The sequence below is a fragment of the Phenylobacterium sp. genome (genome assembly GCF_016793285.1).
Classification (GTDB): Bacteria; Pseudomonadota; Alphaproteobacteria; order Caulobacterales; family Caulobacteraceae; genus Phenylobacterium.
In genome coordinates, this window is record NZ_JAEUMO010000027.1 from 1 (window position 1) to 49,853 (window position 49,853).

44 protein-coding genes and 1 pseudogene are annotated in these 49,853 nt (G+C 70.2%); 25 read left to right on the top strand and 20 right to left on the bottom strand.

The window, feature by feature from the left end:
* From secA to JNL41_RS03060, 3 genes are all read right to left on the bottom strand, one after another.
* On the bottom strand, positions 1-2,655 hold a 2,655-nt coding region (gene secA / locus JNL41_RS03050; RefSeq protein ID WP_293472799.1), incomplete at its 3' end, for a preprotein translocase subunit SecA.
* Positions 2,656-2,789: 134 nt separating this feature from the next.
* Positions 2,790-3,920, bottom strand: a complete 1,131-nt coding sequence (locus tag JNL41_RS03055) for a zinc-binding dehydrogenase (RefSeq protein WP_293472800.1) — start codon at positions 3,918-3,920, stop codon at positions 2,790-2,792.
* Positions 3,917-4,534 (bottom strand): hypothetical protein, encoded by a 618-nt coding sequence (locus JNL41_RS03060; RefSeq protein ID WP_293472801.1) that lies wholly within the window; start codon positions 4,532-4,534, stop codon positions 3,917-3,919. Before JNL41_RS03060 ends, JNL41_RS03055 begins: the two co-directional genes overlap by 4 nt.
* A gap of 202 nt (positions 4,535-4,736) precedes the next feature.
* On the opposite strand from JNL41_RS03060, the gene JNL41_RS03065 reads away from it, so the two are divergent.
* Positions 4,737-5,501, top strand: a complete 765-nt coding sequence (locus JNL41_RS03065) for a class I SAM-dependent methyltransferase (RefSeq protein ID WP_293472802.1) — start codon at positions 4,737-4,739, stop codon at positions 5,499-5,501.
* A 32-nt stretch (positions 5,502-5,533) separates the two neighbouring features.
* On the top strand, positions 5,534-6,271 hold the full coding sequence (locus JNL41_RS03070) for an ankyrin repeat domain-containing protein (RefSeq protein ID WP_293472803.1): 738 nt from the start codon (positions 5,534-5,536) through the stop codon (positions 6,269-6,271).
* 158 nt (positions 6,272-6,429) lie between these two features.
* Here JNL41_RS03070 and JNL41_RS03075 read toward each other — a convergent pair whose 3' ends face one another.
* Entirely contained in the window at positions 6,430-7,599 is a 1,170-nt protein-coding gene (locus JNL41_RS03075) for an acetyl-CoA C-acyltransferase (RefSeq protein ID WP_293472804.1), read from the bottom strand.
* Positions 7,600-7,803: 204 nt separating this feature from the next.
* On the opposite strand from JNL41_RS03075, the gene JNL41_RS03080 reads away from it, so the two are divergent.
* Together JNL41_RS03080 and argJ are read left to right on the top strand one after the other, a co-directional pair.
* A complete protein-coding gene (locus JNL41_RS03080; RefSeq protein WP_293472805.1) occupies positions 7,804-8,748 on the top strand; it encodes a peptidyl-prolyl cis-trans isomerase in 945 nt (314 codons plus the stop codon).
* Positions 8,745-10,193 carry a bifunctional glutamate N-acetyltransferase/amino-acid acetyltransferase ArgJ gene (argJ, locus tag JNL41_RS03085; protein WP_293472806.1) on the top strand — a complete coding sequence of 483 codons (1,449 nt, stop codon included), beginning with the start codon at positions 8,745-8,747 and terminating at the stop codon, positions 10,191-10,193. The genes JNL41_RS03080 and argJ overlap by 4 nt, the downstream gene beginning before the upstream one ends.
* Here argJ and JNL41_RS03090 read toward each other — a convergent pair.
* On the bottom strand, positions 10,190-12,079 hold the full coding sequence (locus JNL41_RS03090) for a glycosyltransferase family 2 protein (protein ID WP_293472807.1): 1,890 nt from the start codon (positions 12,077-12,079) through the stop codon (positions 10,190-10,192). The genes argJ and JNL41_RS03090 overlap by 4 nt on opposite strands.
* A gap of 167 nt (positions 12,080-12,246) precedes the next feature.
* Positions 12,247-13,689, bottom strand: a complete 1,443-nt coding sequence (locus tag JNL41_RS03095; protein WP_293472808.1) for a DEAD/DEAH box helicase — start codon at positions 13,687-13,689, stop codon at positions 12,247-12,249.
* Positions 13,690-13,995: 306 nt separating this feature from the next.
* Between JNL41_RS03095 and JNL41_RS03100 the strand changes: the two genes are divergently transcribed.
* Positions 13,996-15,177, top strand: coding sequence for a serine hydrolase domain-containing protein (locus JNL41_RS03100; protein WP_293472809.1), 1,182 nt, complete (start codon positions 13,996-13,998; stop codon positions 15,175-15,177).
* A gap of 58 nt (positions 15,178-15,235) precedes the next feature.
* Here the strand turns inward: JNL41_RS03100 and JNL41_RS03105 are convergent, their stop codons facing one another.
* On the bottom strand, positions 15,236-16,753 hold the full coding sequence (locus JNL41_RS03105; protein ID WP_293472810.1) for a M20/M25/M40 family metallo-hydrolase: 1,518 nt from the start codon (positions 16,751-16,753) through the stop codon (positions 15,236-15,238).
* Positions 16,754-16,864: 111 nt separating this feature from the next.
* Between JNL41_RS03105 and mutT the strand changes: the two genes are divergently transcribed.
* A complete protein-coding gene (gene mutT, locus JNL41_RS03110; protein WP_293472811.1) occupies positions 16,865-17,269 on the top strand; it encodes an 8-oxo-dGTP diphosphatase MutT in 405 nt (134 codons plus the stop codon).
* Complete coding sequence (locus JNL41_RS03115; protein WP_293472812.1) at positions 17,269-18,270, top strand: hypothetical protein; 1,002 nt, start codon at positions 17,269-17,271, stop codon at positions 18,268-18,270. The genes mutT and JNL41_RS03115 overlap by 1 nt, the downstream gene beginning before the upstream one ends.
* Before the next feature lie 104 nt (positions 18,271-18,374).
* On the opposite strand, the gene JNL41_RS03120 is transcribed toward JNL41_RS03115, so the two are convergent.
* Positions 18,375-19,277: a hypothetical protein gene (locus tag JNL41_RS03120; RefSeq protein ID WP_293472813.1), complete on the bottom strand. Its 903-nt coding sequence runs from the start codon at positions 19,275-19,277 to the stop codon at positions 18,375-18,377.
* 106 nt (positions 19,278-19,383) lie between these two features.
* Positions 19,384-20,211, bottom strand: a complete 828-nt coding sequence (locus tag JNL41_RS03125; protein WP_293472814.1) for a methyltransferase domain-containing protein — start codon at positions 20,209-20,211, stop codon at positions 19,384-19,386.
* Positions 20,212-20,286: 75 nt separating this feature from the next.
* Here JNL41_RS03125 and JNL41_RS03130 point away from each other — a divergent pair, with 75 nt between their 5' ends.
* The 8 genes and pseudogenes from JNL41_RS03130 to clpB all read left to right on the top strand — a co-directional run bounded on the left by JNL41_RS03130 (position 20,287) and on the right by clpB (position 30,471).
* Positions 20,287-20,985 carry a ComF family protein gene (locus tag JNL41_RS03130; RefSeq protein WP_293472841.1) on the top strand — a complete coding sequence of 233 codons (699 nt, stop codon included), beginning with the start codon at positions 20,287-20,289 and terminating at the stop codon, positions 20,983-20,985.
* Between the two features lie 32 nt (positions 20,986-21,017).
* Positions 21,018-21,278 (top strand): glutaredoxin 3, encoded by a 261-nt coding sequence (grxC, locus tag JNL41_RS03135; RefSeq protein WP_293472815.1) that lies wholly within the window; start codon positions 21,018-21,020, stop codon positions 21,276-21,278.
* 12 nt (positions 21,279-21,290) lie between these two features.
* A pseudogene (locus tag JNL41_RS03140) lies at positions 21,291-21,413 on the top strand (carbon-nitrogen hydrolase family protein); the annotation flags it as partial.
* Between the two features lie 12 nt (positions 21,414-21,425).
* Positions 21,426-21,857 carry a DUF1178 family protein gene (locus JNL41_RS03145; RefSeq protein ID WP_293472816.1) on the top strand — a complete coding sequence of 144 codons (432 nt, stop codon included), beginning with the start codon at positions 21,426-21,428 and terminating at the stop codon, positions 21,855-21,857.
* Between the two features lie 62 nt (positions 21,858-21,919).
* Entirely contained in the window at positions 21,920-23,890 is a 1,971-nt protein-coding gene (locus tag JNL41_RS03150) for a S9 family peptidase (protein ID WP_293472817.1), read from the top strand.
* A 16-nt stretch (positions 23,891-23,906) separates the two neighbouring features.
* Entirely contained in the window at positions 23,907-25,820 is a 1,914-nt protein-coding gene (locus JNL41_RS03155) for a S9 family peptidase (RefSeq protein ID WP_293472818.1), read from the top strand.
* A 5-nt stretch (positions 25,821-25,825) separates the two neighbouring features.
* The gene (locus JNL41_RS03160; RefSeq protein ID WP_293472819.1) at positions 25,826-27,745 is read left to right on the top strand and encodes a prolyl oligopeptidase family serine peptidase; all 1,920 of its coding nucleotides are present in this window, start codon (positions 25,826-25,828) and stop codon (positions 27,743-27,745) included.
* 140 nt (positions 27,746-27,885) lie between these two features.
* Positions 27,886-30,471 carry an ATP-dependent chaperone ClpB gene (gene clpB, locus JNL41_RS03165; protein ID WP_293472820.1) on the top strand — a complete coding sequence of 862 codons (2,586 nt, stop codon included), beginning with the start codon at positions 27,886-27,888 and terminating at the stop codon, positions 30,469-30,471.
* Between the two features lie 67 nt (positions 30,472-30,538).
* Here the strand turns inward: clpB and JNL41_RS03170 are convergent, their stop codons facing one another.
* Entirely contained in the window at positions 30,539-31,093 is a 555-nt protein-coding gene (locus JNL41_RS03170; RefSeq protein WP_293472821.1) for a hypothetical protein, read from the bottom strand.
* Between the two features lie 107 nt (positions 31,094-31,200).
* Here JNL41_RS03170 and JNL41_RS03175 point away from each other — a divergent pair, with 107 nt between their 5' ends.
* Complete coding sequence (locus tag JNL41_RS03175) at positions 31,201-31,377, top strand: DUF1508 domain-containing protein (RefSeq protein ID WP_293472822.1); 177 nt, start codon at positions 31,201-31,203, stop codon at positions 31,375-31,377.
* 176 nt (positions 31,378-31,553) lie between these two features.
* Here JNL41_RS03175 and arfB read toward each other — a convergent pair whose 3' ends face one another.
* A complete protein-coding gene (gene arfB / locus JNL41_RS03180) occupies positions 31,554-31,979 on the bottom strand; it encodes an alternative ribosome rescue aminoacyl-tRNA hydrolase ArfB (protein ID WP_293472842.1) in 426 nt (141 codons plus the stop codon).
* A 248-nt stretch (positions 31,980-32,227) separates the two neighbouring features.
* On the opposite strand from arfB, the gene JNL41_RS03185 reads away from it, so the two are divergent.
* From JNL41_RS03185 to JNL41_RS03195, 3 genes are all read left to right on the top strand, one after another.
* Positions 32,228-32,731, top strand: coding sequence for a GNAT family N-acetyltransferase (locus JNL41_RS03185; RefSeq protein ID WP_293472823.1), 504 nt, complete (start codon positions 32,228-32,230; stop codon positions 32,729-32,731).
* A gap of 125 nt (positions 32,732-32,856) precedes the next feature.
* On the top strand, positions 32,857-33,876 hold the full coding sequence (gene ilvC / locus JNL41_RS03190) for a ketol-acid reductoisomerase (RefSeq protein ID WP_293472824.1): 1,020 nt from the start codon (positions 32,857-32,859) through the stop codon (positions 33,874-33,876).
* 89 nt (positions 33,877-33,965) lie between these two features.
* On the top strand, positions 33,966-35,435 hold the full coding sequence (locus JNL41_RS03195) for a site-specific integrase (RefSeq protein ID WP_293472825.1): 1,470 nt from the start codon (positions 33,966-33,968) through the stop codon (positions 35,433-35,435).
* On the opposite strand, the gene JNL41_RS03200 is transcribed toward JNL41_RS03195, so the two are convergent.
* The 6 genes from JNL41_RS03200 to JNL41_RS03225 all read right to left on the bottom strand — a co-directional run bounded on the left by JNL41_RS03200 (position 35,432) and on the right by JNL41_RS03225 (position 39,659).
* A complete protein-coding gene (locus JNL41_RS03200) occupies positions 35,432-36,091 on the bottom strand; it encodes a hypothetical protein (RefSeq protein ID WP_293472826.1) in 660 nt (219 codons plus the stop codon). The two genes, JNL41_RS03195 and JNL41_RS03200, sit on opposite strands and share 4 nt — an antisense overlap.
* On the bottom strand, positions 36,088-36,522 hold the full coding sequence (locus JNL41_RS03205; protein ID WP_293472827.1) for a hypothetical protein: 435 nt from the start codon (positions 36,520-36,522) through the stop codon (positions 36,088-36,090). The genes JNL41_RS03200 and JNL41_RS03205 overlap by 4 nt, the downstream gene beginning before the upstream one ends.
* Complete coding sequence (locus JNL41_RS03210; protein ID WP_293472828.1) at positions 36,519-37,031, bottom strand: hypothetical protein; 513 nt, start codon at positions 37,029-37,031, stop codon at positions 36,519-36,521. The genes JNL41_RS03205 and JNL41_RS03210 overlap by 4 nt, the downstream gene beginning before the upstream one ends.
* 25 nt (positions 37,032-37,056) lie before the next feature.
* Positions 37,057-37,257: a hypothetical protein gene (locus JNL41_RS03215; protein WP_293472829.1), complete on the bottom strand. Its 201-nt coding sequence runs from the start codon at positions 37,255-37,257 to the stop codon at positions 37,057-37,059.
* A gap of 814 nt (positions 37,258-38,071) precedes the next feature.
* A complete protein-coding gene (locus JNL41_RS03220) occupies positions 38,072-38,650 on the bottom strand; it encodes a recombinase family protein (RefSeq protein ID WP_293472830.1) in 579 nt (192 codons plus the stop codon).
* A 460-nt stretch (positions 38,651-39,110) separates the two neighbouring features.
* Positions 39,111-39,659 (bottom strand): hypothetical protein, encoded by a 549-nt coding sequence (locus JNL41_RS03225; protein WP_293472831.1) that lies wholly within the window; start codon positions 39,657-39,659, stop codon positions 39,111-39,113.
* Positions 39,660-39,780: 121 nt separating this feature from the next.
* Here JNL41_RS03225 and JNL41_RS03230 point away from each other — a divergent pair, with 121 nt between their 5' ends.
* A complete protein-coding gene (locus JNL41_RS03230) occupies positions 39,781-40,881 on the top strand; it encodes a type I restriction enzyme HsdR N-terminal domain-containing protein (RefSeq protein WP_293472832.1) in 1,101 nt (366 codons plus the stop codon).
* Positions 40,882-41,272: 391 nt separating this feature from the next.
* Here the strand turns inward: JNL41_RS03230 and JNL41_RS03235 are convergent, their stop codons facing one another.
* The gene (locus JNL41_RS03235; RefSeq protein ID WP_293472833.1) at positions 41,273-42,892 is read right to left on the bottom strand and encodes an NAD(P)/FAD-dependent oxidoreductase; all 1,620 of its coding nucleotides are present in this window, start codon (positions 42,890-42,892) and stop codon (positions 41,273-41,275) included.
* A gap of 163 nt (positions 42,893-43,055) precedes the next feature.
* Between JNL41_RS03235 and JNL41_RS03240 the strand changes: the two genes are divergently transcribed.
* The gene (locus JNL41_RS03240) at positions 43,056-43,922 is read left to right on the top strand and encodes a DUF2189 domain-containing protein (protein WP_293472834.1); all 867 of its coding nucleotides are present in this window, start codon (positions 43,056-43,058) and stop codon (positions 43,920-43,922) included.
* A 37-nt stretch (positions 43,923-43,959) separates the two neighbouring features.
* On the opposite strand, the gene JNL41_RS03245 is transcribed toward JNL41_RS03240, so the two are convergent.
* Positions 43,960-45,027 (bottom strand): phosphotransferase family protein, encoded by a 1,068-nt coding sequence (locus JNL41_RS03245; RefSeq protein WP_293472835.1) that lies wholly within the window; start codon positions 45,025-45,027, stop codon positions 43,960-43,962.
* A 68-nt stretch (positions 45,028-45,095) separates the two neighbouring features.
* On the opposite strand from JNL41_RS03245, the gene JNL41_RS03250 reads away from it, so the two are divergent.
* The 3 genes from JNL41_RS03250 to JNL41_RS03260 all read left to right on the top strand — a co-directional run bounded on the left by JNL41_RS03250 (position 45,096) and on the right by JNL41_RS03260 (position 48,085).
* Entirely contained in the window at positions 45,096-46,253 is a 1,158-nt protein-coding gene (locus tag JNL41_RS03250) for an amidohydrolase family protein (protein ID WP_293472836.1), read from the top strand.
* Between the two features lie 154 nt (positions 46,254-46,407).
* Positions 46,408-47,202: a phytanoyl-CoA dioxygenase family protein gene (locus JNL41_RS03255; protein ID WP_293472837.1), complete on the top strand. Its 795-nt coding sequence runs from the start codon at positions 46,408-46,410 to the stop codon at positions 47,200-47,202.
* 172 nt (positions 47,203-47,374) lie between these two features.
* Positions 47,375-48,085, top strand: a complete 711-nt coding sequence (locus JNL41_RS03260; protein WP_293472838.1) for a hypothetical protein — start codon at positions 47,375-47,377, stop codon at positions 48,083-48,085.
* A gap of 144 nt (positions 48,086-48,229) precedes the next feature.
* On the opposite strand, the gene rsgA is transcribed toward JNL41_RS03260, so the two are convergent.
* Positions 48,230-49,309 (bottom strand): ribosome small subunit-dependent GTPase A, encoded by a 1,080-nt coding sequence (gene rsgA, locus JNL41_RS03265; protein ID WP_293472839.1) that lies wholly within the window; start codon positions 49,307-49,309, stop codon positions 48,230-48,232.
* Positions 49,310-49,568: 259 nt separating this feature from the next.
* On the opposite strand from rsgA, the gene JNL41_RS03270 reads away from it, so the two are divergent.
* Positions 49,569-49,853 (top strand): GNAT family N-acetyltransferase (locus JNL41_RS03270; protein WP_293472840.1); only part of this gene is annotated, 285 nt, incomplete at its 3' end.

A 49,853-nucleotide genomic window follows, 5' to 3' on the forward strand; every position in this document is an offset into this window, starting at 1 on the left:
AAGCGCCTGGCGCTGTTCGGCCGCCACCCCGTCGGGGACCCAGCCGCGCTCGGCCTCGTTCTCGCCGGTCAGCGGGTCGAGATGCACCTCGAACGTCGGCTGCGCGCTGGGCGGCGGCGGGGGCTCCTCGAACTGGAACTCCACCGTCATCAGCCAGCGGGTCACGTTCTGGCGCAGGTCCACCAGGAGCTTCTCGAACAACGAGAAGGCCTCGGTCTTGAACTCGTTCAACGGGTCGCGCTGGCCGTAGCCCCTGAGGCCGATCACCGTGCGCAGGTGGTCGATGTGCATCAGGTGCTCGCGCCATTGCAGGTCGATGGTCTGCAGCAGGAAGCTCTTCTCGACGTTGCGCATGTGCTCGCCGACCATCGTGTTGCGCTCGGCGGCGCGGGCGTCGGCGGCCTTCTGGATGCGGGCCTCGATCTCCTCGTTGGCGATGCCCTCCTCGGCCGCCCATTGGGCGATCGGGAGCTGCAGGCCGAGGAACTGCTGGATGTGGGCGTCGAGACCCTCGACGTCCCACTGCTCGGCGTAGACCTTGGGCGGCAGGTGGCGGGTCACCAGGTCGTTGATCGTGTCCTGCCGGAACTCGCCGATGATCTCCTGGAGGTCGGTCGCCTCCATGAACTCCTGGCGCTGCTCGAACACGGCCTTGCGCTGGTCGTTGATGACGTCGTCGTACTTCAGCAGGTTCTTGCGGATCTCGTAGTTGCGCTGCTCGACGCGCTTCTGGGCGGTGGCGATGGCGCTGTTCAGCCACTTGTGGGTGATGGCCTCGCCTTCCTGCACGCCGAAGGTCCGCATGATCGTGTCGAGACGCTCGCCGGCGAAGATGCGCAGCAGGTCGTCCTCGCACGAGAGGAAGAACTTCGAGTGGCCGGGGTCGCCCTGGCGGCCGGTCCGGCCGCGGAGCTGGTTGTCGATCCGGCGGCTCTCGTGGCGCTCGGTGCCCAGGACGAAGAGGCCGCCGGCGTCCAGCGCCTGCTGCTTCAGGTCCTTGATGTCGGCTTCGATCTCGGCCTTGTGCGCCAGCGACTGCTCGGGGGTCACCTCGACGCCCGCGTCGCGCTGGTCCTCGCGCCACTTGGCCAGGCGCATGTCGACGTTGCCGCCGAGCTGGATGTCGGTGCCGCGGCCGGCCATGTTGGTGGCGATGGTCACCGCGCCGGGCACGCCCGCGTCGGCGACGATGCCGGCTTCCTGCTCGTGGAAGCGGGCGTTCAGCACGTTGTGCGGGATGCCGCGGACGGTCTTGCCGTCCTTCTCGAAGCTGTGCGCCTTCAGGAGTTCGCTGAGCTGCTCGGACTTCTCGATGGTGACGGTGCCGACCAGGATCGGCTGGCCGCGGGTGTGGCACTCGACGATCTGCTGGATGATCGCCTGGTTCTTCTCGCCCGCCGTCCGGTAGACCTCGTCGTCGTCGTCGATCCGGGCCACCGGCCGGTTCGTCGGGATCTCGGCGACGTCCATCTTGTAGATGTCGATGAACTCCTGGGCCTCGGTCGCGGCCGTGCCGGTCATGCCCGAGAGCTTGGCGTAGAGGCGGAAGTAGTTCTGGATCGTCACCGAGGCCAGGGTCTGGTTCTCGGGCTGGACGACGGCGCCTTCCTTGGCCTCGATGGCCTGGTGCAGGCCTTCCGACAGGCGGCGGCCGTGCATCATGCGGCCGGTGAACTCGTCGATCAGGATCACTTCGCCGGCGCGGACGATGTAGTCCTTGTCGCGCACGTAGATCACGTTGGCGCGCAGCGCCTGGTTGATGTGGTGGACCACCGAGATGTTCGCCGGGTCGTAGAGACCGGCCGAGTCCTCGGCCAGGTGGCCGGCGGCGGCCACCATCTCTTCGACCTTCTCCGAGCCGTGCTCGGTCAGCATCACCTGACGCTGCTTTTCGTCGTACTCGTAGGTTTCCTTGTCGAGGATCAGGTCCTTCACCAGCAGGTCGATGGTCCGGTAGAAATCGGACTTGTCGTCGGTCGGGCCCGAGATGATGAGCGGCGTGCGCGCCTCGTCGATCAGGATCGAGTCCACTTCGTCGACGATCGCGAAGTTGTGGCCGCGCTGCACCATCTCGCCGGCGTCGTAGACCAGGTTGTCGCGCAGGTAGTCGAAGCCGAACTCGTTGTTCGTGCCGTAGGTGATGTCGCTCTTGTAGGCGTCCTGCCGCTGGCCCTGACTGAGGCCGTGGACGATCACGCCGACCGTGAGGCCGAGGAAGCGGTAGACCTGACCCATCCACTCGCTGTCGCGCTGGGCGAGGTAGTCGTTGACGGTGATGACGTGGACGCCCTTGCCGGCGAGCGCGTTCAGGTAGACCGGCCCCGTGGCGACCAGCGTCTTGCCCTCGCCCGTCCGCATCTCGGCGATGCCGCCCTGGTGCAGGATCATGCCGCCGACGAGCTGGACGTCGTAGTGGCGCTGGCCCAGCACACGCTTGGCGGCCTCGCGGACGACCGCGAAGGCCTCCTCGAGGATCTGGTCGAGGGTCTCGCCCTTGGCGAGGCGCGCCTTGAACTCTTCGGTCTTGCCGCGGAGCTGCTCGTCGGTGAGCGCCTGCATCTGCGCCTCGAGCGTGCCGATCTTGGCCGCCCGCGCGGTGAAGTTCTTGACCTTGCGGTCGTTGGAGGAGCCGAAGAACCGTTGGAAGATGCTCAAAGGGAAGTGTCCGTGAGGCGGCGATGGGCCCTTCGCCCGCCTTCAAAAAGTGCGCACTTTCGGGGCGTGGCTGACTTAAGGACTGCCCCTCGTCAAGTCAACGCAGCGCCCCTGCGGCGCGAGGTCCGTGCGGCCTAGGTCCGCGAAGGGCGAACCAGGAACTTGCCGCCGGTGCTCTTCCTGCTGAAGGCGCGGATCGTGTCGGGGTCCAGCATCTCGCGGAGCGAGACCTCGGCGGCATAGGTGCTGCGGAAGGTGGTGGTGATCTCCGCGGCGATGCGGGCGCGCAACTCCTGGACGCGCGGCATCCCGGCCTTGCCGATGAAGCCGGTCAGGATCCAGCCGCCGACGCCCCAGGCCATCCCGTAGCTGCGCGCGAGTTCGGTCGGGCCGGGGTCGAGACCGCCGTAGAGGTAGACCTGCTTGTGGGTCGAGGAGCCGTAGCGGCTGTAGGCGCCGCCCTTGGCGGCCTGCGCCTGCTCCATGGCCGAGAGAATCTGGCTGGCCAGCGGGCCGCCGCCCACCGCGTCGAAGGCGAGGGTCGCGTCGGTGGCGGTCACGGCCGCCACGAGGTCGGTCATGAAGCTGGGCGCGCTGGTGTCGGCCACGTGCCCGGCGCCGAGGTCGCGCAGCATCTTCGCCTGTTCGGGGCTGCGCACGATGTTGACCAGGCCGACGCCGTCGGTGCGGCACACGCGCACCAGCATCTGGCCCAGGTTGGAGGCGGCGGCGGTGTGGACCAGCGCGGTATGGCCCTCCATCCGCAGGGTCTCGACCATGCCGAGCGCCGTCATCGGATTGGCGAAGGCCGCCGCGCCGTCGGTGGGATCGGTCCCCGGCGGCAGGGGCAGGACCATGGCGGCCGGCAGGGTGCGGTGCTGGACGTACATGCCGCCGCCGAACACCGAGACGGTGCGGCCCACGAGCGCCCGGGCGGCCGGGTCGGAGCCCGCCGCGACGACCACGCCCGCGCCCTCGACGCCGGTCGGCATCGACTGGCCGATGCGACCGGCCACGCCGGGCATCAGCGCCGGCGGGATCGTGGCGATGGTGACGCCGTCCCGGGCGCTGAGCGTCGAGAGGTCGGCGGGACCCAGCAGGATGCCCAGGTCGCCGGGGTTCACGGGCGCGGCCTCCATGCGGACCACGACCTCGCCGTCGCCGGGCGGCCGGACGGGACCCTCGATCAACGAGAGTTCCAGCACGCCGTCGGCGCGGATCAGCGAGCGGAGTTCCAGCCCCGCCGCGCGAAGGTCCGCGCTCACGGGTCGCTCGGGTGCGGGGCGCGGGTGTAGGGGTCGTTCGGCCCGCCGATGCGCTCCAGGATCAGGTGGCCGTAGTCCGGCCGCGTCCAGTGCATCCGGCCCTTGTCGTCGAGCCAGCGGCGCACCTCGCGGTCCGTGCCCTTGGGCCGCAGGAAGAAAACCTTGTTCTCGTAGGAAGCCACCGCGAAGATCGGGCTCTTGAAGTCGCGGACCGAGACGTCGTGGACGGCGTTCTCGTCGCTGCCGTCGGCGCGGGCGTCGGCGACCGTGCCGCCGCCCATGTCCACGATGCGGTCGCCGCACTGCTCGATGCGCTCGACGTAGGTGGAGAAGCGCGACGAGGCGTCAGGCTTCGCGCCGTTGTGCTCCAGCACCTTCCAGATGCCGCGCAGGTCGGGCGCGCCGGCCACCAGCGGCTCTGTGCAGGTCGCGAGCACCGGTGGCGGGAAGGTGCGGCCGTAGCCGCGCGGGCCGGGCGGGGTGTGCGACACCGGGATGTCGCTCGCCATCACCATCTTCGCCGGAGCGGTGGCGGGCTTCTTCGCCTGCGCCGCCGCCGGCTGCGCTGCGCCCAGCGCCAGAATGCTCGTCGCAAGGACCCATGCCGGCCGCATCGTCGCCTCCCGGGATTTTTCAGAACGGAAGCATAGTTCCGGTTCCTGTACAACGGCGTTGTGGACTTGGCCGAGCGGGTCGTCCTACGCTCGCCCCACTATGAAGGCCTAGCTCCGACATAAGCGCCGCGAGACATCGCCGGCCTCTGAGCCCCGCGCCCGCCGACGGCGCGGACGTCTTCCTGTTTTCCCGAGGCTTTTCATGCCCACCGACACGGTGACCAACCGCTACGGCGCCATAGCGGCCGAGATCTACGACATCGACAAACCCTGCTTCGCGCTGCCCGACACCGCCTTCCACCTGGAGCGGTTCCAGGGCTTTGCGCGCCCCATCCTGGAGCCGGCCTGCGGCTCGGGGCGGACGCTGCTCCCGTTCCTCCAGGCGGGGCTGGACATCGCCGGCTTCGACCCGTCGCCGGAGATGCTGGCCCGGGCGCGGGACCGTTGCGCGGAGGCGGGCTTCGCGGCGGACCTCGCAAAGGCCCGCTACGACGACTTCGCCTACGATCGGAGGTTCGGGGCCATCCTGATCCCGGTGGGCTCGTTCACGCTGATCGACGACTTCGCGGCGGCGCTGGCGACGCTCCGGCGCTTCCGGGAGCACCTGGAGCCAGGCGGGGTGCTGGTGATCGACCTGCAGGGCCTGAACTTCCTGGCGGGCGGCCAGCCCGACCGCCGGCGCTGGACGGCCCCGAGCGGCGACCTCCTGACCTGCGAGGGGATCCGCACCGCGACCGACTGGCTGCGCCAGCGCGCCGAGACCACCTACCGCTACGAACGCTGGCGGGACGGGACCCTGGTCGAGAGCCAGATCGACGTCATGGCCCAGCGCTACTGGGGCCTGGACGAGTTCCGGCTGGCCCTGGAGGCGGCGGGGTTCTCGGGCGTCACGGCCTGCGGCGGCTACGACCGCCGCCGCGGACCGCGGGCCGCCGACCGGGTCTGGACCTTCGAGGCGCTCGCTTGACGGCGGGAGGCCATGGCGGCGCTATGCTCGCCATGGCCTCCAAGACCCGGCTTACGGACCTGGTGAAGGCGTTCGACACGGCCGCGATGCTGGCCGACCTCGACGCGAAGCCCGACCTGCTCGGCGTGCGCGACGAGCGGGGCCGCACCTGGCTCCACCTGATCGCCGCCCAGCCGGCGCAGGGCGACGCCGCCGGGGCCGCCGCCAGCATCGCGCTGGCCGAAGGGCTGATCGCGCGCGGGCTCGACATGGACGACGCGGCCTTCACCGAGGGGCCGGACGGCGCGTGGCGCGCGACGCCGCTGTGGTTCGCGATCTCGCGGGGCCGGAACCTGCCGCTGGCGGGCTGGCTGCTGGAGCGCGGCTGCGACCCCGACCACTGCCTGTTCGCCGCCGCGTGGAACCACGACGTCGAGGCGATCCGGCTGCTGCGCAGGCACGGCGCGCCGCTGCGGCCGGCGATCCTGCTGGAGGCGATCGGCTGGAGCCGCTTCGACGCGGCCGAGGAGTTCGTGCGCCAGGGCTGCGACCCGAACGCGGCGGGCGGCGACGGCCGCACGGCGCTGCACATGATGCTGAAGAAGGACAGCCCGCCCGAGCGGATGGCGGCGCTGATCGCGCTGGGCGCGCGGACGGATATCCCGGGGCCCGACGGGCGGACGGCGGCGGATATCCTGAGGCGGAAGAAGGACCCGGCCTACCGGGCCCTCGCGGACGCCTCCTTACCTCCCCCGCGTAGCGGCGGGAGGGGGATCGCGCGCCAAGCGTAGCGAAGAGCGCGTGGTGGAGGGGGCAAGCGGCGCGCACCTAGAAAAAGGGGCGACCGCAGGCTCAGCGCCTGTGGCTCGCCCCCTCCACCATCGGCTCTTCGGCCGATGGTCCCCCTCCCGCCGTCGCTGCCGCGACGGGGGAGGTAAGGACGCTCAGATCAGAACACTTCGAACAGGCCGGCGCCGCCCATGCCGCCGCCGATGCACATGGAGACGACGACGTTCTTGGCGCCGCGGCGCTTGCCTTCCTGCAGGACGTGGCCCGAAAGGCGCGCGCCGGTCATGCCGAAGGGGTGGCCGATGGCGATGGAGCCGCCGTTGACGTTGTACTTCTCCGGGTCGATGCCCAGCTTGTCGCGGCTGTAGAGGCACTGCGAGGCGAAGGCCTCGTTCAGTTCCCACAGGTCGATGTCGTCGACCTTCAGCCCGTGGCGTTCCAGCAGGCGCGGGATCGCGAAGACCGGGCCGATGCCCATCTCGTCGGGCTCGCAGCCGGCGACGGCCCAGCCCTTGAAGACGCCCAGGGGCTCGAGGCCGCGGCGCTCGGCTTCCTTGGCTTCCATGATCACCACGGCGGCGGCGCCGTCGCTGAGCTGGCTGGCGTTGCCGGCGGTGACGAAGTTGCCCGCACCCTTTACCGGCTCGAGCTTGGCGAGGCCCTCGGCCGTGGTGTCGGGCCGGTTGCACTCGTCGCGGTCGACCACGTAGTCGACGACGGACTCGGCCTTGGTGGCCTTGTCGACGACCTTCATCTTGGTCTTCATCGGGACGATCTCGTCGGCGAACTTGTTCGACTGCTGGGCGGCGGCCATGCGCCGCTGGCTCTCCAGAGAATACTCGTCCTGATACTCGCGGCTCAGGTTGTAACGCTTGGCCACGATGTCGGCGGTGTCGATCATCGCCATGAAGATGTCGGGCGCGACCTTCAGCAGCTCGGGATCGTTGTTGTCGCGGCCCACGCCCATGTTCGGCATCGAGATCGACTCGACGCCGCCGGCGACCACGGCGTTGGCGCCGTCGTTGCGGACGTAGTTCGCCGCCATGGCGATCGTCTGCAGGCCCGACGAGCAGAAGCGGTTCACGGTCACGCCCGAGGTGGTGATCGGCAGGCCGCCGAGCAGGCCGGCCTGGCGCGCGACGTTGCCGCCGCCGTGGGCGACGTTGCCCATAACCACGTCTTCGATGGCGGCCGGGTCGAGGCCCGACTTGGCCACCGCATGGCGCACGGCGTGGGCGGCCATGGAGACGGTGGGGGTCATGTTGAACCCGCCCCGGCCGGACTTGGCGAGGCCCGTGCGGGCATAGGATACGACGACGGCTTCACGCATAGATTGGGTCCTCCCAACGATCGGATTTTTGAGACCCCGGTCGGCCCTCCGGGCGGTCGGCGGCAACCTTTGCATCCCAGGGCGGAAATGGCCAGCGCGCCCTCAGGCGAAGTGGGGCGCGAAAGTGGCTTCCACTTTCGCCGACTGCGCTCTAGGGGACGGTCGGCCCGACGTGGCTTTCCACAGGCATGGAGCGGAGACGGGATGGCGCGCGCAACCGCTTGTCGCAGCCTCGGTATCGCGCTGGCGCTGGCGCTGGCGACCGCCGCGTGCGGCCGCGACGGCGGCGACAGCGCCCCGCCCGAGCGCGGCGACCGCGCGGTGGCCAGGGTGGACGGCAGGACCATCTGGACCTCGGACGTGAAGCGCGAGGCCGTCGCCCAGGGCCTGATCGGCGCGGGCGAGCCGCTGGACCCGTCGTCGGACCTGTTCCGCCAGATGATGGACGAGGTGATCGACCAGAAACTGCTGGCCGCCGAGGCGACCCGGCGCAAGCTGGACAAGGACCCGCTGGCCCAGCGCCGCCTCGACGCCGCCCGCGACCGGGTGCTGGGCGACATGCTGGTGGAGCGGACCGTGTCGGACGCCGTCACCGAGTCCAACATCCGCGGGCTCTACGAGGAACAGCAGAAGCTCGCGCGCCGCTCGGAGGAGATCCGAGCGCGGCAGATCGTGGTGGCGACCGCGGCCGACGCCGAACAGGTCAGGAAGCTGCTCGGAACCGGCGCCTCGTTCGAGGCGCTGGCGATGGAGCGTTCGCGCGACGCGGCCACGCGCTTCAACGGCGGCGACCTCGGCTACTTCACCACCGACATCATGCCCGAGGCCTACGAGGCGGCGCTGAAGGACGCGAAGAAGGGCCAGTTGATCGGGCCGATCCCGGTCGAGGGCGGCTTCGCCCTCGTCCGCGTGGAGGACGTGCGCGAGGAGCAGCCGATCCCGCTCGACGCGGCGCGGCCGCAGATCGTGCGCTTCCTGACCTACGACCGGATCCGGGACCTGCTGGAGAAGTTGCGCGCAAAGGCCAAGGTCGAGGCCTTGATCAAGCCGGAAGCCGGGGCCAAGAAGCCGACCCCGCCCGCCGACGCCCCCAAGGCGCCGCCCGCCGCCCAACCTCAGACGCCCGCCGCCAAGGGAGCCCGCTCATGAGCCGTAAGCCCAAGCCCGCGGCGACCCCCAGGCGTGCGGCCAAGGCCGCCGCCAAGCCCGTCGAGGTGGTCGGCCAGACGCTGGAGCGCGCCTTCGACCCGCTGGCCAGCGCGATCAAGCGCGCGGCGCTGCGCCGGGCCGACAAGCTGGCGCACGCGTTCGATGCGCCCAAGGCGGCGGCCGCCACGACGGTCAAGGTCGACAAGGCGGCCATGCCGGTCTCGCCGCTGGCCGTGCCGTTCCCGAAGGTGAAGCCGATCCGCGGCGTCGTCATGGCGACCGGGCGCGCTGGGTTCTACAAGCACGAGCGCGACGACCTGCTGGTCATGAGCTTTCCCGAAGGCGCGAGCTGCGCCGGCGTGTTCACCCGCCACGGCGTGGGCTCGGCGCCCGTCGACTGGTGCAAGCGCCACCTGGAAGCCACCAAGGGCGAGGGCGTGAAGGCGCTGGTGGTCAACGCCGGCTGCGCCAACTCCTTCACCGGCCGTCCGGGCGCCGACGCCGTGCGCCGGGTGGCGGCGGGCGTCGCCAAGCGCTTCGACTGCCGTCAGCGCGACGTGATGGCCGCCTCGACCGGCGTGATCGGCGTGCTGCTGGACGACACCAGGATCGTGGCCCGGCTCCCCGACCTCGAAGGCAAGCTCGCCGACGACGGCTGGGGCGGCGCGGCGCGCGCCATCATGACCACCGACACCTTCCCCAAGGGCGCCTACGCCGAGGCGAAGATCGACGGGGTCACGGTCCGCATCGCCGGTATCTGCAAGGGCTCGGGCATGATCGCGCCCGACATGGCGACCATGCTGGCGTTCGTGGTCACCGACGCGGCGATCTCGCCCCGGGCGCTGCAGGCCCTGGTGACGCTCTACACGCGCAACACCTTCAACGCCGTCACGGTGGACGGCGACCGCTCGACCAACGACACGCTGCTGCTGTTCGCCACCGGCGCCTCGGGCGCGCCGAAGGTCGGCCGCGCGGGCGAGCACCGGCTGGCCGACTTCCGCGACAAGCTGGAGGGCGTGCTGCTGGACCTGGCGCACCAGTTGGTCCGCGACGGCGAGGGCGCGACCAAGTTCATCAAGATCACGGTCACCGGCGCCGAAAGCGTGGCCTCGGCCCGCAGGATCGCCCGCTCGGTCGCCGACAGCCCGCTGGTGAAGACCGCCTTCGCCGGCGAGGACGCCAACTGGGGCCGCATCGTCATGGCCGTGGGCAAGGCCGATGAGCCGGTCGACCGCGACAAGATGAGCGTGAAGTTCGGCCCGCACTGGGCGGCGCAGGACGGCCTCATCGCCAAGGGCTACGACGAGGCGAAGATGAGCGCCTACATGAAGAACCAGGAGCTCGAGGTGTCCATCGACGTCGGCGTCGGCCGCGCCAGCTCCACCGTCTGGACCTGCGATCTCACCAAGCGGTACGTCGAGATCAACGGGGATTACCGCAGCTAGCGCCGCCAGGGCGCGACGCGGTCCGGCGGGTCGCCCAGGCGGTAGTTGGTGAAGCGCTTGTCGAAGACGGGGCCGTAGAAGGGGTCGGCGTCGAGGACGGGGCCCCAGCGTTCGCGCATCACGGCGACCTCGCGCGCGAAGCGGGCGGCGGCTTCCGGGGCGAGGTCCGAGCCGCGGCTGGCGCTCTCGTGGTGGTCGAGTTCGGCGTAGGGCGTCCAGACGATGTCGTAGCCCGCGGCGCGAACCTTCAGGCAGAGATCGACGTCGTTGAAGGCGACGGCCAGGCCGGCCTCGTCCATGCCGCCGACCTCGTCCCAGACGGCCTTGCGGATGGCCAGGCACGCGGCGGTGACGGCGGAGACGTTGCGGGGGAGGACGAGGTGACCCTGGGCGCCGACGTGGTCGCCCGCCGCGCCGGCGTAGAGGTGGCCCGCGACCCTCTCGGCGACATCGCCGGTGCCCAGCACCACGCCGGCGTGCTGCAGCGTGCCGTCCGGGTAGTAGAGCTTGGCCCCGACCGCGCCGACGTTCGGGCGAACGGCCTGGGCGACCAGTTCGCCGAGCCAGCCGGGCTCCCGCACGGCGATGTCGTTGTTGAGCAGCAGCAGGACTTCGCCCCTGGCCTCGCGGGCGGCGATGTTGTTGAGGGCCGCGAAGTTGAAGGCCCCGGGCGCCGGCAGGACCCGCACGCGCGGGTCGGCCTTCAGGCGCTCGAACAGCGCCAGCGCGGCGGGCGCCTCGCTGCCGTTGTCGACGATCAGGAGTTCGAGCGGGGCGTAGTCGGTGTGCTTCAGCACGCCGTCGGCGACGTGCGCCAGGAGTTCGGCGCGGTCGCGGGTGGGCACGACGATGCTGACCGGCGGCCGCGGGACGGGCAGGGTGCGTCGGACGCGGAGCCAGCCCTGCCTCCCGGGCAAGCGCTCGACGCTCGCCTCCTGCCCGGTGCGCTCCAGGTGCTCCTGCACGGCGCGGCGCGACGCCTCGGCGCACTGCTCGGCGCGGGCGCGGGAGTAGGAGCCCTGCCGGCCCTGCCAGCGCCAGTGGTAGAGCACCCAGGGGATGTGGCGGATGCGGTCGGTGCGCTCGGACGCGCGCAGCAGGAGGTCGTGGTCCTGGGCGCCGTCGAACGCCTCGCGCACGCCGCCCAGCGCCTCGACCAGCGCGCGGCGCATGACGGTGAGGTGGTTCACGGCGTTCACGCTGAGCATCAGCTCGGCGTTCCAGTCGGTCTTGTGGGCGGGCTGCGAGCGGACGCCGCGCGCGTCGATCTTGTCCTCGTCGGAGAAGACGATGTCGGCGTCGGGGTGGGCGTTCAGCTCAACCGCCACCTCGTAGAGCGCGCGCTCGCTGAGCAGGTCGTCGTGATCGAGGAAGGCGACGAACGCGCCGGTCGCCAGCGCGAGCGCGGAGTTGGTGGCCGCCGCGATGCCGCCATTGGCGTCGCGGCGGACGATCCGGATGCGGGGCTCGGCGGCGGCGTGGGCCTGGAGCGCGGCCCAGACGGCCCCACCCGGCGAGCCGTCGTCGGCGATGCAGAGTTCCCAGTGCGGGTAGAGCTGGCCGCGGACCGACGCGATCGCCTCGTCCAGCAGCCGCAGGTCCGAGCGCCAGCAGGTCATGACGACGGAGATCAGCGGCCGGTCCGCCAGCCGGTCGATATGCGCGCGGATGGCGTCGCGGTCTTCGTCGGAGAGGGTGTCGTAGCGCTCGACCCAGGCGCGGTACTCGGCGTCGGTCTGCGCCTCGGGACCCACCACGCTGCGCACGAAGCGCTCGCCCCAGCGCGTCTTCGTCATCGCGACGGCGAGCGCATGCACCACCGCGTGGACCGGCGGCCAGCGGCGGACGACGCGGAGCGCGGCGGCGGTCGTGCTGCGGAAAGACATCGTGGCCGTGAGTTACCGGCCTTCGCGGCCATCCACTAGATGCGCGCGTCGGCGTCTCTCGATCACCACCAAGATCACCAAGACCACGAAGAGCCCCGGACAGCCGCGACGGCTTGGTGAGCTTCGTGCTCTTGGTGGTTGAGAAACCCGCGCCTGCGGCGCCGTCCCTAGCGGTTCGACCAGACGCCGGTCGAGCCGCCGGAAGACCGGCCGCCGCCGCCGTGGCCGCCGCTGCGGCCTGCGCCGCCGCCACGGCCGCGACCGCCGCCGCTGCGGCCCGGGCCCTTGAAGGCGGGCTTGTCGCTGGCGGCGCGAACGGGCGCGCCTTCGTGGCGATGACCGCCGCCGCCGCCATTCCCGTGGTTGCGGTTGCGCTTCGGCTTGTTGCCGCCGCGGTTGGCGTTGGCGCTGCGGGTGTCGGCGCGTTCCGGACGGCCGCCCGGATCGGGCATGGCCGCGGTGGCCGCGCCCAGGTGGCGGTCGTTGCGGCGGTCGAAGCTGGGGATCCGCTGGCGGGTCACCTTCTCGATGTCCTTCAGCAGGCTGCGCTCGTCGTCGGCGCAGAAGGCCACGGCCGAGCCGTCGGCGCCGGCGCGGGCCGTGCGGCCGATCCGGTGGACGTAGGCTTCCGGCACGTTCGGCAGCTCGAACTGCACGACGTGGCTGACCGCGTCGATGTCGATGCCGCGCGCGGCGATGTCGGTGGCCACCAGGGCGCGGACCTCACCGGCCTTGAAGGCGGCGAGGGCGCGCTCGCGCTGGCCCTGGCTCTTGTCGCCGTGGATCGACACGGCTTCGACGCCGGCCTGCTCCAGGCCCTTGGCTACGCGGTCGGCGCCGCGCTTGGTGCGGGTGAACACGATCACGCGCTTGAAGCCGCCGTCGTCGAACAGTTCGGCCAGCAGGGCGCGCTTGCGCTGCTGCTCGACGAACAGGACCCGCTGGTTGATCCGTTCCACGGTGGTGGCCTGCGGGGTCACCGCGACCTTCACCGGGTTCGGGTTCAGGATCTCGCCCGAGAGCTTCTCGATCTCGCCGGGCATGGTGGCCGAGAAGAACAGGTTCTGGCGCTGGCGCGGCAGGAACTTCACGATCTTCCGGATCGGCACGATGAAGCCCATGTCCAGCATCTGGTCGGCCTCGTCCAGGACGAAGGTCTCGACGCCTTCCAGCGTCATGGTCTTTTCGCCCAGGTGGTCGAGCAGGCGGCCGGGGGTGGCCACCAGCACGTCGACGCCACCGGCCAGCGCGCGCATCTGGCCGCCGTACTTCACGCCGCCGAAGACGACGGCGACGGTGACGCCCATGTGCTTGCCGTAGGCCTTGAAGCTCTCGCCGATCTGGGTGGCGAGTTCGCGGGTGGGGGCCAGGACGAGGACGCGGGCGCTGCGGCGCGGGGCCGGCTTCTTGTTTTCGGCGAGGCGGTGGAGGATCGGCAGGGCGAAGGCTGCGGTCTTGCCGGTGCCGGTCTGGGCGATGCCCAGGATGTCCTTGCCCGCCAGCACGCCCGGGATCGCCTGGGCCTGGATCGGGGTCGGATTGACGTAGCCTTCGTCGGCCAGCGCCTTGAGCAGCGGCTTGGCCAGGCCAAGGTCGGTGAATTGAGTCAAACGATGGTCTTTCGCGTAGGCGGAAGCGCGGCCTCAGGGTCATTCCCAGGGTCGCGTCAGCGCCGGTCTTTGGAGAAGCGCCCCGCGTGATGGGCGCGTCGGGTGAGAAAACCTCACGGCGCTCGACAGGCTGAGCCTCAATTCTGAGGCCCCACGCGGCTGGAGCGCAGATAGCGTCCGGGAGGGACGCGAGCCGCAAATCGGGGTTTTGCGCGCCAAAGTCAACCCGGAAGGTCGGATTAACCACCTTCCGGGGTTCCATTTATCCGGGCGCCGCCGCAGGGTTTCCTACCGGAGGCTGTTCGAATGAAGCGTGTCGTCCTCGCGCTGCTGGCGGCGCTGGCGCTGGCTGCGCCCGCGTCTGCGGGGGCGCCGTCGAAGGTCGACCGTGCGCACATCGGCGACCTGGAGACGCGGCTGTTGCCGGGCCGCATCCCGGTCGAGGGCGCGCAGTTCGAGACCCTGGGCGCCCGGATGGCGGCGCTGAAGGTGCCGGGTGTCAGCATCGCCTTCTTCGAGGACGGCAAGGTCCGCTGGGTGAAGACCTACGGCGTGGCCGACGCCGCGACCCGTCAGCCGCTGACGCCCGAAACGCGCTTCCAGGCGGCGTCGATGAGCAAGGCGGTGGCGGCGGCGGGCGCGCTCAGGCTGGTCGAGGCCGGGCGCCTCTCGCTGGACGGCGACATCGACGAGCGGCTGACCTCGTGGCGCGTGCCGGCGAGCGAGTTCACGGCGGTCGAGAAGGTGACGCTTCGGCGCCTGCTCAGCCACACGGCCGGCATGACGGTGAGCGGCTTCCCGGGCTACCGGCCCGACCAGGCCGTGCCGACGACGGTGCAGGTGCTGAACGGCGCCAGGCCCGCCAACACGCCCGCGGTGCGCTCCCAGGCCAGGCCGGGGAGCGCGTGGAGCTATTCCGGCGGTGGCTACACGGTGGCCCAGCTCGCCATGACCGACGTCTCCGGCGAGCCGTTCCCGGCCCTGCTGCACCGGCTCGTGCTGAGGCCCGCGGACATGACGCACTCGACCTTCCAGCAGCCCCTGGGCGCCGCGCTGAAGGCCGGGGCCGCCAGCGGCCACTTCGTCACCGGCAACCCGATCCCCGGCGGCCAGAACACCTATCCCGAGTACGCCGCGGCCGGCCTCTGGACGACGCCCGGCGACTACGCGCGCTTCGCGATGGCCTTGCAGCGGAGCCTGGACGGCAGGAAGGGCGCGCTCCTGCAACCCGCCTCGATCCAGGCGATGACGACGCCGGTGCTGAACGGGAACGGCCTGGGCGTGATCATCTCGCGCCGCGGCGGGCGGCTGGCCATGGAGCATTCGGGCTCGAACGTCGGCTTCAAGTGTACGTTCGTGGCCTTCCTCGACGGCCGCCGCGAAGGCTTTGTGGTCATGACCAACAGCGACAACGGGGCGGCCCTGATCGCGGAGATCCAGCGCGCGCTCGCCACCAGCTACGGCTGGGGCGCCCCGCAGCAGCCGTAGAGTTCTGGCTCGGCTCAACCCCACCCCGCTCGTCCCCGCATGCGCGGGGATGAGCGGATCACCAGCTCATGTCCGACAGCAGCGCCGCGTAGATCTCGATGCCGCGCCACAGCGCGTCCAGCTTCAGGTTCTCGTTCACGGCGTGCTGGTTGTTGTCGAAGTTGGCGATGGAGACGCCGACCATCGGGGCCTGCAGCGCGTCGACGACCTCCACCATGCCCGAACTCGCGCCCACGGTCGGGATCTTGATCGGCGGATAGCCCACGGTGCGCTCGATGGCGGCGGCGACGGCCATGGCGGGCGGGCTGTCCACGGCGCTGCGGGTGGCGCGCGAGCCGCCCTGGTCCCACTCGATCTTCAGCACCCTGGGGTGCGCGCCGCGGGTCGCCGCGTCGGGCGTCTCGCGCACCAGCGTCCAGCCCTGGGCGGCGAGGTGGGCCTCGACGGCCTTCTTCACGCGCTCGGGGGTCTGGCCGGCGGCGAGGCGGATGTCGAACGAGGCGTCGGCCTCGGTGGCGATGGCGTTGGCCGCGTCGGGGCCGGTGTCGCCGCCGTGGATCGCGCGCACGTTCAGCGTGGTGGTCATGTAGCCGTCGACCAGGCGCGGCCCGCCGACGTTGCGGCCGATGGCGAGGTTCCGCTTCAGGCCGGTCTCGACGTCGGGCAGGGCGGCCAGCGCCGCCTTCTCGGCCGGCGACACCGGCTGGACGTCGTCGTAGATGCCGGGGACCAGGATGCGGCCGTCCTCGTCGCGCAGGCTCATGACGAGGTTCGCGATCATCACCGTCGGGCTGGGCGCCCAACTGCCGTAGTGGCCGTCGTGCAGCGGGCGGATCGGGCCGTAGACGGTGGTCTTGAAGCCCACGATCCCGCGGTTGCCGAAGTTGAGCTGCTGCCGGCCCGACTGGTGGACCGGGCCGTCGCCCATGATGATGAGGTCGGTCTTCAGCGTCTCCCTGTGCCGGTTCACCAGGGCGGCGAAGTGCGGCGAGCCCTGCTCCTCCTCGCCTTCCCACAGGACCTTGATGTTGACCGACGGCTTGCGGCCCGCGGCCTTCAGCGCGTCCATCGCCGAGAGCAGCGCCTGCACCGAGACCTTGTCGTCGCCGGCCGAGCGGCCGAAGAGGCGCCACTCCGGATCGAGCGGGCCGGCGCCCGCCTGCCAGTCCACCGCCTTCGCCTCGGGCAGCGCGGTTCGCATGGTCGGCTGGAAGGGATCGTTCAGCCAGCCCTTCTGGGCGATCGGCTGGCCGTCGTAGTGGGCGTAGAAGACGACGGTGCGCCGGGCGCCCTTGGTCTTCAGCTCCCCGAACACCGAGGGCGGCGTGTCGGGCTCGGCGTAGAGCTTCTCGGCGGTGAAGCCGCGGGCCTTCAGGAGGCCGGTGAGGTAGTCGGCGTTCTTCTCGATGTCGGCGACGTTGGTCGCCACGTTCGGCATCGCGAGCATCTTGATGAAGTCGGCGACGACCGCCTTCTCGTTCGCCTCGCGCCAGGCGCGGACCTCCTTCACCGGCGTCGCCGCCTGCGCCGCGCCCGCCAGCAGCGCCCCCACCAGCACGGCAGACGCCAGACCCATCCCCGGAACGCCACGCATCGAAGGACCCCGCTTCAGCTTCACGCCCGTTGTAGCGGCGTCGGCGCGGTTGGCGAGTTGCCTTTGCGGGCGGTCGCGGCCAAGGAAGCCCACATGACCAGACCGATGGTTCTCGTGGCCGCGGCCGCCCTTGTGGATACCGATGGGCGTGTCCTGCTGTGCCAGCGGCCCGAGGGCAAGCAACTGGCCGGGCTCTGGGAATTTCCGGGCGGCAAGGTCGAGCCGGGCGAGACGCCCGAGGCCTGCCTGATCCGCGAGCTGAACGAGGAACTCGGGATCACGGTGACGAAGGCGTGCCTGGCGCCCTTCGTGTTCGCCAGCCACGAGTACGAGGCCTTCCACCTGCTGATGCCGCTCTACCTGATCCGGCGCTGGGAGGGCGCGGTGCGGGCGCTCGAGCACAAGGCCCTGGCCTGGGTGCGCCCCAACGACATGGACGCTTACCCCATGCCGCCCGCCGACCCCCCGCTGGTCGCCTGGCTCAGGGACCTGATCTGATGCTGCGCGGCGTGCTGCTTGCCGCCGCGCTGGCCGCGACGCCGGCGCACGCGGCGTGGCGGCACATCGACCTGCCGAAGGACGCCACCCTCCGCGCCGTGGCGGTGGCCGGGCCGCGGGCCTTCCGCGTCTCGGGTTCGAAGGGGACGCTCGGCGTCACCGACGACGGCGGCGCGACATGGCGGCTGGCGGCCGTGGCCGGCGGCGAGGCGCTCGACTTCCGTGGGCTGGCGGCCCTGGACGGCAAGACGCTGGTCGTGACCAGCGCCGGCGACGGCGCGGCGGGTCAGGCGCGGATCTACCGCAGCGCCGACGCCGGCGCGTCCTGGACCCTGGCGTTCGAGACCAAGCTGCCCGGCAGCTTCCTCGACGCCGTCGCCTTCCGCGACACCCGGAACGGGCTCGTGCTGGGCGATCCGGTCGACGGGCGCTGGTTCCTGCTGCGCACCACCGATGGCGGCAAGACCTGGGTGCGCAGGCCCGGGCCGCCGGTCGAACCGGGCGAGGCGGCCTTCGCGGCCAGCAACGCGGCGCTGTTCCTCGGGCCGCGCGCCGAGATATGGATCGTCTCCGGTGGCCTGAAGACCGCGCGCATCTTCCACTCCCGCGACGACGGCGGGCAGTGGGACATCTTCGACGCCATCCTGCCGGCCTCCGCCACGGCCGGCCTGTTCGGTGGCCTGGCGCTGGGCAAGGACCGCGCCGTGGTGGTCGGCGGCGACTACAAGAACGAGCTGGCCGCCGGCGACGGCATCGTCATCGCCGAGGCGTTCGGCCTCTTCACGCCGCCGCACGAGGGAACGCCGCGCCTGCTGGAAGGCGTCGGCCGCCTGAACGCCAGGACCCTGATCGCCGTCGGCCCGCGCGGCACGTCGGTCAGCCGCGACGACGGCGAGACCTGGAAGCAGGTCGACCACGACGCCTTCCACGCCATCGCCTGCCGCGCCGGGACCTGCGTCGCCGCCGGCGCCAAGGGCAAGGTCGCCGTCTGGCGCGACTGACCACGGCGCCGCCAGGCGAGGTGAGGCGGGCGCCGCTGCGAACTCTGGCCCGCTCGGTGTTCATGGGTGACCGGGACAAGCCCGGCCATGACGTTCAGATGAGACTACAACCCCGCCCGCCGCGCCGGCCGCGTCGCCTCGACCACGCACCGGCCGGGGTCGGCCATGGCGTGGAGGCCCAGGCAGTAGATGTCCTCGTAGTGCGTGCCGGCGGCGGCGAGGCACTGGTGGTAGTTGAGCTTGGCGATCCGCAGGCACTGGCCGCTCCGGGGCTCCTGCATCAGCGACCGCGCCGCGCCGTCCTGGCCCAGCACGGTCAGCGCCGCCACCGCGACGCCGCGGGCCACCACCGGGCTCGCGCCGCCACGGCGCCCACCCTCGGCGATGGCGGCGGAGAGGCGCGCGCGGTCGGCGGGATCGGCGCGGTAGCCGGCCGCCTGCTTCACCGCCGCCAGCCGCTCGGCGGCCGCGGGGCCGGAGATCCGGGCGCGCGACCACGCCTGGTGCTGGACGCTGTAGGAGGCCTTGCGCACCCGCTGGCCGGCCGCGGCCAGGGCCTCGCCGCGGCGGGCCAGCGCGGCGTTGGCGCGGGCTGCCGCGGCGGTCGCGCCGGGCAGGCCCAGCGCCGCGTTCGGGTCGGCGGCCACGCGACGGGCCACGTCGCGGTTCGCGCGCACGGCGGCGACGAAGCCGGGTTCCTGCATGGCCGCCAGCGCGGCGTAGGCGATCATGCCGGCCTCGAGCTGCCGGGGCTCGTAGCCGGCGGCGGTGCGCAGCCGCTGGCCGATTTCGGCCGGGTCGGCGAACGACGGGTCGATGGCGGCTGCGCGGCGCGTGTAGGCCTCGAAGGCGCTGGCCTGGCCGGCGAGGCCGACGTCCACATAGCCGCCACCGGGCGGCGACGGGCGCTGTGCCTGGCGCTGCGGCGGGGCCGAACGCGTGGCGCAGCCGGCGAGCGTGATGACGATGAGCGCAGCCGAAAGGCCGCGGGACAAGCTTGGGCGCACGTCGAATACTCCCCCGACGAACCGCCCCCCAAGTGGCGCGAGCCTGGCCGCGAACGACCCGGCCTGCGCCGTGGCGGACTGTCGCGGCGACGTGGTTAGCGGAGTGTTACCGGGACGTGGGCGGCCCCGGCGCCCAGCCGGTGATGGTGAGGATCTCGAACGTCGCGGGGATGCGCCCGTCGGGGGTTCCGAAGCGCTCGGCGTAGAGTTCGAAGGCGCGGGCCAGCAGGCGCCGCGTCAGCGGCTTCGGGTGGCGTTCGGCCAGCACGCTGGTCTCGCCCATCTGGCGGAGGTCCGCGAGCAGCTTCAGGGGGTGTTCGTAGGTCACCGTCACGGTGTCGATGTCGGCGACCGGCTGCTGGAAGCCGGCGCGCTGAAGCAGGCTCGCGGCGTCCCGGGCGTCGGCGAAGGGCGAGACGCGGCTGCCGGCGCCCCCCAGGATCTCGGCCTCGGCGGCGACGAGGGACTGGCGCAGTTCCGTCAGCGTCACGCCGCCCAGGAAGGCGCCGATGAAGAGGCCCTCGGGCTTCAGCGCGCGGCGGGCCTGGATCAGCGCGCCGACCACGTCGTTGGTCCAGTGCAGGCCCAGCGTCGAAACGATCAGGTCCAGGCTCGCGTCGGCGAAGGGCAGGCGCTCGTCGTCGGCGACGAGGCGCAGGCCCGGGCGGCCCGCCAGCATGCGGTGCGAGAGATCGGCCTCCATCAGCACGCCGACCTTGCCGGGCGCCTCCTCCGCGAGGGCCTCGGCGAAGGCGCCGGCGCGCGCCGAGAGGTCGACGGCCAGCGGGAAGGACTTCATGATGGGCGCCAGGCGCCCGGCCACGTCGATGGCGGCCCGGCGCTGGAGGAAATCGGCGTTCGCGAAGCCCGGGGCCGCGCGGTCCAGGCGCTTCCGGTGCAGGTTTCGGTCGAACAGTTTGGGCGGGGCGGCCATTTGGAGCCGGAAAGAGACGATTTCGCCGAGACTTGGAAGCCCCGCGTGCAGGCGGCGTGGCGCGGCGCGCTCGACATGCTGTTCCCGCCGCAGGCGCTGGACGGCGGCCCACGGCCGCTGGCGGGCGGATTCACCGCCGACCGCTGGAGCCGCATCCGCTTCCTCGACGGGCCGGTCTGCGACGGTTGCGGGGCGCCGTTCGAGTTCGATCCGGGCGTGCGCTGCGCGGCCTGCCTGGCCAGGCCGCGGGCGTTCGATGCGGCCCGCGCGGCTTGCCTCTACGACGAGACCTCGCGCGATCCGATCCTGCAGCTCAAGCACGCCGACCGGCTGGACCTCGCGCCGATGTTCGCCCGCTGGCTCAGCCGCACGGCGCGCGACCTGATCGACGCGGCGGACGCCATCGCGCCCGTGCCGCTGCACCCGATGCGGCTGGTCGCGCGGCGCCACAACCAGGCCGCCGAGATCGCCCGGCCGCTCGCGAGGCTGACCGGGACGCCCTACCTGCCCGACGCGCTGGTGCGCCGGCGGCGGACCGACACCCAGGCCGGGAAGTCGGGCTCGGGCCGCCGGCGCAACGTCGCCGCCGCGTTCGACGTGCCCGCGTCGCGCCGCCGGCAGGTGGAAGGCCTGCGCATCCTCCTGGTCGATGACGTGTTGACCACGGGCGCCACCGCGGAGGGCTGTGCGCGGGCGCTGAAGGCCGCCGGCGCCGCCCGCGTCGATCTGGCCGTGGTGGCGCGGGTCCAGGCGCCGCAGGGACTCACTATATGACTTCGCAACGCTGTCGGATTACCCAGGACGCCATGAGCCAGGTCACGATCTACACAAAGCCGTATTGCCCCTACTGCATCCGCGCGCTCGACCTCCTGGAGCAGAAGGGCGTGGCGTTCACGCAGATCGAAGCCGCCTTCGATCCCGAGAAGCGCCAGGAGATGATCCAGCGCGCCCACGGCCGCGCCACGTTCCCGCAGATCTTCATCGGCGACCGGCACATCGGCGGCTGCGACGACATGATGGCCCTGGAACGCGCCGGCGAGCTCGACCCCCTCCTGAACGCCGCCTGATCGGGCGCGGCGATCGCCGAGCTTGACCGCGGCGAACCGGGCGTGCTTCTGGCCGACCTCCACCCCGCGGCGGCGGCCAAGACCCGCGCCGCGATCCCCGCCCTGGCCAATGCGCGAGCGTTTTCAGGTCCCTGAGCCCCATCTCCGATGATCCGCTACGCCCTCATCTGCGACGATGACCACGAGTTCGAGGGCTGGTTCGGCTCGTCCGGCGACTACGACGACCAGCAGGCGCGCGGCCTGCTCGAATGTCCGGTCTGCGACTCCAGGGCCGTGCGCAAGCAGATCATGGCGCCCGCCGTCGCCGGCACGAAGCGCACCCTGCGCGATCCGGGCCCCGCGAAGATGCAGGCGATGATGATGGAGGCCGCCGGCCGCATCCGCGCCCACGTCGAGGAGAACTTCGACGACGTCGGCGACGCCTTCGCCAGCGAGGCCCGCGCCATCCACGAAGGCCGCGCCGAGGACCGCGGCATCTACGGCCAGGCCTCGCCGAAGGAGGTCCGCGACCTCATCGAGGACGGGGTTCCCGTCGCGCCCCTCCCGCCCGAAGCGCCCGCCAAGACCGAGCTCAACTAGCGCCGCTTGCGGTGCGCCCGCCCCCGCGGCAATCTCCGATTGCGAAGGGTGGGGACCCGATCATGAGCGTGTTGCGCGTACTCCTGGCGGCCGTGCTGGCGGTCTGCGCCTGGCCGCCTGCGGCGACGGCCGCGCCGTTGTCGGCCTACGGCGGCCTGCCGTCGATCGAGTCGGTCGACATCTCGCCGGACGGGTCGAAGCTGGCGATGATCGTGTCGGACGGACGCCAGATCAGCCTCGCGGTCCAGCCGCTCGACGGCGGCCCCGTCAAGACCTACGGCGTCGGCGAGGCCAAGGTCCGCGACCTCGACTGGGTGGGATCGGACTACCTGGTCATCACCACGTCCCAGACCGGCGCGATCATGTATCTCTCCGGCCCGCGGCGCGAGCACTCGCTGGCGTTCTCGCTGGACCTGAAGAGCCAGAAGCTGGTGCAGCTCCTGGCCGAGTCGCCGTCGCGCGCCGCGACCGGCACCCACTTCCGCGACACCGCGAGCAATCGGATCTGGGCCTCGCTGCCGGTGCTGGCCGGGCCTCCCGAGGTGCGCACCATCGACGGCAAGCCGGTCCTGTTCCTCACGGGCATCGCCTTCGCGGAGAACTCGGGCGTCCTCACCAAGATCCGCGCCGATCCGCGGACCGGCGCGCAGAAGGTGGTCGAGGTGGGTTACGCCGACACCAACGAGATCCTGCTGGGGGGCGACGGGACGCCGGTCGCCAAGTCGGACTACGACACGCAGAGCGGCCGCTGGTCGCTGAAGCTGCGCCGCCCCGGCGGGGCCTGGAACGAGGCGCGGGTCGTGCAGGCGAAGTCCGAGCGGCCGTTCATCGTGGGCCTCGGACGCGACGGCCAGTCGGTGGTGCTCGCCGAGATGGCCGACAACGGCTACGTGATCCGCGAGGTCTCGCCGGAGGGCGTCCTGGGCGATCCGCTGCCGGTGAAGGACGCCGACGGCGCGATCTTCGATCCCGACACGCACCGCATGATCGGCGTCTATGCGCTGGTCGGCGACGAGGACCGATACACCTTCTTCGATCCCAGGGACCAGAAGGTGTGGAATGCGGTGAGGGCGGCGTTCAAGGGCGAGCGCGTGCGGCTGGAGTCGTGGACGAGCGACCGGCAGAAGATCGTCGTCATGGCCGACTCCGCGGTCGAGGGACCGGGCTATGCGCTGGTCGACCTCGCGACGCGCAAGGCCCAGTGGCTGGGGGCCCGCTATCAGAACGTGCTGCCCGAGGACGTCGCCGCGTCGCAGCCGGTCCGCTTCAAGGCCGGGGACGGGCTCGACCTCGGCGGCTACCTGACCCTGCCGCGGGGCCGGGACCCGAAGAACCTGCCCCTGGTGGTGCTGGCCCACGGCGGGCCGGCCTCGCGCGACACGCCCGGGTTCGACTGGTGGGCGCAGGCGATCGCGTCGCGCGGCTACGCCGTGTTGCAGGTGAACTTCCGCGGGTCGGACGGCTTCGGCTGGGCGTTCACGCAGGCGGGCTTCGGCGAATGGGGCCGCAAGATGCAGACCGACCTCTCGGACGGCGTGCGCCACCTCGCCGGCCAGGGCGTGGTCGATCCGAAGCGGGTCTGCATCGTGGGCGCGAGCTACGGCGGCTATGCCGCGCTGGCGGGCGCCACGCTCGACCCCGGTGTCTATCGCTGCGCGGCCTCGGTGGCGGGGCTGTCGGACCTGCGCCGCTTCGTCGAATGGTCGCGCGCCAAGAACGGCGTCGGCGCCCAGCGCTACTGGACCCGGTTCATGGGCGCCGAAGAGCGCCGCGACCCGGCGCTCACCGAGATCTCGCCGGCCGCCCACGCCGGGCGCGCCAGCGGTCCGGTGCTGCTGGTCCACGGGCGCGACGACACCGTCGTGCCGCTGGAGCAGAGCCGGATCATGGCCGACGCCCTGGAGAAGGCGGGCAAGCCGGTGGAGCTGGTCGTCCAGAAGGGCGAGGACCACTGGCTCTCCCGCGGCGACAGCCGCCTGGAGATGCTTACCGCCACCATGGCCTTCGTCGAGAAGCACAACCCGCCGAACTGACGCAGGAGCGCCGCCCGTGAAGACCCTGCTCGCCGCCGTTCTTCTCCTGGCCCTGGCCGTGCCCGCCGCCGCCGCGCCGCTGGCGGCCTACGGCAAGCTGCCCTCGATCGAGCAGGCGACGATCTCGCCCAGCGGCCACGCCGTCGCCGTCGTGGTCACCGACGGCGAGCAGCGCACGGTGGTGGTGAAGGACCTGGCCTCGGGCGCGGTCACCCTTCGCGGCCTGCTCGGCGACAACAAGATCCGCAGCGTGCAGTGGGCCGGCGACAGGCATCTGGTCGTCGTCGCGTCGGCGACGCTCAACTCCTTCGACCTGCAGGACGGGTTCCGGGAGTGGTTGTTCGGCAGCACGATCGACCTGGCGACGAAGAAGCTGACGCCGATGATGCGCCGCTCGCAGAAGGCGGACATGGCCACGATCTTCGATCTTCCGATCGTGCGGAACTACAAGGGCGAGCCCGCCGTCTTCGTGCAGGGCGTCATCTTCTCGGGCGGCCGCGGACACCTCTCGCTGTTCCGCATCGACCTGGCGACCGGCGGCGACCGGCTGGTCGCGGAGGGCACGGCGGACACCGTGGACTGGACCGTCGACTCCCAGGGCCAGGTTCTGGCGGAGGAGACCTACAATCCCGGCTCCGGCGAGTGGGCGCTCAAGGTCCACACGCCGGGCGGCTGGCGCCAGGCCGCCGCGGCGACGGCGAAGATCGACCGGCCGGTCATGGTCGGTCTCGGCCGCGACGGCGCCTCGGTGATCTACGGCCAGCGCGGCGACGACCGGCGCTGGGTCTGGCGCGAGATCGGGGCGGACGGGTCGCCGTCGGCCACGGCCATCGGCACGCTCGACAGTGCGAGCCCGATCCGTGCGGCGCTCGACGGCCGGATGATCGGCTACTACGCGCTGGCCGGGAACGAGGACCGCTACACCTTCTACGACGCGGCCGACGCCAGGGCGTGGCAGGACATCGTCGCCGCCTACGGGGACGAGCGCGTGAACCTCGAGTCGTGGTCGACGGACCGGCGCAGGATCGTCGTGCGGGTGGAGTCCGGGACCGAAGCGCCGCGCTACGCCGTCATCGACCTGGCCCAGCGCAAGGCCGAGTGGCTGGGCGCTCAGTACTTCGAACTCACGCCCGACGACCTGGCCCCGCGCGAACCGGTGACGTTCAAGGCGGCGGACGGCCTCAGCCTGAGCGGCTACCTCACCCTGCCCCGGGGCAGGCCGGCGAAGAACCTGCCCCTCATCGTCTTTCCGCACGGCGGCCCCGCGTCGCGCGACACGCCGGGGTTCGACTGGTGGGCCCAGGCGATGGCGTCGCGGGGCTACGCGGTGTTGCAGGTCAACTTCCGCGGTTCGGAGGGGCTGGGCCCCCGCCTGCTCGAAGCGGGCTTCGGCGAGTGGGGGCGCAAGATGCAGACCGACCTCTCGGACGGCGTGCGCCACCTCGCCGGCCAGGGCGTGGTCGACCCCAGGCGCGTCTGCATCGTGGGCGCGAGCTACGGCGGCTATGCCGCGCTGGCGGGCGCCACGATCGACACCGGCGTCTATCGCTGCGCGGTCTCGGTGGCGGGCGTGGCCGACCTGAAGCGGCAGGTGGCGTGGTCACGGTCGCGCGGCGGCGCGAGCACGGGGCGCTACTGGAACCGGTTCATGGGCGCCGACACCGGCGAGGAGGACGTCCTGCCCCGCTACTCCCCGGCCGCCCTGGCCGGCAAGGCCGACGCCCCGATCCTGCTGATCCACGGCAAGGACGACACCGTGGTGCCGCTCGAACAGAGCCGCATCATGGCCGATGCGCTGCGCAAGGCCGGCAAGCCCGTCGAACTGGTCGTGCAGAAAGGCGCAGACCACTGGCTCTCCCGCGGCGACACCCGCCTGGAGATGCTCACCGCCACCATGGCCTTCGTCGAAAAGCACAACCCGCCGAACTGACGCCGATGACCCGAAGCCTTCGCGCACTGCTCCTCCTGCTGGTCGCGGCGCTCTGCGCGGCGCCGGCGATCTCGGCGCCGCTGGAGGCCTATGGCCGCCTCCCGACGATCGAGGCGGTCACCGTCTCGCCCGGCGGCGGACGGCTCGCGGTGGTGGTCACGGATGGTGAACAGCGCAGCGTCGCCGTCCAGGACCTGGCCACGAGGACCTTCATTGCCCGCGCCGCCTTCGGAGACATTCCGGTCCAGGCCGTCCGCTGGGCCGGCGAGGGCCACCTGCTGATCACCACGGCGGTGAGGTTCGATTCGCCGCGGCTCGGCGGCGGCGCCCAGGACTGGCGGCGCGTGCAGGTGTTCGACGTCGCAGGCCAGAGGCTCCGACCGCTGCTGGGCGACGCTGCGGCGGGCCTCAGCCACGTCCTGCGTGCGCCGATGGTGCGAACGATCGACGGGCGTCCCACGGTTTTCATCGAAGGCCTTCAGCCGGTCGAAGGCCTGGCGCGCGCCGCGGTCTACCGCGTCGACCTTTCGACGGGGAAGGCCGATGTCGTCCAGCCCGCGGTCGCCGACAGCGTGCGCTGGCTGGTCGATGGCCAGGGCCGGATCGTCGCCCGGCAGATGGCCGACCAGAAGACCCGGCGCGTGAGCATCGAGGTCCGGGCGGGCGACGCGTGGCGCCGGCTCTACTCGGCGGATGGCGACGACCGCGAGGGCGCCGCTCTGCTCGCGCTGGGCCGCGACGGGGCCTCGGTCGTCTACGTCGAGGAGCGGGCCGATGGGACGCGCAACTGGCGCGAGGCTCCGCTCGACGGCGGCGCCGTCCGGACCATCGCGGCGCCGGCGCACCACCGGGCGGCCATCGATCCGCAGAGCGGACGGCTCCTCGGTCACGCGGGCTGGGACGGCGACGCCTACGACGTCGTCTACTTCGATCCCGCCGACGCCGCCGTCATGCATGGGCTGAAGGCGGCCTATCCCTCGCTCTTCACCCGCGTCGACTCCTGGTCCGACGACAGGCGGTTCGTAGCGGCGCTGATCGACACGCCCGGCCGGGCCCCCGCCTTCGTGATCTACGACTCCGTCGCGAAACGCGCCGACTGGATCGGGCCCGAGCATCGCGGTCTGACCGACGCCGACGTGGGCGTTCTCAGCCGGGTTCGCGTCAAGGCGTCCGACGGGCTCGAGCTCGCGGGATACCTCACGCGCCCGCCGGGCGCGCCGCAGGCGCGCGGGCTGCCCCTCATCGTCCTGCCGCACGATGAGGCCGCCGGGCGCGACACGCCCGAGTTCTACTGGTTCGCTCAGGGCATGGCCTCGCGCGGCTACGCCGTGCTGCAACTGAACTTCCGGGGGTCCGGCGGGCTCGGCGAGGCGCTGGAAAGGGCGGGCGACGGGCAGATCGGCCGCCGGATGCAGTCCGACCTCTCGGACGCCGTTCAGTCGCTTGCCGGCAGCGGCCTCATCGACCCCAGGCGGGTCTGCATCGTCGGCCGGGCCTACGGCGGCTATGCGGCGCTGGCGGGCGTCGCCCTGGAGCCGACGACCTATCGCTGCGCGGTGGCCATCGACGGCCTCTTCGAGCTGCGCTGGCCCAGGTCGTCGCGACCGTTGTCCGAGGCCGTGCAGGCCGGCGCGCGCCGGCGCCTGGGCGTGGACGGCCCCGACGATCCGCGCCTCGTGCAGTATTCGCCGGTCAGCCAGGCGGCGTCGGTGCAGGCGCCGGTCCTCCTCATCCATGAGCTGGATGCGCCGGCGTCGGCGCTGGAGGCGGGAGAGACTATGGCGGCGGCCCTGCGCAAGGCCGGGAAGCCGGTCGAGTTGCTGGTGCAGCAAGAGGGCGCCAAGGGCCTCACGCGCGCGGCGGCCCGCCTTCAGACGCTCACCGCCACCATGGCCTTCGTCGAAAAGCACAACCCGCCGAACTGACGCCCGCGCGGGTGCGTTGATCGTGGTGAAATCGCGGTCTGCCGGGGGTTGTGTGACCTCAATGCCACACTACATCGGGAGGGTCCGCAGGCCGTGCTCATCCGAGGCGGCCGGGGACGATCCGCCATCCGTGGGGACACATGAACATCGACATCTATTCCGACCGCGCCAAGCAGGCGATCCAGTCGGCCCAGAGCCTCGCGCTCGCCCGGCGCCACCAGCAACTGGCGCCCGAACACATCCTGAAGGTCCTGCTCGAAGAGCGTGACGGACTTTCCCGCGCCCTGATGCAGAGCGCGGGCGGCCGGCCCGACGAGATCGACACGGCGGCCGAGGCGGCCATCGCCAGGCTGCCCCGCGTCGAGGGCGGCTCGGGCCAGCTCTACATGAAGCCCGAGACGGCCCGCGTCTTCGCCGAGGCCGAGGCCGGCGCGAAGAAGGCCGGCGACGCCTTCGTCACCACCGAGCGCCTGCTGATCGCGCTGGCCAAGGAGGGCGGCGAGGCCGCGACCATCCTGAAGGCCGCCGGCGTCACGCCGAAGGAGCTGGAGGACGCCGCCGCGGCGATCCGCAAGGGCCGCACGGCCGACTCGTCGTCGGCGGAGGACGCCTACGACGCGCTGAAGCGCTATGCCCGCGACCTGACCCAGGTGGCCCGCGACGGCAAGCTCGACCCGGTGATCGGCCGCGACGAGGAGATCCGCCGCACGATCCAGGTGCTGAGCCGCCGCACCAAGAACAACCCCGTCCTCATCGGCGAGCCCGGCGTCGGCAAGACCGCCGTCGTCGAGGGCCTGGCCCAGCGCATCGTCAACGGCGACGTGCCGGAGGGCCTGAAGGACCGCAAGCTGCTGGCGCTCGACATGGGCGCCCTGATCGCCGGCGCGAAGTACCGCGGCGAGTTCGAGGAGCGGCTGAAGGCGGTGCTGAACGAGGTCACCGCCGCCGAAGGCTCGATCATCCTGTTCATCGACGAGATGCACACCCTCGTCGGCGCCGGGAAGGGCGACGGGGCGATGGACGCCTCCAACCTGCTGAAGCCGGCGCTGGCGCGGGGCGAACTGCACTGCGTGGGCGCCACCACGCTCGACGAGTACCGCAAGCACGTCGAGAAGGACGCGGCGCTGGCGCGGCGCTTCCAGCCGGTGATGGTCGAGGAGCCCTCGGTCGAGGACACCGTCTCGATCCTGCGCGGCCTGAAGGAGAAGTACGAGGTTCACCACCGCGTGCGCATCTCCGACAGCGCCATCGTGGCCGCCGCCACGCTGTCGAACCGCTACATCACCGACCGCTTCCTGCCCGACAAGGCGATCGACCTCATCGACGAGGCGGCGAGCCGCGTGCGCATGGCGGTCGACTCCAAGCCCGAGGAGCTGGACGAGATCGACCGGCGCGTCGTGCAGCTCAAGATCGAGCGCGAGGCGCTGGCCCGGGAGACGGACGCCGCCTCCAGGGCCCGGCTCGAAAAGCTGGAAGAGGAGCTGGACGACCTCGAAGGCCAGTCGGCCGAGATGACCGCGCGCTGGAAGGCCGAAAAGGAGAAGGTCTCGTCCGCGGCGCAGTCGCGCGAGGCGCTGGACCGCCTGCGCGCCGAACTGTCGGCGGCGCAGCGGCGCGGCGACCTGCAACGGGCGTCGGAGATCGCCTACGGCGAGATCCCCGAGCTGGAGAAGAGCCTGGAGGAGGCCGAGGCCGCCGAGGACGCCGAGGAGCCGATGACGCCCGACGTGGTCGACGCGGAGCAGATCGCGGCCGTCGTGTCGCGCTGGACCGGCGTGCCCGTCGAGAAGATGCTCGAAGGCGAGCGCGACAAGCTGCTGCGCATGGAAGACGGCCTGCGCGGCCGCGTCGTCGGCCAGGAGGAAGCCCTCGTGGCGGTCTCCGACGCGGTGCGCCGCGCGCGCGCCGGCCTGCAGGACCCGAACCGGCCGATCGGCTCGTTCCTGTTCCTGGGTCCGACGGGCGTGGGCAAGACCGAGCTCACCAAGGCGCTGGCCGAGTTCATGTTCTCGGACGAGCACGCGATCACGCGCCTCGACATGAGCGAGTACATGGAGAAGCATTCGGTGAGCCGCATGATCGGCGCGCCTCCGGGCTACGTCGGCTACGACGAGGGCGGGGCGCTGACCGAGAGCGTGCGCCGCAGGCCCTACCAGGTGGTCCTGTTCGACGAGGTCGAGAAGGCGCACCCCGACGTGTTCAACGTGCTGCTCCAGGTGCTGGACGACGGCCGCCTCACGGACGGCCAGGGCCGCACGGTCGACTTCCGCAACACGCTCATCATCATGACGTCGAACCTGGGCTCGGAGTTCCTCGCGAGCCTCCCCGACGGCGACGACGTGGAGAAGGCGCGGCCCGGCGTGATGGACGTGGTGCGCCACCACTTCCGGCCCGAGTTCCTGAACCGGATCGACGAGATCATCCTCTTCAAGCGGCTGGGCCGCGCCGAGATGGACGGCATCGTGAGGATCCAGCTCCAGCGGGTCGAGAAGCTGCTGGCCGACCGGCGCATGTCGCTCGCGCTGGACGACGGCGCGCTGCACTGGCTGGGCGACCGCGGCTACGACCCGGTCTACGGCGCGCGGCCGCTGAAGCGGGTGATCCAGAAGGAGCTGATCGACCCGATCGCGCGCAAGCTGCTGGAAGGCGGCCTGGACGACGGGGCGGTGATCGACGTCCACGCGGGCGGCGACGGCCTCGAGATCGGCCGGGCGAAGGTGCATTGACGCGCCGGTTGCTCCCCCGCCGGGGGAGCTTCGCGTGGACCTCCCCCTGCGGGGGAGGGACCGCCGCCTACAGCGCCAGCGGCACGGTCCGGCCGCCGCGGACCACGACCCGCTTCATCAGGGCCATCGTGCCGCCCGGTCCGCCGACCGGCCGGACGATGGTGATCGCATACCAGGCGCCGTCGGCCAGGCCGCCGAACGCGAACTGGTCGGCGTCGTCGCAGGTGGTGCGCTTCACGTAGGGGCCGGCGTCTCCGGGCGGGGCGGCGGGGGTGCGCGCGCGGACCTCGTCGGCGGGCAGCGCCGCCCGTTCCGCCGAGCCGTAGAGCGCCGCCATCCGGCGCGCCGACCACGCGGTCTCGGGCGTCAGCACCACGGACGATCCGGCGCAGGTGTAGCGGGTGCGGCCCTGGGCATAGGCGACGCGGCCGGCGATGATGTTGCCGCCCGGCCGCTGCGACCAGGCGAAGTCGCCGGCGTTGAACTGCGCCGAGCCGCTCATCGGCGGGGGCGGCGGCGGGGGCGCGGGGCGCCCCCCGGGCGGCGGCGGCCCGAGGGTCGGGGTGCAGGCGGAGAGCAGGGCGGCGAGCCCGACGAGGCCGGGCAGGTGGGTGCGGAGCATGGCGCCATCTTATAGGCGAAGGCGGCGAAACCTTTCCATAGCTCCGTCACACGGGACGTCCTATCGTGGCCCGAGGCCGGGGGGTCTCATCGAGGAGAAAAACGGGAATGGCCCACAAGTTCGAGATCTACAAAGACAAGGCCGGCGAGTTCCGCGTCCGGTTCAAATACAACTCCGAAGTCATCTTCGCGACCGAGGGCTACGCCTCCAAGTCGGGCGCAAAGGACGCGATCGAGAGCATCAAGAAGCACGTCGGCGGCGCCGAGGTCACCGAGGCGGAGTAGGCTCGCGCCTCCCTTCCTCCCCGATGGAGGAAGCGCCGGGGATGGAGGCGTGCGCAGGCCGGTGAGGGCGGGGATGCGGAGGCCTGGCGCCTCGCGCGCCCGCCGTCGGATCGGCGGTCGCGCCTCCACCCCAACCCGCCGCCGGGGCGGCGGGCCCTGCAGCAGACCGGCTCCCTTCAATCGTCGCCGCGCGGCTTGCCGCGCATGGCCTTTACGCCCGAGCGCTTGGACTTGCCCTCCAGCCGGCGCAGCTTCGAGGCGTAGGTGGGCCGGGTCTTCTTGCGCGGCGGGGGCGGCGGCTCGGCGGCCTTGCGGATGAGCTCCGTGAGCCGCTCCAGCGCCTCCTGCCGGTTCATCTCCTGCGAGCGGCTCGACTGGGCGACCAGCACCAGCACGCCCTCCAGCGTCAGCCGCGATCCCGCCAGCTTCTCCAGCCGCGCCGCCACATAGGGCGTCAGGCTCCGCGAGCCGCGCACGTCGAAACGCAGCTCGATGGCGGTCGAGACCTTGTTCACATGCTGGCCGCCGGGGCCCGAGGCGCGCACGGCCCGCACCTGCACCTCGTCGTCCTCCAGCACGATGGAAGGCGTGACCTCGATCATGCCCATCGGATGCCACGGTTCGCGGCGCGGCGCAGCCTTTGCCATTCGCGGCCGCGCAGGCTATGCAGGGCGCCATGCGCGGCTGTTTCGCCAATCTCGTACTCCTGATGCCGACCGCCTCCGGCGGGCCGGTGAGGGACGTCGTGCGCTAGCGAAACCAAGCCGCAGACCGACCGACCACCAGCCCCGCCGGGATCCGGACGGGGCTTTTTTCTGGCCCCGTCCCCCCGCAACCCGCGAGAAGGACCATGAGCCAGCCGCCCGACATCGCCGTCCGCGCCGCCGAGCCCGCCGACATGGCGCAGGTCGCCGATGTGCTCGGCCGGCCGCGCGCCGTCTGGGGCACGCTGCAGACGCCGTTCGTCCCGGTCGCCCTGCGCGAGCACCGCTACGACGTCACCGATCCGAACGCCCGCCAGCTCGTGGCCGAGACCGGCGGGCGGGTGGTGGGTTGCATCGGCCTGCGCCGCGAGACGGCGCATCGGCGCAGCCACGTCGCCTCGATCGGCATGGCGGTGCATGACGACTTCGCCGGCCGCGGCGTCGGCACGGCGCTCATGGCCGCCGCCGTCGACCTGGCCGACCGCTGGTGGAACGTCCGCAGGCTGGAACTCCACGTCTACGCCGACAACGCGCGGGCCATCGCCCTCTACGAACGCTTCGGCTTCGAGCGCGAGGGCCTGTTGCGCGACTACGCCTGGAGGGACGGGGCCTACGCGGACTCGCTCGCCATGGCCCGGCTGCGGCCCTGAGCGCGTGGAGGCCCTCTTGCGCGCCCCTCTCTTGACCATCCGGCAAAAAACCGCTTCACACCCCCGGCTTTGCTGCACCGCCGTTGCGCGGATGCGGCGGTCTTCACGCCTCTAGGAGAACGATCATGCGCGTCTACTACGACCGCGACGCCGACATTTCCCGCATCCTGGACAAGAAGATCGCCATCGTAGGCTATGGCTCGCAGGGCCGTGCGCACGCGCTGAACCTCAAGGACTCCGGCGTGAAGAACGTCGCGGTCGCGCTGAAGCCGGGCTCGGCCACGGCGAAGAAGGTGGAAGCCGACGGCCTGAAGGTCATGAGCGTGGCCGACGCCGCCAAGTGGGCGGACCTGCTGATGGTGCTGGCGCCCGACGAACTGCAACGGGGCATCTACAACGCCGAGATCGCGCCCAACATCCGCGACGGCGCGGCCCTGCTGTTCGCCCACGGCCTGAACGTCCACTTCAACCTGATCGAGCCGGCCGCCGGCATCGACGTGCTGATGGTGGCGCCCAAGGGCCCCGGCCACACGGTGCGCGGCGAATACCAGAAGGGCGGCGGCGTGCCGTGCCTGATCGCCATCCACCAGAACCCCACCGGCGGCGCCATGGACCTGGGCCTCGCCTACGCCTCGGCCATCGGCGGCGGCCGCTCGGGCATCATCGAGACCAACTTCCGCGAGGAATGCGAGACCGACCTGTTCGGCGAGCAGGCCGTGCTCTGCGGCGGCCTCGTGGAGCTGATCCGCGCCGGCTTCGAGACCCTGGTCGAGGCGGGCTACGCCCCCGAGATGGCCTACTTCGAGTGCCTGCACGAGGTGAAGCTCATCGTGGACCTGATCTACGAAGGCGGCATCGCCAACATGAACTACTCGATCTCCAACACCGCCGAGTACGGCGAGTACGTGACCGGCCCGCGCATCGTCACGGCCGACACCAAGGCCGAGATGAAGAAGGTGCTGGAGGACATCCAGTCGGGCCGCTTCGTGCGCGACTTCATGGCCGAGAACGCCATCGGCGCCCCCAGCTTCAAGGCCACGCGCCGCCGCGGCTCCGAGCACCAGATCGAGGAAGTCGGCCAGCGCCTGCGCGCCATGATGCCCTGGATCACGAAGAACAAGCTGGTTGATACCGCCCGCAACTGACTTGATCTTGCAGGAAAAATAAGGAATTCAGGAGCTTAGGAAGCCCGATGCGTCGTGTGACTGCTACACATGATGCATCGGAGCAGCCTATGCCACCCGGCCTTATTCGACGCGGCGCACGGTACTACATCCGGCGCCGCATCCCTCTCGACCTGATCGAGCACTACCAGACCAGCGCCGTCATGCGGGCGCTCGGAACGTCCGATTTCGCGGAAGCCAAGAAGCTCGTGATCCGGGCATGGCAGGCTTACGACGACGAATTCGACAGGGTTCGCGTCACGCTGAGCGCGACACCGCAGAAGGTGCCATCGGCGCTCTATGGCTCCCGTGAGGAGCAAGAGGCCGAAGAGGCTTATCGGCCCCAAGAAGAACAGATGTGGGAAGAAGAGCGGGAGCGGATCGAAGCCGATCCCGTGCTCAAGGCCAAGTCGCGTCTCGCGAAGGCGATCAACGCCGAAGCGGATCGTGCGGAGCTAGCCGAGCTTGCCCGATGGGGCGATGCGAAGGCTGAGGCCAAGGAGCCTGACAGCGAGAACCCAACGATCCAGCAGCTTCATGATCGGTGGGTGAAGGATCAGGAGCGCAACCCCTCGACCCTAAAGGGCATGAAGAGGGCGGTGGATCGCTTCGAAGAGGTGATCGGCAACAAACGCATCAAGGCCGTAGCCCGGCGCGACGCGACCAGTTTCACCGACAAGATGCGGACACCCGGCGTCGTGAGTGAAGAAGGCGTCAGCATCCCCAACATGAACACGACGCTCTCACTCCTGAGTGCGCTGTTCGGCTTCGCCGTGAAGCGCGATCTCATTGAGACCAACCCCTTCACCGGCACGCAGTTGCAGGACAGCCGCAGGGCTAGGGAGAAGCGGCGCGAGTTCGACGCGTCAGCGCTGGCGGCGATCTTTGGGAGCCCGATCTACCGCGATGGAGAACGCCCCGTAGGTGGGGCAGGGGAGGCGGCCTACTGGCTTCCGCTATTGGCGCTCTACACTGGCGCTCGGATCAATGAGCTATGCCAGCTTCACCCTGACGATGTGACCGAGGAAGGCTACGTCGATCCAAAGGGTAAGAGCCTCAAGGCGTGGGTGATCCGTATTCAGCACGACAGAGCCAAGGGCCAGAGCGTGAAGACCGAAGGGAGCGAACGCCGCATCCCGGTTCATGCTGACCTGATCAAGCTCGGGTTCGTCCGATACGCTCAAGGCCAACGCGGGAAGGCGCTGCTGTTCGACAAGCTCACGTACTCGCCTGCTGACGAGAAGCTGTCGGGAAATTGGGGCCGCTGGTGGGGCCGACAGTTGCGCTCAGATTGGGGGGTGACCGACGAACGCATGACGTTCCATTCGTTCCGGCACAGCTTCAAGCACTACGCCCGTCAGGCGCTCATTCCCGCTGACGTTCACAACGCTCTGACGGGGCATGAGACCCGCAGCGCTGCCGACGCCTACGGCGGGCTGTCGTATCCGCTCTATCCCCTGGTCGAGGGCATGAAGCGGTACAGGGTGCCGGGGTTTGAACTTCCAGCACCCCCACCGAGCCTGAGGACGAAGGTTAGCTAGGCGTCGCCGTTGGGCACGGCGTTGGCGTGCGGCGCGAGCGTGCTCGACTGATGCGCCGTGCCGCCATCGGACCATGCGTTGAGCCGCGATCCGTCGAAGGCGGGGTTCCAGACTTGCTTGTCGGCAACCCGCGCCGTCGTGGAGACCTGGGAACTGTTGAGACCCACATTGCTAGGGGCGGGCGCAGCGGCCTGCTGAGACGCAGCCGGTTGCGGACCTGACGCCGTGATGTGCTGATCCGCCATCGCGAAGCCAAGGGCCTGTTCGGTCGATGCCGCCGTGATGTCGCCGTTGGGAAGCTCGCCGTTCTTCTGTGCGACGACAACGCTATCCCGAGCGATCATCGGACCTAGGGCCGCAATCTCGCTGTCGTCACCCGTAGCGATGTAGGCGCTCAACGCCGTGTCGTACTTGGCGACGGTCTGGGGATCGCTGGCGTCTACGAGCCGAGTGATCTTGCCGAGGGAGTCGGCAAAGGCAGGCTGACCTGCAATGAAGTCGTTGAGGGCGCGCTGATAGGCGAGGCGGGGCGGATGCCCTGCGGCCTCGTAGTCCCGAGCCCAAGAGACCACCGTCTGCGCGTCATAGCCTTGGGCGTAGATGGTGCTCAGGGCGGCGTTGACCTTCACCCGCTGGCGTTGGGTTAGGCGGCTCACAGCGTCACCTCACCGGCCAGGATGCGACCGGTCGCCAACCACCTTTGCTGTGCGATCCGCAAGCTGTCGTAGTGGATGGGAGCGCCAGCAGCCTCCCACTCGGCCAGGACGGCGAGGGCCACGGTTCGCACCCGGTCCTGTTCTTCCTGATCAAGCTTGGCGTAGGTGTCAGGCCAGAGCCGACCATCGGAACGGGGATGACCAAGCACCCTGTTCACGTGGTCGCGGTAGAAGCTCAGTTCCTCGCAGGCCGGTAGTTCGGCCCTTCGGCGAAACTCCGCCGCCTCTCCGCAGCGCAGATGATGCACGACGGCCTCGCCATCCGGCTCACAGGCAAGGCGCAGTTCGTCCAGCGTCTTCGCCCACGGCGTCGGCTTCTGGCGGTTCAGTTCCTCTAGCCGCTCTTGCTTCCTGCTGCGCCGACGCTTCATGCCGCCACCGGCCCGCGCAGGTAGCCGCGCCGAAGGCTGATCAGGTATTCGTTGATGGCCTCGTAGGGATCGCCAGGGGCGAGCGCCATGATCTCCGCAGGGATGCGGTCAGGGTGCTTCTCGACAAGGTACATGAGCGCATCGGACGGCAGGGATTGGATGCCGGGGAAGGTCTGCGTCGTGTCGGCGGTCTGGTAGCCGTCGAATTGCTTCCGGGTGACGGTCACCGGGAACGCCAGCCTCAGAAGGTGGTCGTCACCTTCCTTGCGGACATGGATGTCGGAGAACACAGCGAAGGCTGCATCACGGGCCGACTGCCGTTCTTGCTCCTGTGCGGCGTCTAGCCGGGTCTTAGCCTGAGCAAGATCCGATTGGAGTTGTCGGACCTTGGCCCGTGCCCCCGTCAGTCGTTCGTGCAGCGCCAGGTCGTCTTGAGCCTGGATAAGATCGTTCGTCAGGTTGGCGACCGTCAGAGCTAGCGCCCTGCGATCGGTGGTGGTCGTAGTCAATTCAGCCTTTCTGCTACGGCTACAGTTAGCGTTGCGCCCGCTTCTCGCGGAACTTGTTCGGGTCGTAGTGGTAGACCTTGCGCGGCTTGGGTTGCCGGTTGTCGGCGGCGTACATCGCGGCAATGACCTTGGCCGATGCGGTACGAGGACCGGGCGGCTTCCGCTGCGCATAGTCGGGAAGGGGAAGACCCAGGAGTTCTAGGGTCGCTCGCAGGCCGATCATCACCCGACGATCCGCACCTACGAAGTAAAGCTCAGCCTCTCGGCTATAGAGAACGTCATCAGCAACAGTGTGTGTCGCCATACTGCTCCTACTAATGTGAATGGTTGGTCTGTTCAGTCCCAAAATATGAGACTGATGTAGTTAGACTTACGGGCGGCCATCCGCCTAGAGAACCAGCTTAGAACTCAGTCGCGGCCTAACAGCGCCTAAGCTATCCGTCGATTTTGCCGTAGACGGATGACTAAGCTGGTTTTCTAGAGGGATGCTCCCTAGGTAATTCTCGTTATCCCGTTGATATATAATCATATATCACGAGGTGTTGAGCATGTTGGAGTTTAGCTGGCCGGGTCCCCCCTACCCCCCGCGATCAGCTTTTCTGACTTTGGCGAATAGCGGCTCCCCGGCTCAACTTCGGCATCACGATGGGATCGCTACGCGGAGCTTGAGCCAACCGGGCTGACCATGCCGGACAAGCCGACACCCCCTATTGGTCACGTGTTTTTCGTCACCTCTGACGGCATATGCCCGACGGTATCGATATCCGTCCGGGGACCTGTCCGGTCCTATGCCAGACGGTATCGAAAGCGCGGGTGCCTCGCGGCACTATGCTAGACGGTATCGAAACTGTCCCGGCAGTTAAGTCCTTGTAATTGCGGGAATCTCCTCGCGTCGGCTCGCGTCGCCGGTATGCCGCAGGCCGTGGAATGCCCCGCTCACACCGAGCCCCAGAGAAGGCCGAGGAAGCCCCTCAAAGCCAGGGCGCCACTACCCTAGCGGAGCACCCCGCAAGGCCCGCCCACGGCCACGCCTGAGTCTCCTAGGCGGTAGCGGCGCAGTACCGTTTCACCGTGGCGTCCGACAGGCCGAAGTGCTGGGCTGTCTGCCGGATGCTCGCCCCCTTCTCGCGCCGCCAGGAGACCACCGCAGCGGCGTCCTGAGCCTTCGGCCTCCCGAGGCTATCCTTCCCCCGGTGCGTCTTCCCGGTGGCCTCCAGCGCAGCCCTAGCCGCCGCTCGGCCCGCCTCCGTCCGCTCCCTGATCTTGTGGCGCTCCATGTCCGCGACCTGAGCCAGCACGGCTAGGATGATCTCGCCCACGCCCCGCCCGATCTGCCCTAGGCCGTGGATGTCCACCGTGACGCCGCTGTCGATCAGCTTCCGCACCGTTCCCTGTACGTCCAAGGCATCACGGCCTAGGCGATCCACGGCATAGACGCAGAGCGTGTCGCCCTTGCGCACCTGCTCTAGCAGCTTGGCGAAGCCGGGCCTGTCCGCAGCGAGCACGCCACCGCTAACGCCCTGGTCCGAGAACTCCTTGTCGAAGGTCCCGCCCATCGCGTGCCGTTGGGCTTCGATGCTCTGGTCTCCCGTAGAGACCCGGAAGTACGCGATCCGCATGGCTAGCTCATAAGTTAGGGTTGCGCTTTCCCTAGCTCATAAGCCTAGCTCAATGGGCGCGTCAAGTAGGTTGTGAGCCATGGCGCATAACTTAGAACTTATGAGCGTGGTGCGCGTATCCAATCCGCGCCGTGCTGAGATGCCCGCAGCCTGTGTGAGCGTGCGTTGAGGCTATTCGATTGGCCTGTTCCGGTACGCGTACCAAGTCAGACTGCTGTTAGTCCGATCCCAGGAGCATTGGAGCCAACACCGCCATGATCGTTCTCGACCCGCCCGTCATCCACGCCGTTGCAGCCCTGGTCACCGCATTCGGGGTCGCGACCGCCGCCGTCATCTGGGCGCTCAGGCGGAAGCCGTGACCATCGATCTGTTTTGTGGTGCAGGCGGACCCGGCATGGGGGTAATGCCTGCTACTTTGTTGGATGAAGTCCCCTCGCATGAGTGCAGTGATTTTAGGTCGCTACCTACAATGCGTCTTCAATATCTCTTCGACCCTCACCTGACATTGAAGCGCAGCAGCAAATACCATGAGCCCCGACTTTGGGCTGTGGTAGCCGCTAAACATATCCAACCCTTGAGTTTCTTCAAACCATGATTTTCCGACAGCGAAGGCGAGGTAGGAAGATTTAACGTCACTCTTCTCATGAAATATTCTGGCGTAGGCTTCGGCATCATCAAACATCGAAGACCAAATCATCTGCGCGTGATTGTCGCCGATCTCGATATGGTCGAAGCAGGCTACGATCTGACTAAACATTGCCTCCCGCCATATCTTCATAAATTCGTTTGGCGACGGTCGAGAGACGTTCGCGCGCTTCAGATAGACATCCGCCCACACCCACGCCGCCGCCGCATAGAAGCGGATCACCTTAGCTGCTGTCGTTCTATTCGCGGCGAGCCACCGCAGATCATCGTCTTCTGCCGCGCCAGCATTGAAGGCGTCGCGCACCGCCGCTGTTAGAAGGCCGGCGACCTTCTCTGCGGTTACCTTCGATCCAAAGAGACCCATCGCTTCCTCAGGCGGGTTTGTCGGCAGCTTTTCTCAAGCCGACTAGCTGTGCAATGGGCAGTGGACGGAAAGGCTGAGGCGCCACATTGTTCGCGCTGGACGTGCAAGTTGGGGGGCGGAAATGGATTTGGCGACAAGGCTCGCTGAGCTTCAAAAGCGTACCGTAGAGCATCGCGAGGTGCTGCTGACCGAGGAAGCCGCGAAGACAGCGCTCGTTATGCCGTTCATCCAGGCCTTGGGGTACGATGTCTTTAACCCGTCCGAGGTCGTGCCCGAATACATCGCCGATGTTGGCACGAAGAAGGGCGAGAAAGTCGACTACGCAATTTGCGGGGGCGGAAAAGTCAACGTCCTGATTGAGTGTAAGCCGTCGTCGGTGGAGCTAAACATCAATCATGCCGGACAGTTGTTCCGGTATTTTTCGGTGACGTCAGCCAGACTGGCAATCTTAACCAATGGCGTCGTGTACCAATTCTATTCGGACATCGAAGTTCCGAACAAGATGGATGACAAGCCATTCTTCACGTTCAGCATGGACGCGATCAAGCCGACTGACGTAAAGACGCTGGAGAACTTCGCAAAGGCCAGCTTTGACATTGAGAAGATCGTCAAGGAAGCGGGCAACCTAAAGCTCCAAACTGTCCTGCGAAAGGAGTTGGAACGAGAATTTGCCGAGCCGTCAGACGAGTTCGTGAAGATGATGGCGCGCCGTGTCTACACCGGCAACGTCACCGCTGCGATCAAGGACAACACGGCCAAGCTGCTCGTCAGTACCATTGCGACGATGGTTCGGGATATGGTGACGGATCGCCTGTCCTCCGCGCTGAATGCATCCACGCCGAAGCCCTCCGAAGCAGCCGGTGAGCCTGCACCGACAGAGGAAGAGATCATTACGACGCAAGAAGAGCTTTCGGGCTTCCATATCGTCCAGGCCATTGCGTCGAAGCTTGTTCATCCTAAGCGCGTCGTGATGCGAGACCAGAAGTCGTATTGCGCTGTGCTGCTAGATGACAACAATCGAAAGACGATTGCTCGCCTTCACTTCAACGCCGCGACCGCAAAATATTTCGGAACGTTCGTGGAGAAGGACGAGACCCGACACCTAATCAGTGACCTCACCGACATCTACCAGCACGCCGCGAAGATCGAGAAGCGGCTAAAGGAACTGGAAGGGGCGGGGACCAAGGCCGCGAAAGGTGCGCCAGTAGCCGAAGGCGCATAGCGTAACGCGCTTTCCAGGCGCTTCCCACGCTGCTACACATTCGGCCATCACATGCCGCACTTGGTCTCGCCTAAGTAGCTGATTTTCTTGATGTGACCTCCAAGAACAAGCTGGTCGACACCGCCCGCAACTAGGCGCGGCGCCAGCCTGAACGATCGAACGGCCCGGGCGCGATCCCGGGCCGTTTTTCGTCTGGCCCGCCGCCGGCGCGGGCCTGTCGCCGACTCTGCGCAACCTATGGCTCCGCCGGTCGTTACAGGCTTGACCAGGAGGGCCCCATGCAGACGTTTCGGACCATGTGCAGGTTCCTGCGCCTCGGCCTGATGGTGGGGCTCGACCTGATCCGCCCCAGCCGCCCGGAGTACCGGCTGCCCGCGCGCTGGCTGGCGCGCTAGGCCGCCACCGCCTCACCGACGATAGACCGCGCCACCGCTTCGGCGACCTTGATGCCGTCGACGGCGGCCGAGAGGATGCCGCCCGCGTAGCCGGCGCCCTCGCCGGCCGGGAACAGGCCGCGCACGTTCAGGCTCTGGAAGTCGGCGCCGCGGGTGATGCGGATGGGCGCCGAGGTGCGGGTCTCGACGCCGGTCAGCACCGCCTCCGGGTCGTCGTAGCGCGCGATCCTGCGGCCGAAGACCGGAAGCGCCTCGCGCATCGCCTCGACCGCGTAGTCGGGCATCACCGCGGCCAGGTCGGCAGGCCGCACGCCCGGACGGTAGCTCGGCGCCACCTGGCCCAGCGCGGTCGACGCGCGCCCGGCCAGGAAGTCGCCGACGAGCTGGCCCGGCGCGTAGTAGTCGCCGCCGCCGGCGACGAACGCCCGGCTCTCCAGCTCGCGTTGCAGGTCGATGCCGGCCAGCGGATGGTCGCCGGGATAGTCGGCCGGCGTGACGCCCACCACGAAGCCGGCGTTGGCGTTGCGCTCGTTGCGCGAATACTGGCTCATGCCGTTGGTGACGACGCGGTCCGGCTCCGACGTCGCGGCCACCACCGTCCCGCCCGGGCACATGCAGAAGCTGTAGACCGTGCGGCCGTTCGCGCAGTGGTGCGAGAGCGAGTAGGCGGCGGCGCCCAGGTCCGGATGGCCGGCGCAGGGGCCCAAGAGGGCGCGGTCGATCCACGACTGCGGGTGCTCGATGCGGAAGCCGATCGAGAACGGCTTGGCCTCGATGTGGACGCCGCGGTCGTAGAGCGCCTGGAAGGTGTCGCGCGACGAGTGGCCAATGGCCAGGACGACGTGGTCGGCCTCCAGGAAATCGCCGGTGTGCAGGCGGACGCCGCGCACGCGGCGGCCGGCGTCGATCTCGATGTCGGCGACGCGGTGGCGGAAGCGGTACTCGCCGCCCAGGCTCTCGATCCTGGCGCGCATGGCCTCGACCATGGTCACCAGCCGGAAGGTGCCGATGTGGGGGTGGGCCTCGGTCAGGATCTCGGCCGGCGCGCCGGCGGCCACGAACTCGTTCAGCACCTTGCGGCCCAGGTGCCGCGGATCCTTGATCTGGCTGTAGAGCTTGCCGTCCGAGAAGGTGCCGGCCCCGCCCTCGCCGAACTGGACGTTGGACTCGGGGTCGAGCTCGCTGCGCCGCCAGAGGCCCCAGGTGTCCTTCGTGCGCTCGCGCACCGCCTTGCCGCGGTCGAGGATGATGGGGCGGAAGCCCATCTCCGCCAGGATCAGCCCCGCGAACAGGCCGCAGGGCCCGGCGCCGATCACCACCGGGCGGAGCGGCAGGGCGGGCGGCGCGGCGGCGACGGGCCTGTAGGCGGTGTCCGGCGTCGGGCGAACGTGCGGGTCGCCGGCGAGGCGGCGGGCGACGTCGGCCTCGCCCCGGACCTCCACGTCCACGATGTAGACCTTCAGGATCGCGCTCTTCCGGCGCGCGTCGTGCGCCCGCTTCCACACCGACCAGCTCAGCAGGTCGGCCTCGCCCACGCCCAGGCGCGCCGCGACGGCGGCGGGCAGGGCCTGCGGCGCGTGGTCCAGGGGCAGCTTGAGTTCGGAGACGCGGAGCATGGCCGGCCTATGTAGCGGCCGTTCCACGCGCCCGCCACGGGCGCGTTACGTGGCGGCAAGTCCGTGATAGGCTGCGGCTTTCCGGGTTGAGTGGTCCGCCGCGACCCCGACGCCGTGCGCCGAGGCAGGGCCACCTCCCCGACAACGACCGGGAGGACGCCGCATGGCCACCAGGAACCACGTCGAGAACCCCGCCGAGTTCATGCTCGAGAAACTCACCTGGGCGGTGCGCGACTTCGGGCGCCTGATCGTTCCGCACCCCGAGCGCCACGCCGGACAGGCCGTGCCCGACGTGCGGCGGATCGGCTTCGCCGACCTCAGGGACGCGCTCCGCGCCGGCGTGGCGGACATGGCGGCGCTGCGCGACGACATCCTGTTCGTCGCGCTGATCTATCCGCTGGCGGGCCTGGTGCTGGCCGCGGCGGCGGCGAACACGAACCTGCTCATGATGCTGTTCCCGCTGGCCTCGGGCTTCGCGATCGTGGCCCCGGTGGCGGCGACCGGCCTCTACGAGATGAGCCGCCGTCGGGAGCGGGGCGAGCGCGTCACCTGGATCGACGCTTTCAAGGCGTTCGGCTCGCCGGCCATCGGCTCGATCGTCGGCATGGGCCTGATCCTCCTGGCGCTGTTCGGCCTCTGGCTGGCGGTCGCCTACCAGATCGGCCAGGCCACCCTGGGCGGCGGCGCCCCGCCGACGCTCTCGATGTTCGCCCGCCAGGTGTTCGCCTCGCCGGCCAGCGCGCCGCTGATCGTCGGCGGCGTGGGCGCGGGCTTCCTCTTCGCGGCCGTCGCGTTCGCGATGAGCGTGGTGTCGATCCCGCTGCTGCTGGACCGCGACGTCGGCCTCTGGACCGCGATCGGGACCTCGCTGAAGGCGGTCGCCGCGAACCCCGGCCCGATGGCGGCCTGGGCGGGCATCATCGCCGCCGCGCTGGTGGTGGGCTCGATTCCGCTGCTGGTGGGCCTGATCCTGGTGGTGCCGATCCTCGGCCACGCGAGCTGGCATCTCTACCGCAAGCTGGTGGCGTAGGGGCCGGCGCGCGTTCGCCTCGGCCGATCCGCCGCCGTCAGCCGATCCACCCCAGCGCGCGCTGGAAGAGGCCCAGGGTCTGGCGGTGCAGCGCGTCGCCGGTGGCCTTCTCGGCCTTGCCGGCGGCGGCCCGCGCGTTCGTGCCTTCCAGGATGATCCCCAGCTTGTAGCAGGCCAGCACGCCGTACCAGCGCATGTGCGACAGGTCGCGCTCGGTCTGGCCGGCATAGCGCTCGACCAGCTCCTCGATGGTGGGGAAGCCGTCCCACGGCGTCACCGAGACCGTCCCGGCCTCGATGGCGTCCTTTTGCGGCCAGGTCGCCATCAGCCAGCCGAGGTCGAGCAGCGGGTCGCCCACCGTCGTCAGCTCCCAGTCGACGATGGCCGCCAGCTCCGGCCCGTCGAAGCGGTACATCACGTTGGCCAGGTGATAGTCGCCGTGGATGATCCCCGGCGTGAAGGTCGCGGGCCGGTGCGCGTCCAGCCAGTCGCCGACCGCGTCCACGCCCTCGATCTCGCCCGGCCCCGCCCAGCCTTCGTACTGCGCATAGCTGGCGAGCTGCTTCTTCCAGCGGCCGACCTGGCGCTCCAGGAACCCGTCGGCGCGGCCGAGGTCGGTCAGGCCCTTGGCGGCGTGGTCCACGCGGCCGAGCGCGGCGATGCCGTCGGCCAGCGCCAGGCCCATCCCGTGGCGCACCTGCGCGGAGCCCAGGTGCAGCGGCGGCAGGCCGACCGTGGCGTTGAAGCCGTCGATCGGCTCCATCAGGTAGAAGGCCGCCCCCAGCACGTCCTCGCCCGGCTCGGCGGCGATCAGGCGCGGGTGGGGGACGTCGGTGTCGGCGAGCGCCGCCAGCACCCGGGCCTCGCGGCGCATGGTCTCGCTGCCGTTCATGTGCGCGGCCAGCGGCGGGCGGCGCAGCATGAACCAGCGCCCGCCGCGGCGGAACTTCAGCAGGATGTTCTGCGTGCCGCCGGGCGGCCGCGCCGCCTCCTCGATGGGGCCGGATTCCAGGCCGCGGCCGTCCATCCAGGCGGCGAGGCGGTCGAGGTCGACCAGGCTGCGCCAGGCGTCCAGGGCGGGGTTCGCCGCATTTTGGGTCGCCATGTCCGCCTCTCCCCGATTGTCAAAATTATAGCGCGCTATAAGTTTTCTCCCGCAAGGGAGAACGCGCCATGCCCGACGGCTTCATCCTCGAGATCGAGGAGCAGGTTGGCCAGCCGGTCGCTGCGGAACGCAAGCCCCAGGCGAAGACCCGCGACTGGCCCGCCGGCACGCGCATCGTCTCGGCGGATTCGCACATGCTGGAAGGCGACCTCTGGATCGACCGCTTCCCGGCCGAGTTGAAGGACGCGGCGCCGCGGATGATCTTCAGGGACGGCGGCTGGGACCTCTCCATCGGCGGCAAGTCGATGACCCCGCAGCCCATCGCCCAGCACCTCTGTCAGGCGCTGGAATGCTATCCCGGGCTGACCGACGTGGACGCCCGGCTGGTCGACCTCGACGTCGAGGGGGTCGAGAAGGAGCTGATCTTCCCGCAGCGCCTGTTCGGCCTGATGATGTTCGGCGAGATCGAGAACAAGCCGCACGTCTTCGGCGCCTACAACGAACACATCGCGCAGATGTGCGCCAAGGCGCCCAAGCGGCTCTATCCTGTAATGGTCCCGAGCTACTGGGACCCGGAGGCGGCGAAGGACAGCGTCGCCCGCTGCGCCGGGCTGGGGGCGCGGTGCCTGATGATCCCGCTGAAGCCCGGCAGGTTCGAGGACGGCCGGACGATCCAGTACAACCATCCGCGCATGGACCCGCTGTGGGCCGCGGTCGAGGCCAGCGGCCTGCCGCTCGCCTTCCACATCGGCGAGGCGATCCCGACGGCCGAGGCGGGCGCCGTCGGCGTCTCGGTGCTGACCCAGATGCAGGGCTTCCGCCAGCAGTGGGCCCAGCTCACCTTCGGCGGCGTCTTCGACCGCTTCCCGGGCCTGCGCGTGGTGTTCGTGGAGGCGGGCCTGTCGTGGGTGCCCGGCATGCTCCACGACGCCGACATGATCTACAATTCCTTCCCCACCTCGGTGAACCCGAAGCTGGCCCATGCGCCGAGCTGGTACTGGCGCAACCACTGCTACGCGACCTTCATGACCGATCCGGTGGGGCTATCGATGATCGACCGCATCGGGGCCGGGACCGCCCTGTGGTCGTCGGACTATCCGCACCAGGAGTCGACCTTCGGCTACACGCGCGGGGCCATCGAGGCGGTGTTCCGCGCGCTGCCGGTCGGGGACGCGCAGAAGGTGCTGGGCCTGACGGCCCTCGACCTCTTCCGGATGGACGACTGATGGCGCGGCGGCAGGAGATCGGCGCCCCTCCGCCTCGATGGAGGAGGGGAAGGGGTGGTGGTGTGGCTGCTGAGCGGACGGGCGGACATTGGTCGGCGCCGACCGGCGGGGCCTACGCCCGGCCATTCCTCCATGAAGGCGGAGGGGAGGCTTCATGAGCTTGAGGGAAACCTATGTCCGCGACGGCGTCGTCCACATCCCCGGCGCCCTGGACGCCGCCGCGCTGGCCGCCGCCGAGGCGGCCTGGACCTGGAGCGTGGAGAACCCGGGGCCGCTGGCCTCGAACATCCGCACGCGCGGGTCGGACGCCACCTTCTACCAGGACCTCTACAATCCGAAGGTGCTGACCGGCTACCGGGCCATGCTGGAGGCCTCGCCGCTCAGCGGGATCGTCGCGGGCCTCTGGGGCCGCGGCCCGGTCTGGTTCATGTACGAGCAGGTGTTCCTCAAGGAAGGCGGCGAGGCGCGCCGCACGCCCTGGCACCAGGACAGCTCCTACCTCGCCATCGCGGGCGAGCATCTGGCGGTGGCCTGGATCACCTTCGACCGCGTCGCCAGGGCCGACTCGCTGGAGTTCGTGAAGGGCTCCCACCGCGGCCGGCTCTACAACGGCTCGCGCTTCGACCTCGACGACGACACCCTGCCCACGCACCCGAATTCGTCGCTGCCTCGGCTGCCGGACATCGAGCGCGACCGCGGGGCCTGGGACATCGTCTCCTGGGCCGTCGAGCCCGGCGACCTGATCGTCTTCCACCCCAAGATGATGCACGGCGGGGCGCCCACCCACGAAGGCCAGCGCCGGCGCACGCTCACCCTGCGCTACTTCGGCGAGGACGCCGTCTACGATCCCCGCGAAGGCGGCGCCGGCCCCCGCGTCGAAGGCTTCCACCAGCGCATGAAGGCGGGTGACCCCTTCCGCGACCCGGCGTTCCTGCGGCTGCACGGCTGAGCGCGGCGTCCTCGGAGCGCGGCTTGTCCGCGACGCCGCCGCCGCGGGGCGCCGCCGGCCACCGGCTCCCGGATCCTCGTATGATGGACGAGCGATTTCCTTGACAGGCTGGCTCGTGTGTTCTACATATGTTCTTATGCCGGACGCCCCGCCTCATCTGACGCCTGCGCGCATGGACGCGCTGATGTCGCTGATGGCCGAGGGCTGTGCGAGCGCCTTCGAGGCCGCCCGCGCGCGCATGGAGGCGGCTGAGGACAGCGCCGACTTCGAGCGCTGCGGCCGCATCGCCAACGCCTTCTGTGGCCGGGTCGGCGCGATCCTCCTGCTGAAGCAGCGCTTCGACCGCGAGCAGGCCGCCCTGGCCGAAGGCGCACGACAGCGCGCGGAGACCGCCGCCGGGCTCGCGAGCGTGGCGCGGGCGGCCGCCGTCAAGGCCCGCGGGTCCGAGGTCAGGACCCACTTCATCGGCTTCGCCTTCGACACCTTCCCCCGGGAAGAGGCGCATGAGGTTCTGGCGTGGGTCCGCGACTGGGTCCGCGAACACGCCGCCGACGACGACTTCGTCGACGCCCCCATCGAGACCGTCATCCAGCGCGTGATCGACGACCTCGACCTCCCGCCCCATGGCGACCTCGGCTACGAGGACGAAGAGCCGGAGTTCGAGCCGGTGGAGGCCGCGTCGCCCGCGCCGCGCCCTCTGCGCGCGCCGCCGCGGGCCGCGATCGCCGAAGCCCCGGCCCCCGAGCCGGTCGCCGTCGCGGCCGAGCCCCCGCCGCCTGCGCCGCCGCCCCATCCGCCCGATCCGCCGCCCGAGCGGGGCTACATCCCTCCCTGGGAGCTGCTGAAGCCCGGCCAGATCTTCCCCGGCTCCTCCGGCTGGTGACCCGGCGCGACGCGCCCACGATCCCGAGCCACGACAGGCAAAGAGACCGCGAACGCGTCCGGGCCCCCCGGCCGCGCCGCTCGGTCGCGCCGTTCGTGTCCTTCGGGGTTCCGCTCCGCCCCTGAGCCGCCCCTGAGCCGCCGCTCAGTCGTCGCCCGGCCCGGCCCGCTTCTGCTTCATCCAGGCGCGCGCCGACTTGTGCCGGCTGATCCACAGCTTGCGGTTGGCCTGCGCCGCCTGCGGGTCCTCGCGGCGGTGCTCGTAGGCCAGCTCCGCCTGCAGCTTCTCGTAGGCCGCGAGCCGCTCCGGCGAGAGTTCGCCGGCGTCGAGCGCGGCGCGGACCGCGCAGCCGGGCTCGCCCTGGTGCCTGCAATCGGAGAAGCGGCACCGGCCCGCCAGCGCCTCGACGTCGTCGAACACCGCCGAGACGCCCTCGTCGGCGTTCCAGAGGCCGAGTTCGCGCATGCCCGGCGTGTCGAGGATCAGCCCGCCCGAGGGCAGCAGCACCAGTTCGCGGTGGGTGGTGGTGTGCCGTCCGCGCGCATCGTCCTCGCGGATCTCGCGTGTAGCCATCCGGGCTTCGCCGAACAGGGCGTTGAGCAGCGTGGACTTGCCGGCCCCCGACGAGCCCAGCAGAACGGCCGTCCGGCCGGGGGGCAGGTGGGCCGCGAGCGCGTCCAGCCCCTCGCCGGTCTTCGACGAGATGGCCAGCACCGGCGCGCCGGACGCGATCGCCCCGACCTCGGCCACCGGGCCCGCGACGTCGCCGGCGAGGTCGGCCTTGGTCAGCACCACGACCGGCTCAGCCCCGCTTTCGTAGGCGGTGGCCAGGTAGCGTTCGAGCCGGCGCAGGTTCAGGTCGGCGTTCAGCGAGGCGACCAGGAGCGCCACGTCGACGTTCGCCGCCACCACCTGCGCGCCGCCGCGCGTGCCCGAGGCCTTGCGGATGAACGCGGTCCTGCGGGGCAGCACCGCGTGGACCAGCGCCAGGGTCTCGCCCGGCCGGGCCTCGAGGGCCACCCAGTCGCCGGCCGTGGGGCGTTCGTCGTCGCTGAGGGATTTCAGCAGCGTGCCGGAGGCCCGTGCGTCGCGTTCGCCCTCGTCGGTGACCACGCGGTAGCCGCCGCGCTGCTGGACGACGATGCGGCCGGGGACGAGGCCGGCCGCGGCATGGGACGTGAAGTCGTTCTGGAGCGCGTCGCTCCAGCCGTAGGATGTCAACAATGGGGTTGTCCTTGGGTTCGATGGCCGTTCAGGCGTCGACCGCGGGGACCCCGCGCTGGCAGGTCCGGTTGCGCTCTAGGCAACGACAGCGGCGACGCAGCGAAGGGCTGCGCTGACAATCGGTGACATACGGACCTCCTCCTCTGCTGAACGGGCCGCCGGATCCTTCGTCCCGGGCCTTCGGCGGGGCCGCGGGACGCGCGGACCTTGGCGGCGCGGCTGCTTCGCGTCAAGAAGAGGGAGCCCAAGGAGTACGCGCATGGCCGACGTCACCGTTACCGACAACACCGAGCGGAGCCGCTTCGAGGTGAACCTGGACGGCCACACGGCCTTCGCAGAGTACCGCCTGAAGCCGGGCCGCATCGTGCTGCCCCATACCGTCGTGCCGCCGGAGTTCGAAGGCAAGGGCGTGGCCAGCGCGCTCGCCCGCTACGCCTTCGGCCACGCCCGCGCGCAGGGCCTGAAGGTCGTGCCGACCTGCCCCTTCATGGCCGGGTGGGTGAAGAAGCACCCGGAGGAGCACGACATCGTCGATGCGACCTGC

Bases quoted from the DNA above. Each gene is read 5' to 3' on its own strand.
- JNL41_RS03060 (WP_293472801.1), bottom strand. From the start codon at position 4,534: ATGCGGCCGGCATGGGTCCTTGCGACGAGCATTCTGGCGCTGGGCGCA.
- JNL41_RS03065 (WP_293472802.1), top strand. From the start codon at position 4,737: ATGCCCACCGACACGGTGACCAACCGCTACGGCGCCATAGCGGCCGAG.
- JNL41_RS03070 (WP_293472803.1), top strand. From the start codon at position 5,534: ATGGCCTCCAAGACCCGGCTTACGGACCTGGTGAAGGCGTTCGACACG.
- JNL41_RS03075 (WP_293472804.1), bottom strand. From the start codon at position 7,599: ATGCGTGAAGCCGTCGTCGTATCCTATGCCCGCACGGGCCTCGCCAAG.
- JNL41_RS03080 (WP_293472805.1), top strand. From the start codon at position 7,804: ATGGCGCGCGCAACCGCTTGTCGCAGCCTCGGTATCGCGCTGGCGCTG.
- argJ (WP_293472806.1), top strand. From the start codon at position 8,745: ATGAGCCGTAAGCCCAAGCCCGCGGCGACCCCCAGGCGTGCGGCCAAG.
- JNL41_RS03090 (WP_293472807.1), bottom strand. From the start codon at position 12,079: ATGTCTTTCCGCAGCACGACCGCCGCCGCGCTCCGCGTCGTCCGCCGC.
- JNL41_RS03100 (WP_293472809.1), top strand. From the start codon at position 13,996: ATGAAGCGTGTCGTCCTCGCGCTGCTGGCGGCGCTGGCGCTGGCTGCG.
- JNL41_RS03105 (WP_293472810.1), bottom strand. From the start codon at position 16,753: ATGGGTCTGGCGTCTGCCGTGCTGGTGGGGGCGCTGCTGGCGGGCGCG.
- mutT (WP_293472811.1), top strand. From the start codon at position 16,865: ATGACCAGACCGATGGTTCTCGTGGCCGCGGCCGCCCTTGTGGATACC.
- JNL41_RS03115 (WP_293472812.1), top strand. From the start codon at position 17,269: ATGCTGCGCGGCGTGCTGCTTGCCGCCGCGCTGGCCGCGACGCCGGCG.
- JNL41_RS03125 (WP_293472814.1), bottom strand. From the start codon at position 20,211: ATGGCCGCCCCGCCCAAACTGTTCGACCGAAACCTGCACCGGAAGCGC.
- JNL41_RS03130 (WP_293472841.1), top strand. From the start codon at position 20,287: ATGCTGTTCCCGCCGCAGGCGCTGGACGGCGGCCCACGGCCGCTGGCG.
- grxC (WP_293472815.1), top strand. From the start codon at position 21,018: ATGAGCCAGGTCACGATCTACACAAAGCCGTATTGCCCCTACTGCATC.
- JNL41_RS03145 (WP_293472816.1), top strand. From the start codon at position 21,426: ATGATCCGCTACGCCCTCATCTGCGACGATGACCACGAGTTCGAGGGC.
- JNL41_RS03150 (WP_293472817.1), top strand. From the start codon at position 21,920: ATGAGCGTGTTGCGCGTACTCCTGGCGGCCGTGCTGGCGGTCTGCGCC.
- JNL41_RS03160 (WP_293472819.1), top strand. From the start codon at position 25,826: ATGACCCGAAGCCTTCGCGCACTGCTCCTCCTGCTGGTCGCGGCGCTC.
- clpB (WP_293472820.1), top strand. From the start codon at position 27,886: ATGAACATCGACATCTATTCCGACCGCGCCAAGCAGGCGATCCAGTCG.
- JNL41_RS03170 (WP_293472821.1), bottom strand. From the start codon at position 31,093: ATGCTCCGCACCCACCTGCCCGGCCTCGTCGGGCTCGCCGCCCTGCTC.
- JNL41_RS03175 (WP_293472822.1), top strand. From the start codon at position 31,201: ATGGCCCACAAGTTCGAGATCTACAAAGACAAGGCCGGCGAGTTCCGC.
- arfB (WP_293472842.1), bottom strand. From the start codon at position 31,979: ATGATCGAGGTCACGCCTTCCATCGTGCTGGAGGACGACGAGGTGCAG.
- JNL41_RS03185 (WP_293472823.1), top strand. From the start codon at position 32,228: ATGAGCCAGCCGCCCGACATCGCCGTCCGCGCCGCCGAGCCCGCCGAC.
- ilvC (WP_293472824.1), top strand. From the start codon at position 32,857: ATGCGCGTCTACTACGACCGCGACGCCGACATTTCCCGCATCCTGGAC.
- JNL41_RS03195 (WP_293472825.1), top strand. From the start codon at position 33,966: ATGCCACCCGGCCTTATTCGACGCGGCGCACGGTACTACATCCGGCGC.
- JNL41_RS03205 (WP_293472827.1), bottom strand. From the start codon at position 36,522: ATGAAGCGTCGGCGCAGCAGGAAGCAAGAGCGGCTAGAGGAACTGAAC.
- JNL41_RS03220 (WP_293472830.1), bottom strand. From the start codon at position 38,650: ATGCGGATCGCGTACTTCCGGGTCTCTACGGGAGACCAGAGCATCGAA.
- JNL41_RS03225 (WP_293472831.1), bottom strand. From the start codon at position 39,659: ATGGGTCTCTTTGGATCGAAGGTAACCGCAGAGAAGGTCGCCGGCCTT.
- JNL41_RS03230 (WP_293472832.1), top strand. From the start codon at position 39,781: ATGGATTTGGCGACAAGGCTCGCTGAGCTTCAAAAGCGTACCGTAGAG.
- JNL41_RS03235 (WP_293472833.1), bottom strand. From the start codon at position 42,892: ATGCTCCGCGTCTCCGAACTCAAGCTGCCCCTGGACCACGCGCCGCAG.
- JNL41_RS03240 (WP_293472834.1), top strand. From the start codon at position 43,056: ATGGCCACCAGGAACCACGTCGAGAACCCCGCCGAGTTCATGCTCGAG.
- JNL41_RS03245 (WP_293472835.1), bottom strand. From the start codon at position 45,027: ATGGCGACCCAAAATGCGGCGAACCCCGCCCTGGACGCCTGGCGCAGC.
- JNL41_RS03250 (WP_293472836.1), top strand. From the start codon at position 45,096: ATGCCCGACGGCTTCATCCTCGAGATCGAGGAGCAGGTTGGCCAGCCG.
- JNL41_RS03255 (WP_293472837.1), top strand. From the start codon at position 46,408: ATGAGCTTGAGGGAAACCTATGTCCGCGACGGCGTCGTCCACATCCCC.
- JNL41_RS03260 (WP_293472838.1), top strand. From the start codon at position 47,375: ATGGACGCGCTGATGTCGCTGATGGCCGAGGGCTGTGCGAGCGCCTTC.